Source organism: Phenylobacterium sp. (genome assembly GCF_037189685.1).
Lineage (GTDB): Bacteria > Pseudomonadota > Alphaproteobacteria > Caulobacterales > Caulobacteraceae > Phenylobacterium.
The window spans coordinates 163,784-218,359 of sequence record NZ_JBBCIT010000007.1 but is presented as its reverse complement, the minus strand read 5'-3'; the positions used below and the strand labels follow the sequence as shown (position 1 = coordinate 218,359).

General features: G+C 70.1%; 60 protein-coding genes (2 of these 60 only partly in view). 31 read left to right on the top strand and 29 right to left on the bottom strand.

Translation table 11 applies throughout. From position 1 onward, the window contains the following. Both WG212_RS04630 and WG212_RS04625 read left to right on the top strand, forming a co-directional pair. Positions 1–270, top strand: the 3' portion of a protein-coding gene (locus WG212_RS04630; RefSeq protein WP_337185892.1) for a hypothetical protein. The gene continues 309 nt to the left of window position 1, outside the view; only the last 270 of its 579 coding nucleotides appear in the window; its start codon lies off the left edge, out of view; the stop codon is at positions 268–270. Continuing rightward, a complete protein-coding gene (locus tag WG212_RS04625) occupies positions 263–688 on the top strand; it encodes a metallopeptidase family protein (RefSeq protein WP_337185891.1) in 426 nt (141 codons plus the stop codon). Before WG212_RS04630 ends, WG212_RS04625 begins: the two co-directional genes overlap by 8 nt. A gap of 94 nt (positions 689–782) precedes the next feature. Here the strand turns inward: WG212_RS04625 and WG212_RS04620 are convergent, their stop codons facing one another. Together WG212_RS04620 and thpR are read right to left on the bottom strand one after the other, a co-directional pair. Next, complete coding sequence (locus WG212_RS04620) at positions 783–1,454, bottom strand: PEPxxWA-CTERM sorting domain-containing protein (protein ID WP_337185890.1); 672 nt, start codon at positions 1,452–1,454, stop codon at positions 783–785. A 247-nt stretch (positions 1,455–1,701) separates the two neighbouring features. Next, positions 1,702–2,235 (bottom strand): RNA 2',3'-cyclic phosphodiesterase, encoded by a 534-nt coding sequence (gene thpR / locus WG212_RS04615; RefSeq protein ID WP_337185889.1) that lies wholly within the window; start codon positions 2,233–2,235, stop codon positions 1,702–1,704. Positions 2,236–2,351: 116 nt separating this feature from the next. Here thpR and WG212_RS04610 point away from each other — a divergent pair, with 116 nt between their 5' ends. Both WG212_RS04610 and WG212_RS04605 read left to right on the top strand, forming a co-directional pair. Continuing rightward, entirely contained in the window at positions 2,352–3,098 is a 747-nt protein-coding gene (locus WG212_RS04610; RefSeq protein ID WP_337185888.1) for a Bax inhibitor-1/YccA family protein, read from the top strand. A gap of 115 nt (positions 3,099–3,213) precedes the next feature. Continuing rightward, positions 3,214–4,638 (top strand): class I adenylate-forming enzyme family protein, encoded by a 1,425-nt coding sequence (locus tag WG212_RS04605; protein WP_337185887.1) that lies wholly within the window; start codon positions 3,214–3,216, stop codon positions 4,636–4,638. Between the two features lie 7 nt (positions 4,639–4,645). Here WG212_RS04605 and WG212_RS04600 read toward each other — a convergent pair whose 3' ends face one another. From WG212_RS04600 to acnA, 3 genes are all read right to left on the bottom strand, one after another. After that, the gene (locus WG212_RS04600) at positions 4,646–4,981 is read right to left on the bottom strand and encodes a DUF2794 domain-containing protein (protein ID WP_337185886.1); all 336 of its coding nucleotides are present in this window, start codon (positions 4,979–4,981) and stop codon (positions 4,646–4,648) included. Between the two features lie 291 nt (positions 4,982–5,272). Next, entirely contained in the window at positions 5,273–5,974 is a 702-nt protein-coding gene (locus WG212_RS04595; protein WP_337185885.1) for a DUF1223 domain-containing protein, read from the bottom strand. Between the two features lie 133 nt (positions 5,975–6,107). After that, positions 6,108–8,795 carry an aconitate hydratase AcnA gene (gene acnA / locus WG212_RS04590; RefSeq protein ID WP_337185884.1) on the bottom strand — a complete coding sequence of 896 codons (2,688 nt, stop codon included), beginning with the start codon at positions 8,793–8,795 and terminating at the stop codon, positions 6,108–6,110. Between the two features lie 287 nt (positions 8,796–9,082). On the opposite strand from acnA, the gene ccmA reads away from it, so the two are divergent. The 8 genes from ccmA to WG212_RS04550 all read left to right on the top strand — a co-directional run bounded on the left by ccmA (position 9,083) and on the right by WG212_RS04550 (position 13,251). Then, positions 9,083–9,685: a heme ABC exporter ATP-binding protein CcmA gene (ccmA, locus tag WG212_RS04585; RefSeq protein WP_337185883.1), complete on the top strand. Its 603-nt coding sequence runs from the start codon at positions 9,083–9,085 to the stop codon at positions 9,683–9,685. Beyond that, positions 9,682–10,347 (top strand): heme exporter protein CcmB, encoded by a 666-nt coding sequence (gene ccmB, locus WG212_RS04580; RefSeq protein WP_337185882.1) that lies wholly within the window; start codon positions 9,682–9,684, stop codon positions 10,345–10,347. The genes ccmA and ccmB overlap by 4 nt, the downstream gene beginning before the upstream one ends. Positions 10,348–10,494: 147 nt before the next feature. Next, the gene (locus WG212_RS04575) at positions 10,495–11,118 is read left to right on the top strand and encodes a Spy/CpxP family protein refolding chaperone (RefSeq protein ID WP_337185881.1); all 624 of its coding nucleotides are present in this window, start codon (positions 10,495–10,497) and stop codon (positions 11,116–11,118) included. 39 nt (positions 11,119–11,157) lie between these two features. Then, positions 11,158–11,886: a heme ABC transporter permease CcmC gene (gene ccmC / locus WG212_RS04570; RefSeq protein ID WP_337185880.1), complete on the top strand. Its 729-nt coding sequence runs from the start codon at positions 11,158–11,160 to the stop codon at positions 11,884–11,886. 15 nt (positions 11,887–11,901) lie between these two features. Then, complete coding sequence (gene ccmD, locus WG212_RS04565) at positions 11,902–12,069, top strand: heme exporter protein CcmD (RefSeq protein ID WP_337185879.1); 168 nt, start codon at positions 11,902–11,904, stop codon at positions 12,067–12,069. Beyond that, on the top strand, positions 12,066–12,581 hold the full coding sequence (locus WG212_RS04560; protein WP_337185878.1) for a DsbE family thiol:disulfide interchange protein: 516 nt from the start codon (positions 12,066–12,068) through the stop codon (positions 12,579–12,581). The genes ccmD and WG212_RS04560 overlap by 4 nt, the downstream gene beginning before the upstream one ends. Before the next feature lie 176 nt (positions 12,582–12,757). After that, positions 12,758–12,952, top strand: a complete 195-nt coding sequence (locus WG212_RS04555; RefSeq protein ID WP_337185877.1) for a hypothetical protein — start codon at positions 12,758–12,760, stop codon at positions 12,950–12,952. Positions 12,953–13,056: 104 nt separating this feature from the next. Next, positions 13,057–13,251 (top strand): hypothetical protein, encoded by a 195-nt coding sequence (locus WG212_RS04550; protein ID WP_337185876.1) that lies wholly within the window; start codon positions 13,057–13,059, stop codon positions 13,249–13,251. A gap of 90 nt (positions 13,252–13,341) precedes the next feature. On the opposite strand, the gene WG212_RS04545 is transcribed toward WG212_RS04550, so the two are convergent. Both WG212_RS04545 and ftsY read right to left on the bottom strand, forming a co-directional pair. After that, positions 13,342–13,926, bottom strand: a complete 585-nt coding sequence (locus WG212_RS04545; RefSeq protein ID WP_337185875.1) for an inner membrane-spanning protein YciB — start codon at positions 13,924–13,926, stop codon at positions 13,342–13,344. Beyond that, a complete protein-coding gene (ftsY, locus tag WG212_RS04540; RefSeq protein ID WP_337185874.1) occupies positions 13,923–14,867 on the bottom strand; it encodes a signal recognition particle-docking protein FtsY in 945 nt (314 codons plus the stop codon). Before ftsY ends, WG212_RS04545 begins: the two co-directional genes overlap by 4 nt. Before the next feature lie 58 nt (positions 14,868–14,925). Between ftsY and WG212_RS04535 the strand changes: the two genes are divergently transcribed. Beyond that, positions 14,926–15,543, top strand: a complete 618-nt coding sequence (locus WG212_RS04535; protein WP_337186061.1) for a trimeric intracellular cation channel family protein — start codon at positions 14,926–14,928, stop codon at positions 15,541–15,543. A 4-nt stretch (positions 15,544–15,547) separates the two neighbouring features. Here the strand turns inward: WG212_RS04535 and WG212_RS04530 are convergent, their stop codons facing one another. From WG212_RS04530 to WG212_RS04505, 6 genes are all read right to left on the bottom strand, one after another. Then, positions 15,548–15,991 carry a GFA family protein gene (locus WG212_RS04530; RefSeq protein ID WP_337185873.1) on the bottom strand — a complete coding sequence of 148 codons (444 nt, stop codon included), beginning with the start codon at positions 15,989–15,991 and terminating at the stop codon, positions 15,548–15,550. Next, positions 15,988–17,295 carry a tRNA (N(6)-L-threonylcarbamoyladenosine(37)-C(2))-methylthiotransferase MtaB gene (mtaB, locus tag WG212_RS04525; RefSeq protein ID WP_337186060.1) on the bottom strand — a complete coding sequence of 436 codons (1,308 nt, stop codon included), beginning with the start codon at positions 17,293–17,295 and terminating at the stop codon, positions 15,988–15,990. Before mtaB ends, WG212_RS04530 begins: the two co-directional genes overlap by 4 nt. A gap of 16 nt (positions 17,296–17,311) precedes the next feature. Next, positions 17,312–17,902 carry a signal peptidase I gene (gene lepB, locus WG212_RS04520; RefSeq protein WP_337185872.1) on the bottom strand — a complete coding sequence of 197 codons (591 nt, stop codon included), beginning with the start codon at positions 17,900–17,902 and terminating at the stop codon, positions 17,312–17,314. Continuing rightward, positions 17,899–18,720 (bottom strand): diaminopimelate epimerase, encoded by an 822-nt coding sequence (dapF, locus tag WG212_RS04515; protein ID WP_337185871.1) that lies wholly within the window; start codon positions 18,718–18,720, stop codon positions 17,899–17,901. The genes lepB and dapF overlap by 4 nt, the downstream gene beginning before the upstream one ends. Positions 18,721–18,799: 79 nt before the next feature. Then, positions 18,800–19,645 (bottom strand): prephenate dehydratase, encoded by an 846-nt coding sequence (locus WG212_RS04510; protein ID WP_337185870.1) that lies wholly within the window; start codon positions 19,643–19,645, stop codon positions 18,800–18,802. Continuing rightward, positions 19,642–20,364 carry a 3-deoxy-manno-octulosonate cytidylyltransferase gene (locus WG212_RS04505; protein WP_337185869.1) on the bottom strand — a complete coding sequence of 241 codons (723 nt, stop codon included), beginning with the start codon at positions 20,362–20,364 and terminating at the stop codon, positions 19,642–19,644. Before WG212_RS04505 ends, WG212_RS04510 begins: the two co-directional genes overlap by 4 nt. Positions 20,365–20,487: 123 nt before the next feature. Here WG212_RS04505 and WG212_RS04500 point away from each other — a divergent pair, with 123 nt between their 5' ends. Next, entirely contained in the window at positions 20,488–21,147 is a 660-nt protein-coding gene (locus WG212_RS04500; RefSeq protein ID WP_337185868.1) for a cytochrome c family protein, read from the top strand. Positions 21,148–21,219: 72 nt separating this feature from the next. On the opposite strand, the gene WG212_RS04495 is transcribed toward WG212_RS04500, so the two are convergent. From WG212_RS04495 to WG212_RS04460, 8 genes are all read right to left on the bottom strand, one after another. Beyond that, entirely contained in the window at positions 21,220–22,053 is an 834-nt protein-coding gene (locus tag WG212_RS04495) for an NlpC/P60 family protein (RefSeq protein ID WP_337185867.1), read from the bottom strand. Then, entirely contained in the window at positions 22,050–23,456 is a 1,407-nt protein-coding gene (locus WG212_RS04490) for a M17 family peptidase N-terminal domain-containing protein (protein ID WP_337185866.1), read from the bottom strand. The genes WG212_RS04495 and WG212_RS04490 overlap by 4 nt, the downstream gene beginning before the upstream one ends. Positions 23,457–23,513: 57 nt before the next feature. Next, entirely contained in the window at positions 23,514–24,029 is a 516-nt protein-coding gene (locus WG212_RS04485) for a prepilin peptidase (RefSeq protein WP_337185865.1), read from the bottom strand. Positions 24,030–24,149: 120 nt separating this feature from the next. Next, positions 24,150–24,329 (bottom strand): Flp family type IVb pilin, encoded by a 180-nt coding sequence (locus tag WG212_RS04480; protein ID WP_337185864.1) that lies wholly within the window; start codon positions 24,327–24,329, stop codon positions 24,150–24,152. Positions 24,330–24,525: 196 nt separating this feature from the next. Then, positions 24,526–25,968, bottom strand: a complete 1,443-nt coding sequence (locus tag WG212_RS04475) for an MFS transporter (RefSeq protein ID WP_337185863.1) — start codon at positions 25,966–25,968, stop codon at positions 24,526–24,528. Positions 25,969–26,466: 498 nt separating this feature from the next. Continuing rightward, positions 26,467–27,639, bottom strand: coding sequence for an alanine--glyoxylate aminotransferase family protein (locus tag WG212_RS04470; RefSeq protein ID WP_337185862.1), 1,173 nt, complete (start codon positions 27,637–27,639; stop codon positions 26,467–26,469). A 10-nt stretch (positions 27,640–27,649) separates the two neighbouring features. Then, on the bottom strand, positions 27,650–28,423 hold the full coding sequence (locus tag WG212_RS04465) for a tyrosine-protein phosphatase (protein WP_337185861.1): 774 nt from the start codon (positions 28,421–28,423) through the stop codon (positions 27,650–27,652). Between the two features lie 52 nt (positions 28,424–28,475). Further along, on the bottom strand, positions 28,476–29,921 hold the full coding sequence (locus WG212_RS04460) for an AMP nucleosidase (protein ID WP_337185860.1): 1,446 nt from the start codon (positions 29,919–29,921) through the stop codon (positions 28,476–28,478). Positions 29,922–30,036: 115 nt separating this feature from the next. Here WG212_RS04460 and WG212_RS04455 point away from each other — a divergent pair, with 115 nt between their 5' ends. From WG212_RS04455 to katG, 4 genes are all read left to right on the top strand, one after another. Further along, a complete protein-coding gene (locus tag WG212_RS04455; protein ID WP_337185859.1) occupies positions 30,037–31,341 on the top strand; it encodes a dicarboxylate/amino acid:cation symporter in 1,305 nt (434 codons plus the stop codon). A 109-nt stretch (positions 31,342–31,450) separates the two neighbouring features. Beyond that, a complete protein-coding gene (locus WG212_RS04450; RefSeq protein WP_337185858.1) occupies positions 31,451–32,836 on the top strand; it encodes a bifunctional diguanylate cyclase/phosphodiesterase in 1,386 nt (461 codons plus the stop codon). 95 nt (positions 32,837–32,931) lie between these two features. Further along, the gene (locus tag WG212_RS04445; protein ID WP_337185857.1) at positions 32,932–33,189 is read left to right on the top strand and encodes a hypothetical protein; all 258 of its coding nucleotides are present in this window, start codon (positions 32,932–32,934) and stop codon (positions 33,187–33,189) included. A gap of 150 nt (positions 33,190–33,339) precedes the next feature. Next, positions 33,340–35,580 (top strand): catalase/peroxidase HPI, encoded by a 2,241-nt coding sequence (gene katG / locus WG212_RS04440; RefSeq protein ID WP_337185856.1) that lies wholly within the window; start codon positions 33,340–33,342, stop codon positions 35,578–35,580. A 165-nt stretch (positions 35,581–35,745) separates the two neighbouring features. On the opposite strand, the gene WG212_RS04435 is transcribed toward katG, so the two are convergent. The 3 genes from WG212_RS04435 to WG212_RS04425 form a co-directional block, all read right to left on the bottom strand. After that, a complete protein-coding gene (locus WG212_RS04435; RefSeq protein ID WP_337185855.1) occupies positions 35,746–36,240 on the bottom strand; it encodes a PAS domain-containing protein in 495 nt (164 codons plus the stop codon). A gap of 148 nt (positions 36,241–36,388) precedes the next feature. Continuing rightward, entirely contained in the window at positions 36,389–36,808 is a 420-nt protein-coding gene (locus WG212_RS04430; RefSeq protein WP_293375019.1) for a MucR family transcriptional regulator, read from the bottom strand. A 302-nt stretch (positions 36,809–37,110) separates the two neighbouring features. Continuing rightward, the gene (locus WG212_RS04425; protein ID WP_337185854.1) at positions 37,111–37,989 is read right to left on the bottom strand and encodes a crotonase/enoyl-CoA hydratase family protein; all 879 of its coding nucleotides are present in this window, start codon (positions 37,987–37,989) and stop codon (positions 37,111–37,113) included. Between the two features lie 396 nt (positions 37,990–38,385). Between WG212_RS04425 and WG212_RS04420 the strand changes: the two genes are divergently transcribed. Next, the gene (locus WG212_RS04420) at positions 38,386–39,927 is read left to right on the top strand and encodes an acyl-CoA synthetase (RefSeq protein WP_337185853.1); all 1,542 of its coding nucleotides are present in this window, start codon (positions 38,386–38,388) and stop codon (positions 39,925–39,927) included. A 259-nt stretch (positions 39,928–40,186) separates the two neighbouring features. Beyond that, positions 40,187–40,636, top strand: coding sequence for a MaoC family dehydratase (locus tag WG212_RS04415; protein WP_337185852.1), 450 nt, complete (start codon positions 40,187–40,189; stop codon positions 40,634–40,636). Between the two features lie 114 nt (positions 40,637–40,750). Here the strand turns inward: WG212_RS04415 and WG212_RS04410 are convergent, their stop codons facing one another. Beyond that, the gene (locus WG212_RS04410; RefSeq protein WP_337185851.1) at positions 40,751–41,590 is read right to left on the bottom strand and encodes a serine protease; all 840 of its coding nucleotides are present in this window, start codon (positions 41,588–41,590) and stop codon (positions 40,751–40,753) included. Between the two features lie 178 nt (positions 41,591–41,768). Between WG212_RS04410 and WG212_RS04405 the strand changes: the two genes are divergently transcribed. From WG212_RS04405 to fixJ, 4 genes are all read left to right on the top strand, one after another. Then, positions 41,769–43,853: a S9 family peptidase gene (locus WG212_RS04405; protein ID WP_337186059.1), complete on the top strand. Its 2,085-nt coding sequence runs from the start codon at positions 41,769–41,771 to the stop codon at positions 43,851–43,853. Beyond that, positions 43,850–44,395: an N-acetyltransferase family protein gene (locus WG212_RS04400; protein WP_337185850.1), complete on the top strand. Its 546-nt coding sequence runs from the start codon at positions 43,850–43,852 to the stop codon at positions 44,393–44,395. The genes WG212_RS04405 and WG212_RS04400 overlap by 4 nt, the downstream gene beginning before the upstream one ends. A gap of 198 nt (positions 44,396–44,593) precedes the next feature. Further along, positions 44,594–46,078, top strand: a complete 1,485-nt coding sequence (locus WG212_RS04395; protein WP_337185849.1) for a PAS domain S-box protein — start codon at positions 44,594–44,596, stop codon at positions 46,076–46,078. Then, positions 46,035–46,658 (top strand): response regulator FixJ, encoded by a 624-nt coding sequence (gene fixJ / locus WG212_RS04390; protein WP_337185848.1) that lies wholly within the window; start codon positions 46,035–46,037, stop codon positions 46,656–46,658. Before WG212_RS04395 ends, fixJ begins: the two co-directional genes overlap by 44 nt. 152 nt (positions 46,659–46,810) lie before the next feature. On the opposite strand, the gene WG212_RS04385 is transcribed toward fixJ, so the two are convergent. The 4 genes from WG212_RS04385 to WG212_RS04370 all read right to left on the bottom strand — a co-directional run bounded on the left by WG212_RS04385 (position 46,811) and on the right by WG212_RS04370 (position 49,935). After that, a complete protein-coding gene (locus tag WG212_RS04385; RefSeq protein ID WP_337185847.1) occupies positions 46,811–47,545 on the bottom strand; it encodes an ATP-binding protein in 735 nt (244 codons plus the stop codon). A gap of 25 nt (positions 47,546–47,570) precedes the next feature. After that, positions 47,571–48,272: a response regulator transcription factor gene (locus WG212_RS04380; RefSeq protein ID WP_337185846.1), complete on the bottom strand. Its 702-nt coding sequence runs from the start codon at positions 48,270–48,272 to the stop codon at positions 47,571–47,573. After that, positions 48,260–48,712, bottom strand: a complete 453-nt coding sequence (locus WG212_RS04375; RefSeq protein WP_337185845.1) for a response regulator — start codon at positions 48,710–48,712, stop codon at positions 48,260–48,262. The genes WG212_RS04380 and WG212_RS04375 overlap by 13 nt, the downstream gene beginning before the upstream one ends. Positions 48,713–49,017: 305 nt before the next feature. Continuing rightward, positions 49,018–49,935 carry a rhodanese-like domain-containing protein gene (locus WG212_RS04370; protein WP_337185844.1) on the bottom strand — a complete coding sequence of 306 codons (918 nt, stop codon included), beginning with the start codon at positions 49,933–49,935 and terminating at the stop codon, positions 49,018–49,020. A 125-nt stretch (positions 49,936–50,060) separates the two neighbouring features. On the opposite strand from WG212_RS04370, the gene ruvA reads away from it, so the two are divergent. From ruvA to tolB, 7 genes are all read left to right on the top strand, one after another. After that, positions 50,061–50,675, top strand: coding sequence for a Holliday junction branch migration protein RuvA (gene ruvA, locus WG212_RS04365; protein WP_337185843.1), 615 nt, complete (start codon positions 50,061–50,063; stop codon positions 50,673–50,675). Between the two features lie 142 nt (positions 50,676–50,817). Beyond that, on the top strand, positions 50,818–51,846 hold the full coding sequence (ruvB, locus tag WG212_RS04360) for a Holliday junction branch migration DNA helicase RuvB (RefSeq protein WP_337185842.1): 1,029 nt from the start codon (positions 50,818–50,820) through the stop codon (positions 51,844–51,846). Then, a complete protein-coding gene (locus WG212_RS04355; RefSeq protein WP_337185841.1) occupies positions 51,843–52,310 on the top strand; it encodes a YbgC/FadM family acyl-CoA thioesterase in 468 nt (155 codons plus the stop codon). The genes ruvB and WG212_RS04355 overlap by 4 nt, the downstream gene beginning before the upstream one ends. A 63-nt stretch (positions 52,311–52,373) precedes the next feature. Beyond that, positions 52,374–53,075 carry a protein TolQ gene (gene tolQ / locus WG212_RS04350; RefSeq protein ID WP_337185840.1) on the top strand — a complete coding sequence of 234 codons (702 nt, stop codon included), beginning with the start codon at positions 52,374–52,376 and terminating at the stop codon, positions 53,073–53,075. After that, the gene (locus tag WG212_RS04345) at positions 53,075–53,569 is read left to right on the top strand and encodes a biopolymer transporter ExbD (RefSeq protein WP_337185839.1); all 495 of its coding nucleotides are present in this window, start codon (positions 53,075–53,077) and stop codon (positions 53,567–53,569) included. Before tolQ ends, WG212_RS04345 begins: the two co-directional genes overlap by 1 nt. Then, positions 53,566–54,405 (top strand): energy transducer TonB, encoded by an 840-nt coding sequence (locus WG212_RS04340; RefSeq protein WP_337185838.1) that lies wholly within the window; start codon positions 53,566–53,568, stop codon positions 54,403–54,405. Before WG212_RS04345 ends, WG212_RS04340 begins: the two co-directional genes overlap by 4 nt. Before the next feature lie 23 nt (positions 54,406–54,428). Then, positions 54,429–54,576, top strand: the 5' end (the start) of a protein-coding gene (gene tolB, locus WG212_RS04335; protein ID WP_337186058.1) for a Tol-Pal system beta propeller repeat protein TolB. Its footprint extends 1,133 nt past the window's final position; only the first 148 of its 1,281 coding nucleotides appear in the window; the start codon lies at positions 54,429–54,431; its stop codon lies beyond the right edge, outside the window.

Below are 54,576 nucleotides of genomic sequence, written 5' to 3'. Positions count from 1 at the left end.
TGGCCCGATCCGCCCCGTACGACGCGCACCGTCTGGCGGCTCAGCGTGTCCTACTGGCGGATCGGGACGGCCGAACGTCCCCTCGACGCCCCCCGGGAGGCTCCCCAGGCGCGGGCCGCGCGGAAGGGCGGACAGGCGCTGGACGCCGACGCCCTGCGCGCCATCGCGCGGGCGCCGCTGCGGCCGATCAAGCCGCAGCAGCCGCTCGACATCGGCCTCTTCGAGGTGCGCCTGCCCGAAGCTCCGCATATCGTGATGCCCGATGAGTGACGATTCCCAACTGGCCGCCGATCCCCGCTGGGGCCGCGCGCCGTCGCTGGACGAGATGGCCGAAATGGCCGAGCGCGCGTTCGCCGCCCTGCCGGAAGGTTTCCGCCGGCTGGCGGGCGAGGTGATCTTCCGGGTCGACGACTTCCCTCCCGATGACGTCCTGGACGACCTGGGGATCGAGGACCCGTTCGGCCTGACGGGCCTCTATTCGGGCGTGAGCCTCGCCGACCGCTCGGTGCTGTCCGCCCCCGAGCCCAGCCGCGTGTTCCTCTACCGCCGACCCATCCTGGACGAGTGGGCCGAAAACGGCGAGGTGACGCTGGAGGAGCTGGTGACCCACGTTCTGGTGCACGAGATCGGCCACCACTTCGGCCTCTCGGACGGCGACATCGACGCCATCGAGGCCGCGGCGGAATAGGCGAGGCGAGCGCCGCCGAGGGGTGCGTTTTCGGCGGCGCTGCCCGGCGCTCCGCCGGCCGCCCAGATGGCGGCCCGGCCGGCGGGTCGCGACGTCAGCCCCGGGACGGGGCGGCCACCATGTCGCGGCGGCGACGCAGGACCCCGCCCACGCCGCCGAACCCCAGGATCATCATCCCCCAGGCGGATGGCTCGGGGATCGCCGCGGCCAGGGTGTCGAAGGTGATGTTGTCGATGATCTCGATGAGACCCACGTTGGCCCCGCCACCCCCGGTGAACGGGTTCCCGGCCGCATCGGTGTAGGCGAAGGTGAAGCTGTCGAACGGCCCGAAGGTGAACCCGATGGTCTGGTCCATCACGTCGTTCCGGTTCAGCACGACGAAGGTCTGCCCCACCAGCGTCCCGGCCAAGAAGACGGTCAGCACCGCCCGGTCGCCCGGATTGGTGAAGGTGGGATCGTCGTTGCCGAACGTCATCGACAGGAACGAATGGACGCCGTCGGTGAACTCGCCGCGGATGAAGTTGCCGTTGTCGTCCGGCCGGGCCGCCAGCGCCTTGCCGTCCGACTGGCCTCCGTAGTCGCCGATCTCGAGTCCGGCGCCGAGGTCGGAATAGAAGACCAGTTCGGGGAAGCCAGCGGCGGAAAAGCCTTCAGCCACCGACCCGACCACGTCGCCCTCGAAATCGATGACGGTGAGGGCGTGGGCCGTTCCGGCCGCCGCCAGCGCAGTGGCGGCCGTGAGGGCTGCGAGAAGTCTCGTCTTCATGGGGGATAGGCTCCGGGGGGCTGGAGGCGGATTGAAACGTTGCGCCATCCCCACGATCGAAACTCACACGGATACCGAGGCCGGACGCCCGGTAACCATTACTTTTGATTGTGACGAAGTCCACACAGCTCGACCTATTGGTGTATAAAAAATTCCCGCTTTGGTTTAGCGAAGGCCTACTGATGATTGCATGAGCAGGCGCGCCTGCGCTTTGTGCGGATCGTCCGCAGACGGGGGTGGCGCCCCGTCAGAGCCGATACTCGGCCTCGAGTCGGTAGTGGCTGCCGTCCCGGCTCTGGTGGCTGGAGTAGAGACCGAAGCGGTCGATGAAGATGGGCGGCGAGCGGAGCAGGTTGTGGGCCTGGATCCACGCGCCCACCTCGGCCGGGTCGGGCCGACGCAGGTAGGCCAGGGTGACGTGCGGCTTGTAGTTGCGCTTCTCGGGCTTCAGGCCGGCGCGCCGCGCCGCGGTCTCGCAGGCCTCGGCCAGGTGCGACAGTTCGGCGTTCGCCGCCACCCCGGCCCAGACGGCGTGGATGTCGGACCCGTCGTCGAACGCCCCCGCGCCCTCCAGTTCGATGGAGAAGGGCCGCGCCGTGATCGAGGTCAGCTCGGCGTCCAGGTCGCGGGCCACGTCCTGGCGGATCTCGCCGTAGAATCGCAGCGTCACATGCAGCGCCTCCAGCGGCCGCCAGCGCGCGCCCTCGATGCCGGTCTGGCGGGCCTGCAGCGCGCGGCCGATGTCCTCGGGGATGGCCAGGGCGGCGAAGAGTCGGATCATGCGACCCATTTAGCCTGACCTTGTCGTGATCGGGCAGCCCTTGCCTCGCAACGGTTTCATCCCGATATTTCACGCGCGTCCGGTTGGGGACGCGCAACCTCAAGGGTTTTGCTCTCATGAGCGACTACAACCACGGCTACTCGCGCTCGATCCCGGCGGATCGCGCCGACATGTCGGTGGACGCGGGCCTCCGCAGTTTCATGCTCGGCGTCTACAACAAGGTGGCGCTGGGCCTCGTGGTTTCGGCCGTCCTGGCCTACATCACCGGCCAGTTCCCGCCGGTCCGTGACCTGCTCTACGTGCAGACGGCGCGTGGCTGGGGCATGACCATGCTGGGCATGGTGGTGGCCTTCGCGCCGCTGGCGGTGATCCTGTTCGGCATGTTCGCCATGAAGAACGCCTCGCCGAAGAGCTCGGGCGTCTTCTACTGGACCATCGTGGCGCTGATCGGCGCCGGGCTGGGCGGCATCACCCTGGTCTACACGGGCGCGTCCATCTTCCAGACGTTCCTGATCACGGCCACGGCCTTCGGCGGCCTCAGCCTGTTCGGCTACACCACCAAGAAGGACCTGACCGGCTTCGGCAGCTTCCTGCTGGTGGGCCTGATCGGCCTGATCATCGCCTCGGTCGTGAACATCTTCATGCAGAACTCGATGATGCAGTTCATCATCAGCGTGCTGGGGGTGTTCATCTTTGCGGGCCTCATCGCCTACGACACCCAGCGCCTGAAGATGCAGTACTACGACCTGGGCGGCGACCAGGCGGCCATGGGCGTGGCCACCAACTACGGCGCGCTCAGCCTGTACATCAACTTCATCAACCTCTTCCAATTCCTGCTGCAGCTCTTCGGCGACCGCCGCTAGGGTTCGCGCAGGTCGGAACGACCGGACCCCGGCGGGCGACCGCCGGGGTTTTTCGTGACCCGAGCCCTGGCCGTGGGGTTTTTCGCCCCCCGCGTCTCATCTAGCTTCGCCGGCCATGTTCGACGCCTATCTCGCCTTCCAGGCCAAGACCCGGCCTCGCGCCCTGGCCCTGCTCACGCCGCGCCGCCGCGCGACCTACGCCGAGTTCGACGCCGACGTGAACCGCTACGCCGGCGCCTTCCTGAAACTCGGCGTCACGCCCGAGCGCGGAATCGTGGCCGTCCACGGGAGCAGCGCCTACCGCCACCATGTCATGCTGATGGCCCTGGCGCGCATCGGCGTCGCCACGACCGCCACGGCCGACACGCGCGCCGACCTCAGGCTCAGCGACCGACCGGGCGCCAAGGGCCGGAATCTTCAACTCCTGGACGCGGCCTGGATCGCGGCGGTCGAAGCCGCCGATCCCGTCGAAGTCCCGTCGGCGCCTCGGGACCCCGCCGGCCTTGCGCGTGTGCTCCTGTCCTCGGGCACGACCGGGGACGCGAAACGGGTGCCCCTGTCCTGGCGGCGCATGGAGGCCAACGCCCTCAGCGCGCTCAACGCCTACGCCGCCGGGCGCCTGGGCGTCTGGGCCATCCGGACCGGCGTCGATTCGTCCCTGGGCTACAGCATGGCCACCCTGGCCTGGTCGATGGGCGCGGCCGTGGCCGTGGACTATGCGCCGCAGGACCTGCCGCTCCTGCTGGAACGCCAGCCGTCCGGCCTCCTGGGTCTCACGCCCGTGCACCTGCGCGAGATGCTGCGGCGCCTGCCGGCCGGTTTCGACCTCAAGCCCGACTGGCGGATCGTGGTCACGGGCGCCCTCCTGCCCGCCCCGCTCTCGCGCGAGGCGCGTCGGCGGATCAGCCCGGATATCCACGTCATCTACGGCTCGACCGAGACCGGTCGCGCCACGGTCGGCCCGGCCCTACATCTGGAGGAGACGCCGGGCGCGGTCGGCTGGCCGGTTCCAGGCGTCTCGGTCGAACTGGTGGACGCCGCGGGCTCGCCCGTTCCCGACGGGGCCCAGGGCGAGGTGCGCATCCGCAGCGAGCGCAATGCCGGCCGCTATCTGGACGACCCGGACGCCAGCGCCCGCGCCTTCCGCGACGGCTGGTTCCATCCGGGCGACCTGGCGCGGCGCCTGCCGGGCGGCCTCATCGTCATCGACGGCCGCGCCGACGAACTCATGAACCTCGGAGGCCGCAAGCTGCTTCCCGACGCCCTCGAGCAGGCGCTGATGGACCATCCCAGCGTGCGCGACGCCGCCGCCTTCGCCATTCCCGGTCCGGACGGGGTGGAGCAGTGCTGGATCGCCGTCGTCGCCGACAGCGACGTCAGCCGCGAAGCCCTGGTCCAGCGGCTGTCGGCATCGGGAATCGAACCCCCGACGGTGCGATTCGCCTGGGCCGAGGGCATTCCCCGTAACGAACGGGGCAAGGTCGACCGCAAGGCGTTGCGGGCCCAGACCCTCGCCGCACTGGAAAAGAACGCGATCTGAGCCGCCGCTATTCGACGACGGTGAACCGGCCCTTGTCGAAGAAGCGCAGCACCTGATCCAGTTCGTGTCCGCGCTTCAGCACGTGGCCGCCCTGACCCACGATCGCCCAGGCGCCCTGGCGGCGCGCCAGGGCCGGGCGTTTCTCGATCCGGTAGAGCGGGGCTTCGGCTGTGCGACGGAACACCGAGAAGACGGCGCAGTCGGCCAGGCCGTCCATCCCATAGTCGCGCCACTCGCCGGCGGCCACCATGCGGCCATAGAGGCGGAGGAGGCGCTCCAGTTCGCGCCGTTCGAAGAACACGCGGGCCTGCCGCGGGGCCGCATAGCTCGGATCGAAAGCCATCGCAGGCGAGCCTGTCTGAAATTTGCGAGTCCGGCCACCCTGAAATCGCGGCCGGCAGCCGCCGCGAAAAGACCTTATTTCGGTCCCGCGTCCGCCCGAAGCGCAAGGGATGGTGCAGGCGTCGGTTGGTTGGCGGCAGGCCGGTCCCGGACCCTGAACAGCCCCCCCAGCCCCCCTGGATCGGTTCCCCGGCCAACCGACGCCTGACGTTTCTCGTTCCCCTCCCCCAAGCGTACGCCCGCGCGGATCTCTCCAGCCGCGCGGGCTTTCGTTTGCGCCGCAGATCGAAGCTCAGGACCGCGGCTGGGCTACGGTGATGATCCGCCCTCCCTGCGGATGCTGGACGACCAGCGCCATCCGCAGGCCTTCGCCGTCGGCCGGGGGAATCCGGAACGCCCGCGGTTTGCCCGTCCAGCTCCCCAGCCGGTCGATCTGGCGCACCACGTTGCGCTGGACGAAGGTCTCGCCGCGATTGTCGCCGGCCTTCACCGCCACCTCGACCTCGCGCGGATCATAGCGCACCAGCCAGACGTCGGCGCCGCCGCGCGGCGCCCGACCCGACCCCACGTCCACCCGCCGCGGCCCGATGAACGCAACGTCCGGCGGGTTGCGCAGGGCGGCGGCGGCCTCGCGCACCAGCCGATCGACCTCGGCGTTCTTCAGGCCCTGGGTCTCGTCGTGCCCGTTCACGATCACCTGGGGCGTATAGGGCTCACGCAGGCCCAGGCGGGCGACATAGGCCCGCTGGCGCTCGGCGAAGGCGGGCTTGGCGAAGGTGTCCGTCCAGCCGAGGTAGTCCCAATAGTCGACCGAGAACGTGAGGGTGAGCACGCCCGGGCGTTCGGCCAGCTTCAGGAAGTAGGGATTGGCGTCGTCGCACGAGCCGCAACCCTGCGCGGTGAACAGCTCGACGAGCACGGGAGGCCGGGCCGCCGCGCCCGCCGGCCAGGCGAGCAGGATGAGGCTGAGAAGCGCGGCCGTCCGCATCGCCATCGACTTAGGGCGTGTTCCCGACCCTGTAAATCACAACAAGGCGTGAGATGACGGGCAAATCCGGCCCTCTGTTCGGCCCCGAAGGGCCTTGCGGCGCACGCCGGGACCAGGCCCGGCGTGCGCCGCGTCGGGCTTACGCCGGCGCGGCCAGGCTGCGCAGCACGTAGTTCAGGACGCCGCCATGCTTGAAGTATTCGAGCTCGGTGGGCGTATCGATCCGGCAGCGGACCGGGAAGCGGGCGATGCGGCCGTCGCTGGGACGGTACATCTCGACGATGAGCTGCTTGCGCGGCGCCAGTTCGGTGAGGCCGCGGATGGTCACGATCTCCTCGCCGGTCAGGCCCAGCTTGTGCCAGCCTTCCTGCAGGAACTGGAGCGGCAGCACGCCCATGCCGACCAGGTTCGACCGGTGGATCCGCTCGAAGCTTTCGGCGATCACCGCGCGGACGCCCAGGAGCTTGGTGCCCTTGGCGGCCCAGTCGCGCGACGAGCCGGTGCCGTACTCCTTGCCCGCGAACACCACCAGCGGACGGCCCTCGCCCTGGTAGCGCATGGCCGCGTCGTAGATCGACATCTGCTCGCCGGAGGGGAAGTGCCGGGTCACGCCGCCTTCGATGTCGGGCGTGATGCGGTTGCGGATGCGGATGTTGGCGAAGGTGCCCCGCATCATCACTTCATGGTTGCCGCGCCGCGCGCCGTAGCCGTTGAACTCGCTGGGCGGCACCTGGCGCTCGATCAGGTACTGGCCGGCGGGCGAGGTGGTCTTGATCGAGCCGGCCGGGGAGATGTGGTCGGTGGTGATCGAGTCGCCGAACACGCCCAGCACGCGGGCCTCGACGATGTCGGTGACCGGCGCCGGCTCCATCGTCATGCCTTCGAAGTAAGGCGGGTTCTTCACGTAGGTGGAGCCGGGGTTCCACTCGTAGGTCTGGCCGCCCTTGACCTTGATGCCCTGCCAGTTCTTGTCGCCCTTGAAGACGTCGGCGTAGCGGGTGGCGAACATCTTGTTCGTCACGTGCTTGCGCTGCAGGGCGCTGACCTCGGCGGCCGTCGGCCAGATGTCCTTCAGATAGACGGGCTTGCCGTCCTTGCCCTCGCCCAGCGGTTCGTTGACGATGTCGGTCTGCATCGAGCCGGCCAGGGCGTAGGCCACCACCAGCGGCGGGCTGGCCAGGTAGTTGGCGCGCACGTCGGGGTTCACCCGGCCCTCGAAGTTCCGGTTGCCCGACAGCACCGAGACCGCGACCAGATCGTTCTTCTGGATCGTCTCGGAGACCGGCTCGGGCAGCGGGCCCGAGTTGCCGATGCAGGTGGTGCAGCCGTAGCCGACCAGGTTGAAGCCCAGGGCGTCCAGAGACTTGGTCAGGCCGGCGGCCTTGAGGTAGTCGGTGACCACCTGCGAGCCGGGGGCCAGCGAGGTCTTCACCCAGGGCTTCACCCGCAGGCCCTTCTCGACCGCCTTCTTGGCCACCAGGCCGGCGGCGATCAGCACCGAGGGGTTCGAGGTGTTGGTGCACGAGGTGATCGAGGCGATCACAACGTCGCCGTTGCCCAGGTCGAAGTTCTCGCCCTCGACCTTGTAGCGCTCGGCCAGGGTGTCGGCCTTGCCGAAGTCGCCCGCCAGCGCCGTCTTGAACTCGGACGCCGCGGTGGTCAGCTCGACGCGATCCTGCGGCCGCTTGGGGCCGGCCATCGACGGCACGACCGTGCCCAGGTCCAGCTCCAGCGTGTCGGTGAAGACGGGCTCGGGATCGGTCGGCTCGCGCCACATGCCCTGGGCCTTGGCGTACTCCTCGACGAGGGCCACGCGCTCGGGCGCGCGGCCGGTGGCGGCCAGGAAGTCGATGGTGGCGCGGGTGACGGGGAAGAAGCCGCAGGTGGCGCCGTATTCCGGGGCCATGTTGGCGATGGTCGCCTGGTCTTCCAGGGTCATGTTGGCCAGGGCCGAGCCGTAGAACTCGACGAACTTGCCCACAACGCCCTTCTTGCGGAGCATCTGGGTGACGGTGAGCACGAGGTCGGTGGCGGTGGCGCCTTCCGGCAGCGCGCCCTCCAGCTTGAAGCCGATGACCTCGGGGATCAGCATCGGGATCGGCTGGCCCAGCATGGCGGCCTCGGCCTCGATGCCGCCCACGCCCCAGCCCAGCACGGCCAGGCCGTTGATCATGGTGGTGTGGCTGTCGGTGCCGACGACGGTGTCGGGATAGGCCACTTCCGGGCCCTCGTCCGCGTTCGTCCAGACGGTCTGGGCCAGGTATTCCAGGTTCACCTGGTGGCAGATGCCGGTGCCGGGCGGCACCACGCGGAAGTTGTTGAACGCCGACGAGCCCCAGCGGAGGAAGTTGTACCGCTCGATGTTGCGCTCGTATTCGCGCTCGACGTTCTGGCCGAACGCCTTGGACGTGCCGAAGTAGTCGATCATCACCGAGTGGTCGATGACCAGGTCGACGGGGTTCAACGGGTTGATCTTCTCGGGATTTGCGCCCAGCGCGGTCATGGCGTCGCGCATGGCGGCCAGGTCGACCACCGCCGGCACGCCGGTGAAGTCCTGCATCAGCACCCGCGCCGGGCGGAAGCTGATCTCATGCTCGACCGCGCCCTTGTTGTCGGCCCAGGCGGCGATGGCCTTGAGGTCGGCTTCGGTGACGGTGTCGCCGTCCTCGTTCCGGAGAAGGTTCTCGAGCAGAACCTTCATCGAGATCGGCAGGCGCGAAATGCCGGAAAGACCGGCTTCCTCGGCGGCCGGGAGGCTGTAGTAAGCGTAGGTCTTGTCGCCCACCGTCAACTGACGGCGGGCCTTCAGGGTGTCCACGGACGCCATAGTCGGGAGATCCTTTCTCTGTTCGTTATCGCCCAGGATGGTCCGGAGGGTCGCGCGCTCGTTGAGAGGACGGACACACAGCGTTCGTCCCCGCGCGGCGTTGGCTCCCCAGGTCCCCGGCGGCGAGCGCTTCATAGACCCGACCTATCCCGCCGTCCATGCGCGCGATCCGAGCGGGCGGGCCAAAGGCGCAGCCTGCCGACTTTCCGGCCGCAGAGTCGCCCCGCCGACACGGTCGGACGGCGCCGGCCCGCCCGTCCGGAGCCCCCCCGTCCGGAGACCGATGCGTGATCACCGCCCTCACCATCCGCGAGGCCGCCGTACGGCGGGGCGGGCGGCTGCTGTTCGAGGGCCTGTCGCTGGCGCTCGCGGCCGGCGAGGCCTGCGCGCTGACGGGGCCGAACGGATCGGGGAAGACCAGCCTGCTGCGCGCCGTCGCCGGCCTGGCGCAGTTGGAGGCGGGCGAGATCGGCTTCGGCGGCGTCGACCCCGTCGACGCACGGGGCGGCGGCCTGCACCTCGTGGGCCATGCCGACGGGCTGAAGGCGGCCCGGACGGCCCGGGAGGAGCTGGCCTTCTGGACCCGCTGGTGCGGCGGCTCGGAGGCCGCCTTCCGCGAGGCGGCCGAGGAACTGGAGCTGGTCCCGCTGCTCGACCTCGAAGTGCGTCGCCTGTCGGCCGGCCAGCGGCGGCGGCTCGCGCTGGCCCGGCTGGTCGCCGCGCCCCGGCCGCTGTGGCTGCTGGACGAGCCGATGAGCCCGCTGGATTCCCGCTGGCGTCCCGCCTTCGCCGGAATGATGCGGCGCCACGTCGACCGGGGCGGGCTGGTTCTGGCCGCCGTCCACGACCCGTTGCCCGGCGCGCAGCGCAGCCTGGACCTGGGCGCTTGAGGCCGCTGTTCGCCCTGCTGGCCCGCGAAACCGCACTGGCCTGGGGCCGCGGCGGGGGGCCCCTGGTGGCGGTCGGCTTCTACGCGGGCGTCGCCACCTTCCTGCCGCTGGCGATCGGTCCCGAGCCCGAGCGGCTGGCCGCCATCGCGCCCGGCGCCGCCTGGGTGGCCCTGGCGCTGGCCTCGCTGCTCTCTCTGGAGCGGATGTTCGAGCGCGACTACGAGGACGGCGCGCTCGATCTCCTGACCCTTTCGCCGGTCCCGCTGGAGCTGACCTGCCTCGTGAAATGCCTGGGGCAATGGCTGGCCGCCGGCGCGCCCCTGGCCCTGGCGGCGCCCGTAGCCGCGATCGCGCTCGGCGCCTCGCCGGCCCTGGCGCCGCTGGTGTTCGCCTGCGCCCTCCTGGGCGGGATCGCGTTCGCCTTCGTGGGCGGAATCGGCGCGGCGCTCAGCCTCGGCGCCCGGCGCGGCGGCCTCCTCACCGCGGTGATCGTGCTGCCGCTGTTCGTGCCGCCGGTGATCTTCGGCGGCGGCGCGCTGGACGCCTTCGCCAGCGGCCTGCCCTGGAGCGGCGGTTTCGCCTTCCTGGGCGCCTATGCCGCCGCCGCCGTCGCCGTCGGCCCCCTGGCCATGGCCGCCGCCTGTCGCAACGCCCTCGGTTGATCCCGACGATCGGGCTCCGGGAAGCCGACCGCGCCGCCGAACGCCGGTCGGCACATGACGAAAGCTTAATCCCGCCTGCCGCTTTTCCGCCCCATCCTGCGCTCCAGCTTGTTGCGCGAAGGGAACGCCCAAGCGGGAGATCGAGAGATGCGGAAGACCCTCACCTGGCTCGCGGCCGGCGCCGCTTTCGCGCTGGCGTCGGGCCACGCCCTGGCGCGGGACAAGGCCCAGGACCCCCACGAGACCCTCCGCCAGGCCGCAGAGGACGCCCGCGCCGCGGCCGGCCGCACCCGTGCCGACGAGGCGCGTGACCCGTCCAAGGAGAAGACGCGCCGCGAGGTTCGCGTCTACCGTCACGGGGACAGGGATGTGGTGGTCTCCCGCGGCGGGGACCGGACGGAGCGCCTGCGCACCCTGCTCCAGCTCCGCCCCGATCAGGAGCCGGCCCTGAAAGCCTACGTCGAAGCCGTCGGAAAGGGCGGCGGCCGCGAGCCGGTGGTGCGCCTCGACCGCGGCGGCGACGCCCGGACCACCCCGGACCGGCTGGCCGCGATGGAGGTGCGGATGGCCGAGCAGCAGGCCGCCATGAAGGTCCGCATCGCGGCGACGCGGACGTTCTACGCCCAGCTCGACGACAAACAGCGCAAGGTGTTCGACGCCCTCCCCATGCTGATGTTCGCGGGCCCCGGCTTCGGCCCGATGCTGGTTCCGGTGGCGCACGCCCCGGCGGCGCCCCTTCCGCCCGAGCCGCCCCGCGCGCCGCGTTCGTAGGCTTGCAGGGCGCGCGACCGCGCCCTATGCCGCACAGGCATGAGCTGGGCGCCCGCCTTCCTGTCGAATCCCGAGCGCTTCATGGCGTTCTCGCGCTGGGCGGCGCCGCTCTTCGGCGCGATCGCGGTGATCCTGGGGCTCGTCGGCCTGTGGCTGGGGTTCTCGGTCCCCGACGACTACCAGCAGGGCCAGACGGTCCGCATCCTGTTCATCCACGTGCCGGCGGCCTGGATGTCGATGTTCGTCTACGTCTGCCTGGCGGGAGCCAGCTTCCTGGCGCTGATCTTCCGCCACACCCTGGCCGACGCCGCGGCCCAGGCGGCGGCGCCCCTGGGGGCGGCCTTCACCTTCCTGGCCCTGGTCACCGGGGCGCTCTGGGGCCGGCCGATGTGGGGCGCCTACTGGGTCTGGGACGCACGCCTGACGTCCGTGCTGGTGATGTTCCTCATCTACCTCGCCTACATGGCGCTGCGGGCTTCGCTGGACGACGAGACGAAGGCCGCACGCGCGGCCGCCATCCTGGCGCTGGTGGGCGCGATCAACCTGCCGATCATCAAGTTCAGCGTGGATTGGTGGAACACGCTCCACCAGGGCGCCTCGGTGTTCCGCGCCGACGGCCCGACCCTGGCGCCGGTCTACCTGTGGCCGCTGGCTTTCATGGGCCTGGCCTACATGGCCGCGTTCGGGTCGCTCTGGCTGGTCCGCATCCGCGGCGAGCTTTGGCGCCGGCGGGCCGAGGCCGCGGCGGCCAGGGCCGCCAGGGGTTAGGGCGCAAGATTGGGCATGTTCGACGGCAAGTACGCGGAATTCATCGTCCCCGCCTTCGCGATCACCGCCGTGGTGTTCGCCGGCATGGTCGCCTTCAGCCTGAACCACGCGCGGCGCTGGAAGCGCCGGTTCGAGGAATTCGACCGCATCGGCCAGAGCCGGGCCGGCGGGGATCGCCCGTGACCCGCTGGCTGGCGTTCCTGCCGCTGGCCGCGCTGATCGCCCTGGGCGGCCTCTTCTACTTCTACGCCCTGAAGCGTGACCCGCAGGTCCAGCCCCAGGCCCTGGTCGGCAAGCCCATGCCCGATCTGGAACTGCCGAGCCTGGCCACGGGCCAGCCCGTGCGTCTGCGCGCCCTTGCGGCGGACGGGCCTGTGCTGGTCAATTTCTTCGCCTCGTGGTGCGCGCCGTGCGAGGTCGAACATCCCGTGCTGATGGGCGTGCGGGGCCAGGGCGTCCGCATCGTCGGCGTGGCCTACAAGGACGCCCCGACCAACAGCCAGGCGTTCCTGGTGCGGCTGGGCGACCCGTTCGCCGTCACGCTCGCCGACCGCGACGGGCGCGCGGGCGTGGAATTCGGGGTCACGGGCGTGCCCGAGACCTACGCTGTTTCAGCCGACGGCGTGATCCAGGCCAAGCATACCGGACCGCTTACGGAGGCCGACGCCCGACGCCTGGCGCAACAGCTCCGTTAACCCTGCGTTGAGGACGGCCGGTCAGGTTGGGGACAGCTGTTAACCATGTTGGACACCCGGGGACGCGCCGCGCCGTGACGACGATCCGCCCGAATCCATTTGCGCAGGCCTTTCCACAGGCCCACGCCCAGCAAACACAGGCCCAGCAAACACAGGCCGCGCAAACACAGGCGCCCGTGCGCGAAGAGGCCGGCCGCCTGGCGGCCCAGCGCGCGTTCTTCGCCGCCGCCACGGGACAGGCCCAGCCCACGGCCGCACCCAAAGCCGAGGCGTCCCGCGTCCCGCCCCAGGCCGTGAACCGCATCGCCGAGACCGCAGACGCGCCGCCGAAGATTCTGCGTCCGGGATCGATCCTGGACATCCGCGTTTGACCCCACGGAAGGTCGTCCGCCTAAATCGCGGAAATTAACCACATTTTATTTGGGAACAGCCGACGTTCGCCGGGGTTCTGCATTTGCGAAGCCCCTGGGATCGGATGTCGGAACACAACGACAGGCTCTACGAGGAAGCGGCCGCCCTCTGGCGGAGCCTCTACGACGCGCCCCCGCCGACCGACGTCGACGGCCCGGGCCTTCTCGGCATGATCGTGGGATCCCTGCCCGCGTCGGGCTACGAACGTCTGGCCACCCCGCACCTGCGTCCGGCCAACATCGTCTTTCCGAAGCGGTAGCCGCCGGCGACGCGGGGGCCTGGGGGCGATCCCGGACCCCGACCTGCAAGACCCCGACCTGCATGACGCCGCCCGCCGGGCTCCGGCGCCCTATTCCGTCGGCGGGGGCGGCCGTTCGTCGCTGGGGATGTAGCGCATCAGCATGGGGGCGTGGGCGATCGAGAACACCAGCGTCAGGATCATCAGGCCCGGAAAGCGGAAGAGCATCCACGTGGTGTCGGGCTGGGTGCGCCAGACGATCTCGTTCAGGCCCGCCAGCACGAAAAAGAACAGGGCGTAGTTGAGGGTCAGGCGCTTCCACGCCGAGGGCGGCATGGTGAAGGCTTCGCCCAGCACCAGCTTCAGCGGGTTCCTGCCTATCGCCAGGCCCCCCAGGAGGGCGGCGCCGAAGATCGAGTTCATGATCGTGGGCTTCAGCTTCAGGAAGCGGGGATCGTCGAAGATGATCGTCAGGCCGCCGAACAGCAGGGCCGCCCCGCCCGCGATGGCGGGGAAGGGCGCGATCCGGCGCTCGACGATCAGGCCCACCACCAGCGCCAGCGCCGAACCGGCCACCAGGGCCCACGACGCCTTCACCATGTCGCGCCCGGTCAGGAAGTAGGCCGCCAGGAAGATGACGAGCGCCGAATAGTCGACGAAATAGCGCACCCAATGACGCCGGCTGCGATCGCTCATCGAACAGGTTCCTCGAGGCCCACCAGCGAGCGGGCGAAGGCGCGGGCGTTGAAAGGCTGCAGGTCGTCGACGCCTTCACCCACGCCGATCAGCTTGATGGGGCTGTCCGAGGCCTGGGCCACGGGCACCAGCACGCCGCCCCGGGCCGTGCCGTCCAGCTTGGTCATGACGATGCCCGAGACGCCGATCTGGTTGCCGAAGATGTTCTCCTGGGCCAGCGCGTTGCGGCCCACGGTGGCGTCCAGCACCAGCAGAGTCTCGTGGGGATAGTCGGCGTCCACCTTCTTCACCACACGGATGATCTTGAGCAGTTCGTCCATCAGGCCCTGCTTGTTCTGCAGGCGGCCCGCGGTGTCGATCAGGACGACGTCGTAGCCTTTCTCCTTCGCGGTCTGCACCGCGTCGAACGCCAGGCCCGCCGCGTCCGATCCCGTGGGACGCCCCATGAAATCGGCGCCGGCCCGTTCGGCCCACACCTTGAGCTGCTCGACCGCCGCGGCGCGGAAGGTGTCGCCGGCCACCACCAGCACCTTGCAGTCCTGACGCACGAGGTCGGTGGCCACCTTGCCGAGCGTCGTGGTCTTCCCCGACCCGTTCACGCCGATGAACAGGACCACGTAGGGCCGCGGCCCGGACAGCGGGTCGAACACCCCTTGCCGCGTCTCCAGCTCGTCGCCCACCGCCTTGGCCAGGGCCTCGCGGATCTCGGCCTCGTCCACGTCCTTGCCGAACTTCTCGGCGGCGAAGCCTTCGGTGATGCGCGCGGCCGAGTGCGGGCCGAGGTCGGCCTCGATCAGCATCTCCTCCAGCTCGTCCAGCTTGGCCTGGGTGAGCGGTTCCTTCGCGACGAAGACCTGGGCGATCTGGTCGCCCATCTGTTTCGACGACTTGGTGAGGCCTTCGGTGAGGCGCTGGAACCAGCCGCGTTTCGGTTCTGCCATGGGGCCGCTTCTAACGGGCGCCTTGCGGCGCGTCACGCCTCACCGCATCAAGGGCGACATGGAGCCGCTGGAAACCGCCCTGGTCGTCCTCGACTACGCCGCCGTGGCCGTCTTCGGGGCCTCGGGCGCCCTGGCCGCGGCGCGCGCGCGTCACGACGTCGTCACCTTCGGCTTCTTCGCCGCCGTCACAGGGGTGGGCGGCGGCACGCTGCGCGACCTGCTGATCGGCGCACCCGTCTTCTGGGTCGGGCGGCCGGAGTACATCCTGGTCTGCGTGGGCGCCGCGCTCGCGGTCTGGACGATGGGCTGGGGCCAGGGCCGCGACCGCCTGCTGCTGTGGTTCGATGCGCTGGGCATGGCGGCGTACGCGGTGGTGGGCGCGCTGAAGGCCACGTCGCTCGGCGTCCACCCGGTCTCGGCGATCATCATGGGCGTGCTGACCGCCACCTTCGGCGGAGTGATCCGCGACGTCCTGGCGAATCAGCCGTCGGTGCTGCTGCGGCGCGAGCTGTACGTCACCCCGGCCCTGCTCGGGGCGGCGACGTTCGTCGCCCTGAACGCCCTCGGGATGCCGATTCCCGTGAGCGGCGGCCTGGGCTTCTTCACGGCCTTCGCCGTGCGCGCCGGCGCCATCCTCTTCCACTGGCGACTCCCCGCGTTCCGGGGGAAGGCGTAGGCGTTCAGGTGTCGCGGTCGGGGTGCTGCAAGCTGACGATGCTCGCCAGGTGGGCTGCGGCCCGCGGCTCGGTCGGTTCGTGCACGGGCAGGCCCGAGATGTCGTCGACACAGGCCAGCCGGCTCGGGCTGCCCAGTTGCACCGTGAGGCGGGCGGCGGCGGGATCGTCGAGCGCGCCGATCATCACCGAGGTCAGGCCGCCCGCATGCTCCCACGTCAGCGGCGTGCCGCAGGCCTCGCAGAACCCCCGCCAGACCTTGTTCGAGCTCTGGAACCGCTTGCGCACGCCGCGCGTCCAGATGAGTTCGCCGACCTCGACCCCCACATAAGGCCCGAACAGCCCGCCGGTCGCCTTCTGGCACATGCGGCAATGGCAGATGCTGGCCTCGCCCAGGTCGCCGTCGACGCGGAAGCGCACCGCGCCGCACTGGCAGCCGCCGGTGATCACGCCGCACCTGCGGCCGTGGCCAGGACACGTCGCCCGTCATGTCCGGTGACGACGAGGTCGCAGACCCCGCCCACCTCGGCCTCGCCCTCGAAGGCGATCTCGGTGAAGTCCTCCCCGCGCGCCACGCCTGGCCGCTCCACCAGGCCGCTCAGGGTGCGCCCGACCTGGCCCTCCAGGTGCCGCGCCAGCGCCGCCTCTCCCGCTGCGCGCAGGCGAGCCGCGCGAGCCTTCACCACCTCACCCTTGACCTTCGGCATCCGGGCCGCCGGCGTGCCGGGCCGGGCGCTGAAGGGGAAGACATGCAGGAACGCCAGCCCCGCCTCGTCCACCAGCCGCAGCGTGTTTTCGAACATCTCGTCGGTCTCGGTGGGAAAGCCCGCGATCAGGTCGGCGCCGAAGGCCACATCGGGTCGCACGGCCCGCACCTCGGCCACCAGCTTCAGCGCGTCGGCGCGGCCGTGCCGGCGCTTCATGCGCTTGAGGATCATGTCGTCGCCCGCCTGCAGCGAGAGGTGCAGATAGGGCATGAGCCGGGGCTCCGTCGCGAGGCAGCGCAACAGGTCGGGGTCGATCTCGGCCGCGTCGATGGACGACAGGCGCAGGCGCGGAAGCTCGGGAACCAGCTTCAGGATGCGCGCCACGAGCTGGCCCAGCGTGGGCTGGCCCGGCAGGTCGGCGCCCCAGCTCGTGACGTCCACGCCCGTCAGCACCACCTCGCGGTAGCCTTGCGCCGCCAGCCGGCGCACCTGCTCCACCACCTCGCCCGCCGCCGCCGAGCGCGAGTTCCCGCGGCCGTAGGGGATGATGCAGAAGGTGCAGCGGTGGTCGCAGCCGTTCTGCACCTCGACATAGGCGCGCGCCCGGTCCTTCAGACCCTCTATCAGGTGCCCGGCCGTCTCGCGCACGCTCATGATGTCGTTGACCCGCACGCGCAGGGGCTCGGCGCCGGCGGGCGGGGCGGCGTAGGCGCCGGCCTGGCTCTTCTCGGCGTTGCCCAGCACCAGGTCCACCTCGGGCATGGCGGCGAAGGCGGCGGGGTCGATCTGGGCCGCGCAGCCGGTGACGATCACCTTCGCCCCTGGCCGCTCGCGCCGCGCCTTGCGGATCGCCTGCCGCGCCTGGCGCACGGCCTCGTTCGTCACCGCGCAGGTGTTGAAGACGATGGCGTCGCTGAGCCCGTCCTCGGCCGCCCGCCGGCGGATGACCTCGCTCTCATAGGCGTTCAGCCGGCAGCCGAAGGTGACGATATCGACGTCGGGCGGCGGCGGTCCCGCGCCGCTGGCTTCCGAAGCGACCGCCGTCAACGTGGCGCCGGCGGGATCAGGGACGGCGGCCGACACGGGACACGTCCTTCGCCGCCAGGATCGCCGTCGCGACCGCACAGATGTCGGCCTCCGCGACCGGGCCGTAGACACGGGAATCCGCAGCATTGTCACGGTTGTCGCCAAGCAGGTACCAGCCGGTCACCCGCGTCGGGGCGATGTTGTCGAGCTCGCTGTCCGGCCCCAGGTCGAGGGTCAGATAGCTGGCGCCGTTCGCCAGTGTTTCCCGAAGCACCGGCGCAGAACGGACGGTTCCGAACATTTCGATGTCGTGGGAACCGGCCGGCGACGTCGTCACCGTCCGGCCGTCGACCAAGAGGCGGCCGCCCGTCAGTTCGACCGTCTGGCCAGGTGCGGCGACCGCGCGCGCGATGAAGCTCTGCTTGTCCCGCCGGTAGATCACGACCTGTCCTGCGGTCGGCTTGGCGCGGCCACAATCCCCCTTCCAGCCATCGGCGCCGACGATATCGCCCTCATGAAGTGTGGGCAGCATCGAAGCCGCCGTCATCGAATAGGTCGATTTCGGGATGACGTCGCAGGCGCCCAGGCCGGCGACCGCGATGGCGGCGAGGAGGCTCTGAACCTTCACGGCAGCTCGCCCGCGAAGTCGACAGCCGCCGGGCCGGTCATGATCACATGGTCGCGGTCGTCCCATTCGATGTGCAGTTCGCCGCCGTCCAGCACCATCACAGCGTGCCGTCCCACGAGGTCGCGGCGGCTGGCGGCCACCAGGGCGGCGCAGGCGCCGGTGCCGCAGGCCTGGGTGAGGCCCGCGCCGCGCTCCCATACCCGCAGGCGGATGCGGTCGGGCGCGACCACCTGGGCGAAGCCGACGTTCACGTGCTCCGGGAACAGAGGATGGACCTCCACCGCCGGGCCGATGGTCGTGATCGGCGTGGCGTCCACGTCGTCCACGAAGAACACCACATGCGGGTTACCCATCGATACGCATCCGGGCGCGGTCGAAAGCGCCGGATGGTCGAACAGCGCCACGTCGAGGGCGCGGGTGTCATGTTCGGCGGCCAGGGGGATCTCGTCCCAGCGGAGGCCGGGCGAGCCCATGTCCACGCTCACCAGCCGCTCGCCGGCGCGGGTCGCGACCAGGCGCCCGGCCCGGGTCTCGATCACCGCCTCGTCCTTGCCGCTGGACTGCATCAGGAGCCAGCCGACGCAGCGCGTGCCGTTTCCGCAGGCCCCCACCTCCTCGCCGTCGGCGTTCCAGAAACGCACGCGCGCATCGGCGCCCTCGGCCTTCTCGATGGCGATGAGCTGGTCGCAGCCCACGCCCGTCGTCCGGTCCGCGATCGCGCGCACCTCGGCCGGCGTGGGGTCGAAGGGGCCGGAGCGGGTCTCGACCACGACGAAGTCGTTGCCGAGCCCGTTCATCTTGAGGAACGGACGAGCCATGCGGCGCCATATAGGCGAAATGCGCCGGTCCCGCACGTGGGACGCGATGCGGCGGCCCGGGGGCTGCGTCCTTGTGGTGTCAGGCGCGGGCGCGGAAGGGGTCGGCGGGATAGACGCCCAGGATCTCGAACCGCTCGGAGAAGAAGGTCAGCTCCTCGAAGGCGCGCGCGAGGCCGATGTCCTCGGGCCGGCCGTCCACCTCGGCATAGAAGAAGGTGGCCGTGAAGGCGCCGTTCTCCATGTAGCTTTCCAGCTTGGTCATGTTGACCCCGTTTGTGGCGAACCCGCCCAGGGCCTTGTAGAGCGCCGCCGGGATGTTCTTCACCCGGAAGACGAAGCTGGTGACGCAGGGCGCCGTGAACGGCGGCGGCGGCGGGGCCTTGTCGGCCGTCATCACCAGAAAGCGCGTGGTGTTGTGGTGCTCGTCCTCGATGTCGCGCGCCAGGATCTGCAGGCCGTAGATCTCGGCGGCGAGGGCCGGCGAGACCGCGGCCTTCGTCGGATCCGGCCGTTCGGCCAGCGCCTTGGCCGCGCCCGCGGTGTCGCCGGCCGCCTCGGTCTTCAGCCCCATGCTGCGCAGCGTCCGGCGACACTGGCCCAGCGCGATGGGCATGGAGACGGCGGTCGTGACCTGGTCCAGGGTCACGCCGGGATTGGCCATGAGCTGGAAGTGGATCGGCTTGAACCGCTCGCCGATGATCTTCAATCCCGAAGACGGCAGGAGGTGGTGGACGTCGGCCACCCGGCCCGCGATCGAGTTCTCCACCGGGATCATGCCGAGCTGGCAATCGCCGGTCCGCACCGCCTCGAACGCCTCTTCGAACGTGGCGTAGGGCGCCGGCTCCATCTCGGGGAAGGCTGCCGTGCACGCCTCGTGGCTGTTGGCGCCCAGCTCGCCCTGGAAGGCGATGCGTCCCTTGGTCATGTCAGCGTCCTTGCGTACTGGCGGGCCCGCTCGAGGTCGGCGGGGCTGTCGACGGAGATGGGGGCGGTGGCGGCCGGGGCAGCCCAGATCGAGAGGCCCAGCTCCATCGCCCGGAGCTGTTCCAGTTTCTCGCGCCGCTCCAGGGGCGACGGCGCGGCGGCGTTGAACGCCCGTAGCGCCGCCCGGCGATAGCCGTAGATCCCCACGTGCCGCAGGACCGGCCCTTCGCCATAGAGCGTGGAACGGGTGAAGTAGAGCGCCCGCCCGTTCCCGGCGATCACCGCCTTGACCACGTCGGGATTGGCCCGGTCTTCGGGCGAGTCCTCGGGTGCGACGATCGTGGCGATGTCGCAAAGGGGCTGTCCGGCCAGCAGCCGGGTCGTCGCACGAACGACGGCCGGGTCCACGAACGGCATGTCACCCTGGAGGTTGATCACCGCGTCGTGCCGACCGTCCGGGTCCAGCCGGTCGAGGGCGGCCAGGATGCGATCCGACCCCGAGGGCAGGTCCGGATCCGTCGGCGTCGCCTGCCCTCCCGCCGCCTCGACGGCCTCCACGATCTCGGGATCGCCCGCCGCCACGACCACCGGCCCCACGCCGGCGGCGAGCGCCTGCCGGAGGACGCGGACGATCATCGGTACGCCGCCGATGTCCGCCAGGGGCTTTCCCGGCAGGCGGGTCGCGGCCATGCGCGCCGGGATGAGGACGATGGGGTTCATGCGTGCTTGGGATGGTTGCGCGAGCGCCGGTAGCGTGTAAGAGAGCCGCACGCAATAAGGGGCGGGATTCCTGCGCGAGCGCAGGCCGGCTCGCCGTCCGATGAGAGGCGTGACTAGGGGATTATGAGCGATCTGACCTTCAACAAGATCGCCGGCGCCGTACTGGCGACGGGTCTGGCCATTGTCGGCCTGCGCGAGCTGTCCGCGGGCGTCTTCGCACCGCAGCCCACCGACAAGCCGGGATACCTCGTGGAGGTGGCGGAAGAGGCGTCGGGCGGCGGCGCCGCCGCCGAGCTGCCGCCGGACTGGGGCACGGTCCTTCCCGCCGCCGACGTGGCCGCGGGCGAGACCGCCTTCGCCAAGTGCAAGTCGTGCCACACCATCAACGACGGCGGGGCGAACGGAACCGGCCCGAACCTGTACGGCGTCGTCGGCGGCAAGCCGGGCCTGCACGCCGGCTTCGCCTATTCGCCGGCCATCGGCGCCTTCTCGGGCGAGCATCCGGTGTGGAGCTACGACGAGCTCAACGAGTTCATCCAGGCGCCGCAGAAGCACATGCCCGGCACCAAGATGACCTTCGTCGGCATCAAGAAGACCGAGGAGCGCATCAACCTGATCGCCTACCTGGCGTCGCATGGCGGCAAGCTGGCCCTGCCGGCCCCGGACCCCTCGCGCCAGCCCGGTGCGGAGACGGCGGAAGCGCCGGCCGCCGGCGATGCGGCGACCCCGGTCGTCGAGGGCGAAGCGCCTCAGGCCAGCCCGGCGGCGCCCGCCGCCAAGTAGCCCGGCTCTGTTTCGGACGCGCGATGGCCGGGCTCGCCCCGGCCATTTTCGTGTCGCGATCCCCGGCTCGCCCTACAGCCGACGATACGATGTGGGCGCGCCGACGCCGGCGGCCTCGATGCGCGCCACAGCCTCGGCCAGGGGCTCGATCACCGTCGCCATGTGATGGCCGTTGGCGTGGACGATCCGGCCGTCCCCGACCCCCAGCGCCACGTGCCCCTTCCAGAACACGAGGTCGCCGCGATCGAACGCGTCGGCGCCGATCGCCGCGCCCAGCGCCTCCTGCATGTCGGTGTCGCGCGGACACGCGCGGCCGCAGGCGAACAGCGCCTGCTGGATCAGGCCCGAGCAGTCCAGGCCCACGCTCTCGCGCCCGCCCCACAGGTAGGGCGCGCCGACGAACCGTTCGGCGATCGCGGCCCAGTCGTCCTCGAAGACGCCGATGGGCGAGAGGTGGTCGGCGGCCATCCAGCCTGCGCCTGAAACCTTCGCCAGCCTGCCCTCGACCGCCTCGACGCAGACCAGGCTGTTGAGGGAATAGGGACCCAGCGCGCGGGATTTGATGCTGGCCTCGGCGAAGGCGTAGGTGCGCAGCGCCGAGACCCGATGAGTCGGCAGAGGCCCCGTCGGCGCCAGGGCGGCCGCGTCCACGAAACCCACGTAGCCGTCCCGCGCGGCCTGCCCGAACAGCCAGGCTCCCTCTTCCTCGATCACCTCGAAGCGCTCACCGAACAGAAGCTGGTCCATCTGTTCCGCCCCGGCGTCGGGCGCCGAGCGGATGGCTGCGGCGGCGGCCGTGCAACCCATCGCCTTCGGGTCGAGATAGACCTCGGCCTCGAGGATCCCTTCCAGGCTGCGGGCGGCCACGCCGTCGCGCCAGGGCGTTATGCGGGGATCGTGCTTCATGCGAACCGCTCGCGGATCATGCGGTAGAGGCCGCGGATGGCCTGCGCTTCACCGCCACCGGGGAATCCCGGACGGCCGCGGGGGTTCCACGCGAAGATGTCCAGATGCACCCAAGGCCCCTTCGGCGCGAAACGCTGGAGGAACAGGGCGGCCGTGACCGACCCGGCCTGCGCCCAGCCGTCGGGATCGTTCTTGATCTCGGCGATGTCGGAATCCAGGGCGTCGGCGTAGGGTTTCCAGAGCGGCAGGCGCCACACGGGATCGGCCTCGGCCTGGGCCGCCGCCTCGATCTGCGCCGCGAGGTCGTCGTCATCGGTGAAATAGGGCGGGAGCTGCGGCCCCAGCGCGATGCGGGCGGCGCCGGTGAGCGTGGCGAGGTCGATGGTCAGCGCGGGCTCAAGTTCGCCGGCCCGGGTGAGGGCGTCGGCCAGGATCAGACGGCCTTCGGCGTCGGTGTTGCCGACTTCGATCGACAGGCCCTTGCGCGACTCCAGCACGTCACCGGGGCGCATGGCGTCGCCACTGATGGCGTTCTCGACCACGGGGACCAGCACCGCCACGCGGACGGGCAGCCCCGCCGCCATGATCATCCGCCCCAAAGCCAGGGCGTGGGCGGCGCCGCCCATGTCCTTCTTCATCAGGCGCATGCCGGCCGACGGCTTGATGTCGAGACCGCCCGTGTCGAAGACCACGCCCTTGCCGACGATGCAGACGAGGGGTCGGTCGGCCTCCGGGGCGCCCCACTGGATTTCGATGAACCGTGGCGCGCGGGCCGGGTCGGCGGCGCGGCCCACGGCGTGGATGGCGGGATAGCCCGCTTCCAGCAGGCCCTCGCCCTCGATCACGGTGATCCGCGCACCATACTGTTCGGCGATCTCACGGGCGATGGTCTCGATCTGCCGCGGCCCCATGTCGTTGGCCGGCGTGTTGACCATGTCGCGGGCAAGCGCGCAGGCATGGGCGATCTGGCGAGCCTCGCTCAGGTCGGCGCCCCGGACCAGCAGGCGCGCGCGCTCGCGGGGCTCGCCCCTGGCGGGCTTGTAGCGGTCGAACCTGTAGCTTCCGAGCGCGAAGGCCAGCGCGATGCGGCCGGGCGCGATATGAGCCGGCGCCTCGACGACCTCGAACACCCCGGCGGGGAGACGGGCCGAAAGGACGCGGAACGTCGAGGCGGCGTCGCCGACGCCGTCATCGCCGGCCCCCACGCCGAACAGCACCTTGGCCGGCGCACCGTCCGAGCCGGGAACCAGCAAAGCCTGACCGGCCTTGCCCTTGAAGTCGGCGGTCTTCGCCAGCGCCGTCACGACCGGGTCCGCCGCCAGGGCCTCCGCGACGGCGGCCTCGGTCAGGGCATGGACCGGGACCGCCGGGCCGTCCCAGGCGTCGAGGATCACGTCGCTCATGCCCGCCTCGCGATGGTCATGGCGCCTCGTGTGGCCGATGCGAGCGCGGGCCGCAAGCTACAGCCCCAGGACGCGGGCGAAGGGCGAGGCCGGCAGCGCGGCGAGCGCGCCTGCGGCGATCGCGACGCCATACGGGATCGCCTCGGCCGGATCGGCGAGGCGGCTTACCCAGCGAGGGCCGGTGAGCACCAGGGGACGAACGGCCGCCGACCTCAGGGTCAGCAGCAGGATGGCGAGGGCGCCGCCGGCGAGAGCGGCCGCGCCGACGAAGGTGAGGGTCGCCGGCCAGCCCACCCAGAGCGCCACCGCCGCGAACAGCTTGGCGTCGCCCCCGCCCATCCAACGCAGGGCGAACATGGCCATGCCCACGGCCAGCGCCACGACGCCGACCGCCAGATGGGCGCCCAGGGCGGGCAGGGACAGCCCGGCTGACAACGCGGCCAGCGGAAACGCCACGATCAGGGCCAGGGAAATCCAGTTGGGGATGCGGAACGTGGCCACGTCGCTCGCCGCGGCCGTCAGCACGAGGGCCGGGAGCAGGAGCACGAGCGCGGCGGCGATGACAGGCGGCATGGAAACCTCTTCCTGCGCCTTATGCGCCCGCGCGGATGAACGGACCGTTGCAGCCAAGCTCGCAACGAAAAAGGCCCCGGCGTCGCCGCCGGGGCCTTTCGGTCCAGACCGAGGTCGGGCTTAGCCGCCGGTGGCGGTGTTGACTTCCTGGCTGATCGTCTCGAAGGCGCCTTGCAGGCTGCCGCCGACGGCTTGCAGCGCGCCGACGAGAACCACGGCGATCAGGGCGGCGATCAGGCCGTACTCGATGGCGGTGGCGCCGGATTCGTCCTTCAGGAAGCGGGTCACGAACTTCGACATGGGGTTGATCTCCAGTTTCTAGCGAGCAGACGGGATGGGGCCTTCAAGCTCTTGCCTGCTCGCCCCTAAGAACACGCTCAAGATCGCTCGCCGCGTTTAAGGTCGCATGAAACCGAATGCCTAATATGGATATACGATTAGCGGCGATTCATCATGAATCCCCACTATCCCTTGGCCAGATGTCGAGTGATTTCAACTAGGCTTCGGAGCCGTCCGGAAATGTGCGACCACCGCCGCGCACCAGGAACAGGCCCAGGAAGCCGATGGCCAGCAAGACCAGCAGCATGGCGAAACCACCCTGCTGGGTGCCGGTGATGCGCGTGCCCTGGTTCACCAGGAACGGGGCCAGCCAGGCCGTGGCCACACCCGACAGGGCATAGACCCCGAAGAACGCCCCCGTCTGATCCGGCGGCGTCAGGCGCGTGAGCAGGGTGCGCGCCGAAGCGTACTGGGCGGTGATGAAGATCGCGTTCGAGAAGCCCACCAGCACGAAGATCACATCGGGCAGGGTCCGGAAGACCGGCCCGCTCCAGACCGCGCCGTGCGCCGCCACGTCGTAGGGCCACAGGAAGAGGATGAGGTCGGGGCGCATGCCGAGCATCGCCAGGAGGCCCAGCATCGACATGAAGATCTCGATCCGCAACGCGCCCTTGGGCCCGAGGCCCGCGTCGAGCCAGCGTCCGACATAGCCGCCCAGGACCGCGAAGATGCTGAGCAGGATGCCGTAGCCCAGCATCTCCAGCGCGCCCCACTTCATCACGCCCACGGCGTAGACGCCGGCGTAGACCAGGACGCCGTTCATCCCGTCCACGAAGAACATCCGCGATCCCAGATAGACGGCGGCGTCCCGGAACTGGCCGACCGTACGCACCATCCGCACCAGCTGGGCCGCCCCCTGGGCGAAGGCGCGGGCGACGGGGACGCCGGTCCGGGGCGCGTCGGGGGTGAACAGGAACAGCGGGATCGCGCCGAAGAGAAGAAGGCCCGCAGCCAGCAGCGCCACGACCCGTTCAGGTTCATGAGTCTCCGGGTCGAGGCCGAACAGGGGCGCCTTCGGGACCCAGCTCCAGTCCACCTGGCCGGGCAAGGCGAAGGCCCAGGCCGTGAAGGCCAGCGCCAGCACCGAGAACAGGTTGCCCAGCGAGAGCGCCAGCCCCGAGGCCCTGTGCGCGCCCGAGAGGCCGGCCGCCCGCACCAGCAGCGAGTTGTGCAGGATCTCGTTGTAGGCGAACAGCACCTGCACCGTCATGGCGAACAGCATGGTGGTCGCCACCGACAGGCCGGTCCCGTCCGGCCTGGCCCACCACAGCGCGGCGGTCAGCGGCACCATCAGGCCCACGGTCAGGCCGAGCCACGGCTTGCGCCCGCCCAGCTTGTCGACCGAGGCGCCGATGAAGGGCGCCGTGGCCATGACCACCCAGCCGGCCCACTGCTGCCAGCGCGAGATGGTCTCCTGGCCCTCTACGGGGTCGCCCACCATCGAGGCGGCCACGTAGGGCATGAAGATGTAGATGGTGATGAGGATGACGTAGGGGTTTCGCCCCCCTTCGAAGACCGACCAGGCGACGCCGCCGCGGTCCAGTCGGCCGCCCGCGCCCGGCGACGCGGGAACGGCGGCCTCGGCGCTCGATCCGGTCAAACGACTCTCCCCGACCGCGCTGGAGGGCGGCCCCGCCGCACCGTAGCACCTCGGCGCCCTTTGCGAAGCGGCGCCGCGGCGTCAGCCCGGGTTCCGCCGAGCGTGCGTCGGCGTCCCTGGATTTCGGCTACGAACCCACACGAAAAACACGAACGCGTGGCCGCCTCCGAGCCAGCGGAGGGCGATCGCCTATGGCGTGATGGGCGGCGCAGCCGCCGCCCATCATGAACCGCGGAGATCGCGGAGATACGCAGAGAGGTCGCGCAGCCTCGGACTCCTCCGCGTATCTCTGCGATCTCCGCGGTTGAATCCCCGCGCCTCCGGCGTGCTCGGCCCCTCGCCCCTACGCGCAAGCGGAGGCTCTGTCATGGAGAACCACGGAAAACACGGAAGGGCACGGAAATCGCGGCTTCGCCTTCCGTGCCCTTCCGCGTTTTCCGTGGTTCCTTGAAATTCGGGAGGCGCCGCTTCGCGGCCTCGAAGGACCCGGCGCCAGCCCTACGCCGCCAGCTTCGCCTCGGCGGCGGCGCGGACGGCGGCGGGGTCCACCGCCACGCCCTGGGCGGCCAGGGCGTCGCAGAGGGCGGTGAGGCAGAGTCGCACGTGCCAGGGCGTCGCCGAGGCGCCCATCAGGCCGATGCGCCAGACCTTGCCCTTCAACGGGCCCAGCCCTGCGCCGATCTCGAGGTCCCAGGCCTCGAGCACGTGGGCGCGGACGGCGACCTCGTCCACGCCTTCCGGAATCAGCACGGTGTTGAGCTGCGGCAGGCGCCACGTCTCTTCGACCAGCAGCTTCAGGCCCGCGGCCTCCAGGCCGTCGGCCAGGGCCTCGTGCATCCGGGCGTGGCGGACCGCCGCGGCCTGAACGCCTTCCTCGAAGAGGGCCACGAGCGACTCGTGCAGACCGTAGAGCGCATTGATCGGGGCCGTATGATGGTAGGTCCGGCCGCCTTCGCCGCCCCAGTAGGCCATGATCAGGTTGAAATCGAGCAGCCAGTTGCGGACCTTGGTCCTGCGCGCCTTGATCGCGGCCTGCGCCCGGGGACCGAGGGCGATGGGCGACAGGCCGGGCGGCGCCGACAGGCACTTCTGCGTGCCCGAATAGACGACGTCGGCGTCCCAGGCCGCCACGTCCACCGGAATGCCGCCCAGCGAGGTCACGCAGTCCACCACCGAGAGCGCGCCATGCTTCCGGGCCAGGGCGCAGAGCGCGGCGGCGTCGCTGCGGGCGCCCGTCGATGTCTCGGCGTGAACGAAGGCCAGGACCTTCGCGGGCGCCTCGGCCAGCGCCGTCTCGACGCGAGCCGGGTCGACGGGCCGGCCCCATTCGGACTCCACCACCGTCACGGTCGCGCCCGCGCGGTCGGCCATGTCGGCCATGCGGCCGCCGAAGGCGCCATTCACGGCGACCACCGCCCGGTCGCCCGGCTCGAGCAGGTTCATCATGGCCGCCTCCATGCCGGCGGTGCCGGGCGCGGGCAGCGGGATGCAGGCGTGATCCGGCGCATTGAACAGCCGCTGGAGCGCCGCCTTGATCTCTTCCATCAGGTCCTGGAACGCGGGGTCCAGGTGCCCCACCGTCGGCCGCGCCAGGGCGGCCAGCACGCGCGGGCTCACGTCCGAGGGCCCCGGCCCCATCAGGATCCGGCGGGGCGGCTGGAAGGTCTGCATGTCGGAGTCCCTAGGCGAGAAGGCGGTCGTGTATGCGGCCCCGGACGCGGTCGTCCAGGCCCAGCACCTGATCCAGGTAGCCGTCCAGAGAGCCGTTCTGCTCGCGCATCACGGCGAAGGCTTCGGCCAGGTATTCGGCCTCTACCCGCATGGCGGTCAGAAGCGCGTCGTCGGTGGCGGTGCGGCCCGTGCCCTCACGGACCACGTCGCGCATCTGCGGCAGGCGCCGCTCCAGGCGTTCGGGGTCGTTGGTGAGCAGGTAGTCCTCGATGACGTCGTCGTCGTGGACGCCGGCCAGGTGGTGCGTGAGCGCGCACGCGATGCCCGTGCGGTCCTTGCCGGCCGCGCAGTGAACCAGGATCGGGCCCTCGGTCTCGGCCAGGGCGGTGAAGTAGCGGCGGTACAGGTCGATGTGCCGGGCCTGGTGCGGCGCCCGGCGATAGTACTCCAGCATGTAGTCCCGGAACGACGCCACGGTCAGGTCCGAGGTCTGGATGAAGGCATGCCACTCGTCGGCGCTTTCCTGGCCGATGTCGTTCTCGATCACCTGAGCGGCAAAGCCCGTCCAGCGCCGGGACGGTTCGCGCTCACGCTCGTTCGAGCGGCGCAGGTCCACGATCACGGCGATGCCCAGGCCCGCCAGTTTCTCGAGGTCGGCGTCGGTGGCGCGCGACTGGCTGGCCGAGCGGTAGAGCAGGCCGCGCCGCAGCCGCTTCGGGCCGGCGGCGTAGTCCCCGAAGTCGCGGAAGTTGTCGATGGATTCGAAAGCGATGCGGCGGGTCATGACGGCGGGTGGTTTAGCGGGGTTTCGCGAGACTCTCCACCTCGCCGTGAGGTCATCGGAACGGCGGCTCGTCGAAGCTGCGCAGCTTTCGCGAGTGCAGACGAGCGCCTTCCTTGTGCAGGAGGCCGATGGTGGCCAGGCCGATCTGGAGGTGCTGGGCTATGGCGCGGTCGTAGAAGGCGTTGGCCTGGCCCGGCAGCTTGATCTCGCCGTGCAGCGGCTTGTCCGAGACACACAGCAACGTCCCGTAGGGCACGCGGAAGCGATAGCCCTGGGCGGCGATGGTGGCGCTCTCCATGTCGATGGCGACGGCCCGGCTCTGGTTGAAGCGGAGCGCGCTGGACGAATACTTCAGCTCCCAGTTCCGGTCGTCCGTGGTCACGACCGTGCCCGTGCGCATCCGCTGTTTCAGGAGGTCGCCGGTCTCGCCTGTCACCTGCTCGGCCGCCGTGTTCAGGGCGACCTGGACCTCGGCCAGCGGGGGGATGGGGATTTCGGGCGGCAGCAGCTTGTCCAGCACATGATCGTCGCGCAGGTACGCGTGGGCCAGGACGTAGTCGCCGATCTTCTGGCTTCCGCGCAGGCCGCCGCAGTGGCCGATCATCAGCCAGGCCTGGGGCCGCAGCACGGCGAGATGGTCGCATACGGTCTTGGCGTTGGACGGCCCGACGCCGATGTTCACCAGGGTGATGCCCGCGCGCCCCGGCGCCATGAGGTGGTAGGCGGGCATCTGATGCCGGCGCCAGGCCCCGGCCGCGACCCTGGCCTCGGGGTCGGGCGTGTCGGCGTCGATCAGCACGTGGCCCGCCGCCGACAGGCCGGTGTAGGGCCCGCCCGCCCCGAGCTGGCTGGCGCCCCAGGCGACGAACTCGTCCACGTAGCGGTGGTAGTTCGTGAACAGGATGTACTGCTGGAAATGCTCGATCGGCGTGCCGGTGTAGTGGGCCAGGCGCGCCAGCGAGAAATCCGTGCGCAGGCCGTCGAACAGGGCGAGGGGGCGGGTGTCGCCGCCCACGCCGATCCATTCGCCGTCGGCGATCTCGTCGCCGATGTAGGCCAGTTCCGTGGTCGGGAAATGGCGCGCGATCTCGACCGAACCCACGTCGGCCACAGCCATGTCAGCCGGGTCCAGGACGTAGGGGAACGGAATCTCCTGGGCCGACCGGCCCACGTCCAGGTCGATCTCGAAGTCCTGCTGCAGCAGGCTGAGCTGCTCGATCAGATAGTCCCGGAACAGATCGGGGCGCGTGACGGACACGGCGTAGCGCCCCGGCGCGGGAATCCGGGCGTAGGCGCGGCTCGTACGGGGATAGGGCAGGCCCGGCGCCCAGCTCAGCCGCAGCTCCGGGTAGGCAAAGGCGCCGTCGCGGCGGAGGGCCTGGTCGGGCGGCGGCCCGCCGGCCAGGAACGATTTCAGGGCGGTTCGGAGCTGATCGACGCTCTTGCGGTATTCAGCTTCCAGCCGATCGACGACGCCGGCTGCATTCTGTCTCTTCATCGGGCGCCTTATAGCGTTGCTCGGTGACGCTTACGACTCCGCCGGGCTGTGGTCGTCTGGACGAACGGGGCCATCCCCGCCACAAAGACCATCTCCCTCACGGCCGGACGCCGCAATGACCTTGAACGAAACTCCGCCGGGCGCGCCCGATCATGCCCCGGCCCAGCGCAGCTTCCTCCAGCGCTGGTGGTTCGACGTGGTGTTGTGGAAGCGGATTTTCATCGCGCTCGTGCTGGGCGCCGTGGTCGGCCTGGCGCTGGGCGAGGCGGCAGAGTCGCTCAAATGGCTGGGCGACCTGTTCATCCGGCTGATCCGCATGGTGGTGGTGCCGCTGGTCTTTCTCTCCATAACCTCGGGCATGGCCGCCATGGGCGATCCGCGCCGGCTGGGGTCGATCGGCGGCAAGGTGCTCGGCTTCTACTTCGCCACGACGCTGATCGCCGTGATCCTGGGACTGGTGCTGGGCCACCTTTTCCAACCCGGTGTGGGCGTCGATTTCACCGGCGTCGAGGCGCGCCCCGTGGGGGAAGCGCCATCGGTTTCGGAACAGCTCCTGGGCATCGTGCCGCTCAACCCCGTCGAGGCGCTGGCGCGCGGCGACATCCTGGCGGTGATCTTCTTCGCCATCCTGCTGGGCGCCGCCATCCTGGCGGTGGGCGAGAAGGCCGAGCCGGTCAAGAAGGTGTTCGACGGCGGCGTCGAGATGATCCTCTTCATCACCCGCGTGGTGATGGAGGTGGCGCCGTTCGGCGTCTTCGCGCTGGTGGCGTGGGTCATGGGCACCCAGGGCTTCGCGGTGTTCACCCACGTCTTCCTTCTCGCGCTCGGCCTCGTCGTCGGCTGCGTGCTGCAGGTGCTGCTGGTGCACGGGGGGCTGCTGCGGCTGGTGGCCCGCCTGCCGGTCCTGCCGTTCTTCCGGGACATCTCGGACGCGATCCTAGTCGCGTTCTCGACGTCGTCGTCGGCGGCGACCCTGCCGGTGGCCATGCGGGTGGCCGAAAAGAACCTGGGCGTCAGCCACACCGTCGCCTCGACGGCCCTGCCCATCGGGACGACCATCTCCATGGACGGCACGGCGCTCTACATCGGACTCCTGACCATGTTCACGGTCCAGGCGTTCGGCGTCGAGCTCACGCCGGTCCAGTTCCTCATCGCGGGCCTCACCATCACCCTGGTGGCGATCGGCACCGCGCCGGTGCCCTCGGCCTCCCTGTTCATGCTGTCGGCGGTGCTGGGCAGCATCGGCCTCTCGGCGGAGCAGACCGCGCTGGTGGTCGGCTTCGTGCTGCCCTTCGACCGCTTGCTGGACATGACACGGACCGTGGCCAACTCCACGTCCGACCTCGCCGTGGCCGTCACCGTGGCCAAGCTGGAGAACGAGCTGGACATCGAGGCCTACCGGGCAAAGCCGGTCGAATAGGACGGACCTGTCGGCAGCGGCTCCTAACGCCCGGTAACCCTATCCCTCAACGCGGTGTTAGCCCCGTCCGGGGATGCTTCGGGACGTCCAGAACGACCCAGACACGTACGTGCCGCCACTTTCCAAGAGCCTTGCCGAACTGGCCGCCCGCGTCGCGGAGCTCGAAGCCGAGCGCGAGATGACGCTGCGCCTCGCGCAGACCGATTCCCTCACCGGGCTCGTGAACCGCGGCGCCTTCACGTCCGGCCTCTGCGAGCGGCTGGAGGCGGCGCGCGAGAGCGGCGGCGTGGTGGCGCTCTTCGTCATCGACCTGGACCGCTTCAAGAGCCTGAACGACAGCCTCGGGCACCACGCGGGCGACATCCTGCTGGCCGAGATCGGTCAGCGCCTGCGCGACGACGCCGGCCCCGACGAACTGGTGGCCCGGCTCGGCGGCGACGAATTCGCGGTGGTGTCGGGCGATCCGGACATCGCGCGCCGCGCCGAGCGGCTGGTCAACGCCATCAGCCAGCACCACGTCATCTATGGCCGCACGGTCGCCTCGGGGGGATCGGTGGGCGTGGCGGCCTTCCCGCGCGACGCCAGCGACGCGGCCGATCTCCAGCGTTACGCCGACATGGCGCTCTACCGGGCGAAATCGTGCGGGGGGCGGCGCTGGCACGGGTTCGACGCCGAGCTCCACGCCGAGTCCGAACGACGTCGGACCCTCGAGACCGAGCTGCGCCGCGCCATTCCGGCGGGCGAGATCGAGCCGTGGTTCCAGCCGATCGTCGACACCATGACCGGGCGTTTCGTGGGCGTCGAAGTCCTGGCGCGCTGGCGTCACCCCGAGAAGGGGTTGCTGTCGCCAGCGGCCTTCGTGCCGATGGCCGAGGAACTGGGCCTGATCCGTACGATCGACGAGGCCGTGTTCGAGGCCGCCTGCGCCCACGCTGCGCCATGGGTGGGCGAAGGGCTGATCGAGCTGGTGTCCTGCAATGTCAGTCCGCGCGACCTGCTCGACCCCGGCTTCTCGCGCAAACTGATCGGCCGGCTTGCGGGCACGGACCTTCCGGCCACCGCCCTGACGGTCGAGATCACCGAGACCTTCCTGCTTCAGGACATGAATCTCGCACGGCGCCATATCGAGCGGCTGGCGGCCCGGGGCGTGAACGTGGCCCTGGACGACTTCGGCACGGGCTATTCCAATCTACGGGCGCTGATGCACCTGCCCATCCAGACGGTGAAGCTGGACCGCTCGCTGATCGACGATGTGGGCCGCGATCCGCGCGTGTCGAAGCTGGTCGCCTCGATGCTGCATGCGGCGCGCTCGCTGGGCGTCCGCATCACCGCCGAAGGCGTCGAAGACGAGAGCCAGGCGCTGTTCCTGCGCTCGGCGGGCTGCGACCGGATGCAAGGCTACTTCTTCGCCCGCCCCATGCCCGCAGACCAGATGGAAGCGATGCTGCGCGAGGCGGCCGCGCCGCCCGCCCCACGCTTCGCCGCCGCGGGCTGAACCCCACCGGCGGACGCCGCGCGCGTCCGGACTTTCCACCAGGCGCCGGAATGGCCGACTATCCGCCTGTCCTTGACGCGGCGAGGGAGGCGAGCATGCGAACGGGCGGGATAGCCGACGACCTGGCCTGGTGGCGCGCCCACGGCGGCGCGGCCGACCTGGACGCAGCCAGACTCGATGACCTGCTGGCCCGCCTCAAGGCGTGGACGGCCCAGCACGACGCCGACCGCGCCCGCCAACCTGGGCCTTTCCTCAAGATGGCCTGGGATGGCGTGTTCGCGGACGAGGCCAATGAGGTCGCCGAGGCCATCGTTCAGATCGAGGCGGCGCTGACCCCTACAAAGTCGGATTGACGGCGGATTGGAGCAGCGCAATCCGGATGATATCTATGGGATATTGCTCATAGATAGATTTTACCACTACATCCGATAGGGTTTTCCGTTTTGTCAGCGGCGGCGCGAGGGGCGTAGGGTTCGTTCACAACCACAGACGGAGGAAGCCCCATGGACGATGGTAGCCCGCTCTCCTGCCCCGCCAAGAACCCCGGCGCGCTCCGGTCCCTCCTGGGCCGGACCAACCGCGACTGGTGGCCGAACCAGCTCTCCATCCAGATCCTGCCGCAGCACGGCGCCACCGGCGATCCGCTGGGCGACGACTTCGACTACGCGAAGGCGTTCCAGTCGCTCGACTATGCCGCGGTGAAACGCGACCTCACCGCCCTGATGACCGACAGCCAGCCGTGGTGGCCGGCCGACTACGGCCACTACGGCCCGTTCTTCATCCGCATGGCCTGGCACAGCGCCGGCACCTACCGCACCGGCGACGGCCGCGGCGGAGCCTCGTCGGGATCGCAGCGGTTCGCGCCGCTCAACAGCTGGCCGGACAACGCCAACCTCGACAAGGCGCGGCGCCTGCTCTGGCCGATCAAGCAGAAGTACGGCCGCAAGCTGTCCTGGGCCGACCTGATGATCCTGGCGGGGAACGTGGCCATCGAGTCGATGGGCGGTCCGGTCTTCGGCTTCGGCGGCGGCCGCGCCGACGTCTACGAGCCCGAGCGGGACATCTACTGGGGAACCGAAGAGCAGTGGGTCGGCCAGGAAGGCAACCAGACCCGCATCCAGCCCGACAAGGAGATGGTGCTGGAAAGCCCGCTGGCGGCGATCCAGATGGGCCTCATCTACGTCAACCCCGAAGGTCCGGGCGGGAATCCTGACCCGCTGCAGTCCGGCCGCGACATCCGCGAGACGTTCGCGCGCATGGGCATGAACGACGAGGAGACCGTCGCGCTGACCGCCGGCGGCCACACCTTCGGCAAGGCCCACGGCGCCGGCGACGCCGCGAAGATCGGCGCCGAACCCGAGGGGGCCGACATCGCCCAGCAGGGCCTGGGCTGGCAGAGCGGCCACGAGAGCGGCATCGGCGACCACACGATCACCAGCGGCCTCGAGGGCGCCTGGACGCCCAATCCCGTCAAGTGGGACAACGACTTCTTCCGCATGCTGCTGGACTACGAGTACGAGCTGGTGCGCAGCCCCGCCGGGGCCAAGCAATGGCAGCCCGTCGGCCAGAAGCCCGAAGACATGGCGCCCGGCGCGCACAGCCCCGAGCGGCGTCTGCCGACCATGATGACCACCGCCGACATCGCGATGAAGATGGACCCGAAGTACCGGGCGATCTCCGAGCGGTTCCGCAGCGATCCCGCGGCGTTCGCCGACGCCTTCGCCCGGGCCTGGTTCAAGCTGTGCCACCGCGACATGGGTCCGAAGGCCCGCTACCTGGGCCCCGAGGTGCCGAAGGAAGACCTGATCTGGCAGGACCCGATCCCGGCGGCTGGCCATCCCTTGGCCGACGCCGCCGACATCAAGGCGCTGAAGGAAAGGATCCTGGGCTCGGGGCTGACGGTCGCCGAACTAGTGCAGACGGCCTGGGCCTCGGCCTCGACCTACCGCGGGTCCGACCACCGGGGCGGCGCCAACGGCGCGCGCATCCGCCTGGCCCCGCAGAAGGACTGGGAGGTCAACCAGCCCGAACAGCTCGCCCGCGTGCTGAAGGTGCTGGAAGGGATCAAGGCCGGGTTCGACGGCCAGGCTGGCGGCGGCAAGAAGGTCTCCCTCGCCGACCTGATCGTCCTGGGCGGGACGGCGGCGGTGGAGAAGGCGGCGAAGGACGCCGGCCATGACGTGGAGGTCACCTTCACGCCGGGCCGCACCGACGCCTCGGCCGAGCAGACCGACGCCGACAGCTTCGAGGTGCTGGAACCGCGTGTCGACGGCTTCCGCAACTACCTGCAGGTGACGTTCAACGTGCCCACCGAGGAGCTGCTGATCGACCGGGCCTCGCTGCTGACCCTGACCGCGCCCGAGATGACGGTGCTGGTCGGCGGCCTGCGCGTGCTGGGCGCCAACCACGGCGGCTCCAAGCACGGTGTCCTCACCACCCGGCCGGGCCAGCTCACCAACGACTTCTTCGTCAACCTGCTCGACATGGGCACGGCGTGGAAGCAGGTGGACGACCGCGGCGACGAGGTGTTCGTCGGGACGGACCGGTCGAGCGGGCAGGAGCGGTGGACAGCCACGCGCACAGACCTGGTGTTCGGCTCGAACTCCCAGCTCCGGGCCCTCTCCGAGGTCTATGCGTCCGCCGATGCGGCCGGAACGTTCGTTCGCGCCTTCGTGGCGGCCTGGACCAAGGTCATGAACGCCGACCGCTTCGACCTGACCCGCGAACAGCGTCGAGCGGCCTGACCGTCGAGGTCGGCTACCGGGGCCGGCTTCGGCCGGCTCCGCCCAGCCTGTCCCCTTCGCGTCCGCCGCTGCGTCGGCGCACCCTTGAGGGCCAGGCTGGGGTGGCCAGGCCGGGGTGAACAGGCCGGGGTGGCAAGGTTGATGAAGCGAAGGCCGACGGGCGGGTCAGGCCGCCGCGGAGGCCGGCCGGACGCCGCTCTGCACAGGCCCCAGGCCCACGACAGCGTCGTACCCCAGGATCATGTCCACCTCGTCGTCCTGGCTGGCGAGAGGCAGGCGAAGCCAGATCAGCGAGAGGTGCGACGCCCCCTTCCAGGCGAGATTATGGATGCCCGCGCCCGGCCGGCGGTCGCGCACCACGCGTCCCAGTTCCGTACGCCAGTAGTCGGCGGCCACGGTGTTGTAGATCTCACCCAGGCGACGACCGGTGATCTCGCCGCCGTAGACGTTGTAGAGGGCCGTGCCAGCCAGCCGCATGCGGTAGTCGCCACCAGGCAGAACGTCGATCAGGCTGACGGTCGGCAGGAGCCGCTTGATGCGGCGCGGATCGAGCCGGCGTCGCGGCGGGGCCGCCGCATCCGCCCGCAACGCGTTCCAGTAGGCGAAGAGCTCCTCGTGGGCGCGGATCGCCGCAGTCGGCGCCGCAAGCTGAGCCGCCATCACAGCCTGTCCTGACAACGACTTGGATTCATGACGAGTCGTATGTCGCCCGAAGGGCGAATCGGCGGCAAGGCGAAAGTGGTTAACGCTCCATGCAAAAACGCCCGCCGGAGATCCGGCGGGCGCCTGCGAGACTGCGATGTGCGGCTCAGCGCTTCTTGCGCGGCGCCTGACGGCCGCCCTGGCCCAGGCCCATCTGCTTGGCCAGGTCGGACCGGGCCTTGGCGTAGTTGGGCGCCACCATGGGATAGTCCTTGGGCAGGCCCCACTTGGCCCGGTACTCCTCGGGGCTCATGTTGTACTTGGTGCGCAGGTGGCGCTTCAGCGACTTGAACTTGCGGCCGTCTTCCAGGCAGACGAGGTGATCCGGGGTGATCGACCGGCGGATCGGCACCGCCGGCTCCTTCGGCGCGGCTTCCACCGGCTCGGCGCCTGAGGACACGCCGGCGAGCGCGCGGTGGACGCTCTGGATCAGGCCCGGGAGATCGGCGGCCGCCACAGTGTTGTTGCCAACGTAGGCGGAAACGATGTCCGCCGTCATCTCGATGACGTCCGTCTTTTCGTCCATTTCACTTGATTCCGAAGTTGTTAGCGTCCTGCGCAACGCCTAGCGATTCACAAGAACAGTGGCCTGTCATTATCGGCATAGCCGCAGCCGCACAACCGCGAAATACAGTTACTTGAATACGCGCTCCGGTGAAGTGAAGCGGCATTCGCAAGAGACAACTGGCGCATGCCGCCTAGAGTCGGAAGAATGGACTACCTGCATTCCAAGGTCGCCGGGCCGCATGACTGGATCCGCAGTGTTCAAATGACAGGCGGCGCGCCCATGAGAGCACGCCGCCACAGCGCCATCGGCCACTCCTGACCTCAACCGAAGGTCGGCGCCTTCCAATGGTCCCAGATGTCGGGGACGTCGCTCGAGACCTTGTCGGGATAGGCCGGAGGCCGCTTCTCCAGGAACGAGGTCACGCCTTCCTTCGCATCGCCCGAGCGGCCGCGCGCCTGGATGGCGCGGCTGTCGGCCCTGTGGGCTTCCATCGGATGCGCGGCGCCGGCCATGCGCCAGATGAGCTGGCGCGTGAGGGCGACCGAGACCGGCGCGGTGTTGTCGGCGATCTCCCGCGCCAGCGCGCGCGCGGCGGGCAGCAAGTCGTCGGGCGCATGGACCGAGCGGACCAGCCCCTTCTCCAGGCCTTCCTGGGCCGGGAAGATGCGGCCGGTGTAGCACCACTCCAGCGCCGTCTGGACGCCGACCAGCTTGGGCAGGAACCACGAGGAGCAGGCCTCGGGATTGATGCCGCGGCGGGCGAAGACGAAACCATAGCGGGCACTGTCGGACGCCAGGCGGAAATCCATGGCGAGCTGCATGGTGACGCCCACGCCTACGGCGGCGCCGTTGCAGGCCGAGATGACCGGCTTCAGGCTGTCGTAGATGCGCAGGGTGACGAGGCCGCCGCCGTCGCGATGGACGCCGCCCTGCTGGCGCGCCGCCTGGTCCTCGCCCCCCCGCTTGTCATAGTCGAAGGTCGCGCCCCCGGCCGACAGGTCGGCCCCGGCGCAGAACGCCCGCCCGGCGCCGGTGACGATCACCGCGCGGACCTTGTCGTCGCCGTCGGTCTCGTCGAACGCGGCGATCAGCTCCTTCATCATGGTGGTGTTGAAGGCGTTCAGCTTGTCGGGGCGGTTGAGCGTGATCGTGGCGATCCCGTCGTCCACCGAATAGAGCAGCGTCTCGAACGTGGGCATGGGCGGTTCCTTGTTTCCGTCGCCGCAGTTCGGAGCGGTTGACGGTCCGGAGGTCAAGGGGCGAGCCGTCGATGGCTGGACATCACGGCCTTTGACCCGATGCGCACGCCTGCGAAGCTCGACGCATGGAGTACCTGGAAGCCGCTACGCCGCTCGAAATCGCAGCCCTCTGGCGACTGGACTTGCTTGCCTCCTCGGCGAGGTTCCGAACACGGACATCGCCGCCGTACTGCTGCGTTGCGACAGGGGGTGTTCCACCTCCACGCCCACTTGTTGTCTGTCCTGACCTCGGACGACTCCCGCCCCGCTTGACGCACCCGACGTCAACGGCTCGCTACTCCCAGGCCAAGGCGGCGGCAGGTCAGACCGCCCCAGACCATCAAGGGGAGTGACCACATGCATCCGGCGACGCACGCCAAGACCGATCCGGACCGCGCGGCCTACATCATGGCCGGTTCGGGAGAGACGGTGACCTATCGCCAGCTCGACGAGCGCTCGAACCAGGGCGCGCACCTGTTCCGGTCGCTGGGACTGAAGCCCGGCGACGTGATCGCCATCCTCATGGACAACCACCCGCGCTACTTCGAGATCGCCTGGGCGGCGCAGCGCAGCGGGCTCTACTACACCTGCATCTCGTCCAAGCTGACCGCGGGCGAAGTGGCGTACATCGTCGGCGACTGCGGCGCCCAGGCGCTGATCGCCTCGCCGGGCGTGGGCGCCGTCGTGGACGAACTGCCCGGCGCGCTGCCGAAGTCGGTGAAGCTCTACGCGGTCGGCGCGGCGCGGCCATCCTATGCGAGCTGGGAGGCGGCCGTGGCCGGCCAACCCACGACGCCGATCGCCGACGAGACGGCCGGGTCTGACATGCTCTATTCCTCGGGCACGACCGGTCGCCCCAAGGGTATCAAGCCGCCTCTGACGGGCGGGGCGATCGACGAGCCGACCGCGCTGGGCGCGATGGCCCAGGGGCTGTTCGGATTCCCCCCGGGCTGCACCTACATCTCGCCCGCGCCCCTCTACCACGCCGCGCCCCTGCGCTGGTGCATGAGCGTCCACAAGATGGGCGGCACGGTCGTGGTGATGGAGAAGTTCGACCCAGAGCAGTGCCTGGCCCTGATCGAGAAACACAAGGTCAACGTCGGCCAGTTCGTGCCCACCCACTTCGTCCGCATGCTGAAGCTGCCGGAGGCAGTGCGGGCGAAGTACGACGTCAGTTCGATGGTTTCGGCGGTGCATGCCGCCGCGCCCTGCCCCGTCCCGGTGAAGGAGCAGATGATCGCGTGGTGGGGGCCGGTGATCTACGAGTACTACGCCGGCACCGAGGGCAACGGCTTCTGCTTCATCAGCGCCCAGGAGTGGCTGACCCACAAGGGCTCGGTGGGCAAGGCGGTGATGGGCGAACTGCGCATCTGCGATGAGGACGGCGAACCGCTGCCGCCCCGGACCGAAGGGGTCGTGCATTTCGCCAACGGCCCGCCGCTCGCCTACCACAATGCTCCGGAGAAGATCGCCGAGGGCACCAACAAGCACGGCTGGACCACGCTGGGCGACGTGGGGTGGGTGGACGAGGAAGGCTACCTCTACCTGACCGACCGCAAGAGCTTCATGATCATCTCGGGCGGCGTGAACATCTATCCGCAGGAGATCGAGAACCTCCTGATCGGCCATCCCAAGGTCGCCGACGTGGCGGTGGTGGGCGCGCCACACGAGGAGATGGGCGAACAGGTCGTCGCGGTGATCCAGCCGGCCGACTGGGCCGACGCCGGCGACGCCCTGCGCGACGAACTCCTGGCCTTCGCCCGCGGCAACCTCTCCCACGTGAAGGCGCCCCGGAAGCTGGACTTCATGCAGGAACTGCCGCGCCATCCGACCGGAAAACTCTACAAGCGCCTCATCCGCGACGCCTACTGGGGCAAAGAGGGCTCTCGGATCGTGTGACTTCCCGACCTCTCCCCAATCGCTCGTCATCCCCGGCCTTGTGCCGGGGATCCATGGCGCCGCCACTTCGAAGCCCTGTGACAGGCCGCGTGACGCGGCCTGTCACCACGATCTTGCCGCCGACGGATGGGTCCCCGGCACAAGGCCGGGGATGACGAACGAGCGAACACACGAGTGGGGTGAATCGGCGGGGCTGCCTTGCCCCGATCCAAACAGATGTTAGACGACAGGCTCCAGTTGCAAGCGAGGGAGCGAACGCATGAACCCGGTCGAGATCAAGGACCTGCCCGGACTGGTGGGCCAGGAAGTGGGCGTGTCGGACTGGGTCGAGGTCACCCAGGAGCGCGTGAACCAGTTCGCCGAGGCCACCGGCGACCATCAATGGATCCATGTGGACGTCGAGCGCGCCACGAAGGAGATCGGCGGGCCGATCGCCCACGGCTACCTGACGCTCAGCCTGATCCCGTTCCTGGGCGCGGGCATGCTGCCCGTGAAGGGCGTGACCCGCGGCATCAACTACGGCTCGGACAAGGTGCGCTTCACCAACATGGTGCGCGTGGGCAAGCGCGTGCGCATGCGCCAGAAGCTGATCGGCGCCGAACCCAAGGCGGGCGGCATGCAGATCAAGAACGAATGCACCATCGAGATCGAGGGTGAGGACCGCCCGGCCTGCATCGCAGAGACGATCTCGGTGCTGTACGGCGGCTGATCGCGCCCCCGCCGGGGGAGCTGTCAGCGAAGCTGACCGAGGGGGTTTCCTCCGCCGCCTGACCGGAAGCCCCCTCCACCACTTCGTGGGCTCCCCTCCCCGAGGGGGGAGGAACTACTCCTGTGCGGAGGCCTGGGCGGCGGCGGCGCGGGCGCCCGCGACCGGCGGGGCTTCGGCCACGATCGCCGGAGCGAGCGGCAGCGGGCCCTGAAGCAGGGCGATCGTCTCGCGGATGTATCGGGCGTGGGTGACGATGCCGATCTCGAGCCGCTCGTTGTTGAGCTCGACCTGCTGGGTGAGCAGGCCCGCGATGAAGCCCGATCCCGGCGCAGCGTCCGAGATGGGCGTCAGGCCCGTGGCGTTCTGGGCGCGGCTGACGAAGACCGGGCCACCCGAATTGCCGGGGAAGACCGAGAAGTCGAGAAGGAAGGTGGGGAAGGCCGCGGCCGGCCCCAGCGGATAGGACGCCACACGTCCCGAGCGCAGGATCGGGAAACCTGCCGAATTGGCCGACAGGCCACGCGGGAAGCCCAGCGCCATCATCTCGTTGCCCGCGCCCACGCGCCACGCGTCGAAGGTGTCGTCGCCGGCCAGGTAGTTCAGCGGAATGGCCGCCCGGGCGAATTCGGGCGGCGCCTTGACGACGATGGCGGCCACGTCGCGGCTGGGATGCTGGGTCCAGAGCTCGGCCCCGTCCTTGTCGCGGATCTTCAGCGGCTTGGGCGCGTACGACCAGCTGCCGTCGGGATTGGAGATGCGATAGCCGATGCGCGCCTCGGGCTGCTGCATCTTGTGGAGGACGTGGTTGGCGGTGACCAGCACGGTGCGCGGCGCGCCGTCGGGCCCCGGCGTCGAGATCAGGAATCCCGTGCCGACGGTACGGGTTCCGTCGCCGAGCGGCTGCTCGAGCTGAACGGTCGCGTGAATCAACTCTACCGCAAGGTCCATGACCATTGCCGGCCCCTGACACTCGATGAAGCCCCTCGCGTCTTGATGCGCGAAGTGGATGCACAAACAGTGAATAGCCGAAGACCTTGCGCCAGCAAGGCGCCATTGCGTCTCACCCCACCCGCCACGCGAAATCGTGACCGGCCAGCTTGAGCCTGCGACGGCGGCGGCGCATCTAGCCGGCATGACCAGCCCCGTTCCGCCCGTCGCCCCCAAGATCCCGCATCGCATCGAACAGCTCGGCCGCGTCCGCGTGGACGACTACGCCTGGATGAAGGACGAGAACTGGCAGCAGGTCCTTCGCGACCCCAAGGCCCTGCGCGCCGACATCCGCGCCCACCTCGAGGCCGAGAACGCCTACACCAAGGCGGTGCTGGCGGGGACCGAGGACCTGCAGGCCCGCCTGTTCGCCGAGATGAAGGGGCGCATCAAGGAGGACGACAGCTCGGTCCCCGCGCCCGACGGGCCCTTCGACTACTATGTGCGCTACGATCTGGGCGCCGAGCACCCCATCCACGCCCGCCGCCCCCGCGGCGGTGGCGGACCGGAGACGGTGCTGCTGGACGAGGAGGCCCTGTCGAAGGATCATGCCTACTTCCAGGTGGGCGCTGCGCACCACAGCCCGGACCACGCCCTCTACGCCTGGGCGGCGGATACGCAGGGCTCGGAATACTACCGCATCCACGTCAGGGACCTGGCCACCGGCGAGGCGCTGGGCGCGCCGGTCGAGAGCGCCTACGGCGACTTCTGCTTTTCGCCGGACTCCCAATGGCTGTTCTGGATCTGGCGCGACGAGAACGCGCGGCCCGCGAAGGTCTTCCGGCGCCCGGCGAGAGGCGGCGAGGACGCGCTGGTCTACGAGGAGGCCGACGACGGCATGTTCCTGGGCGTGGGCGTCGCGGCCGACGACAGCCACATCCTGATCCACGTGGGCGACCAGGAGACCACCGAGCTCTGGCTGATTCCAGCCGCCGACCCCACGGCCACGCCGGTCGTGGCCGAGCCGCGGCAGGTGGGGGTGAAATACGCCCTGGATCACTGGACCGACCGCTGGGTCATCCGCACCAACGCCGACGGCGCCGTGGATTTCAAGCTGTGCGTCTCGGACGCCGCAATCCCCGCCCGCGCCTCGTGGCGTGACTGGATCGGCCATCGGCCGGGCCACTATCTGGCGGGCTTCGCCACCTATGCCGACTTCCTGGTGCGGGCCGAGCGGGTGGACGCGCTGGACCGCCTCGTGGTCACCGGGCGCGACGGGACCGAACATGTCGTGGCCTTCGACGAGGAAGCCTACGCCCTCAACCTGGAAGGCGGATACGAGTACGCGACCACGGTGACGCGCTTCGTCTACCAGTCGCCCACCACGCCCCGGCAGTGGTTCGACTACGACATGGCTACGCGCGAGCGGGCGCTTCGCAAGACCCAGGAGGTGCCGTCAGGGCACGACCCGTCGCAGTATGTGGCGCGACGCATCTTCGCCAGGGCGGCCGACGGCGCCGAGGTCCCCGTCACGCTGCTGATGCGCAAGGAAACGCCGCAGGACGGCTCGGCGCCGGTGCTGCTCTATGGATACGGCAGCTACGGCCACGCCATGGAGCCCAGCTTCTCGATCCGCAACCTGAGCCTGGTGGACCGCGGCTGGATCTGGGCCACCGCCCACATCCGTGGCGGCTCGGACAAGGGCTGGGGCTGGTTCCTGGACGGGCGGAAGGAGAAGAAGGTCAACACCTTCACCGACTTCATCGCCTGCGCCGAGCACCTGATCGCGCAGGGGTATGGCTCCAAGGGCCGGATCGCCGCCTATGGCGGCTCGGCCGGGGGGATGCTGATGGGCGCGGTCGCCAACCTGCGCCCGGACCTGTGGGGCGCGATCATCGCCGCCGTGCCGTTCGTGGACGTGCTGAACACCATGAGCGACACCTCGCTGCCGCTCACGCCGCCCGAGTGGCCGGAGTGGGGCAATCCGATCGAGGACGCCCAGGCCTACGACCGCATCGCCAGCTATAGCCCCTACGACAAGGTCTCGGCGCAGGCCTATCCCCCGGTCCTGGCGACCGGCGGCCTTTCGGATCCGCGGGTCACCTACTGGGAACCGGCCAAGTGGGTGGCGAAACTGCGCGGGCACACCACCGGCGACGCGCCGATCCTTCTCAAGATCAACATGGAGGCCGGTCATGGCGGCGCGTCGGGGCGCTTCGATTTCCTGAAGGAGATCGCGTTGGACTACGCCTTCGCCCTCTGGGCGGTGGACCGGGACGGCAAGGCATGATCGTCCGGGCCGCGACACCGGAGGACGCCGAGGGTCTCGTGGCCATCTACGGCCATCACGTCCTGAACGGCCTCGGAACATTCGAGGAGACGCCCCCCATAGCAGGCGAGATGGAGCGCCGCCGCGCCGGGATCGCCGCCCGCGGCCTGCCCTATGTGGTCGCCGAAGAAGATGGCGGCCTCCTGGGATTCGCCTACGCCGGTCCATTCCGGCCGAGGGCGGCCTATCGCTACACGGTGGAAGACAGCGTCTATGTGGCGCCTCGGGCCGTGGGTCGCGGCGTGGGCCGGGCCATGCTGGCCGCGGTGATCGAGGCCTGCGAGGGCATGGGCGTGCGCCAGATGGTGGCGGTGATCGGCGACAGCGGCAACGCGGCGTCGATCGGCCTGCACCGATCGCTGGGCTTCACCGACGCGGGCGTCGGAACCGCTCTCGGCTTCAAGCACGGTCGGTGGGTCGACATCGTCTGGATGCAGAAGGCCCTGAACGGTGGCGGCGCGACCGAACCCATCGGCCCCGGCATCGATCTGTCGGACAGATGACGGAAGTGTTCGCGTAGATGTTGAGATCGTATCTTTGATTTCGCCTTTGGCGCGAACAATCGAATGACTGAGCCCCTTATGTAATCCTACGTAATTGCTTCGCTTTCTCGTTTCGCGCACAACTATGGCCGCCGGTTCGAGGCCGGCAGGAACGTAGATCGTATGCCAGGGTTGTGGACGGGAAATCGCACAGCCGACGTGGCGAACTTGGGGTTTCCGCTGGGAGGTGTCCGGGGACAGCTTCTGGCGATCGGGGGTTCCGCGGCCGTCCTGGTCGCGCTTCAGCTGTCGCACCCGGCCCTCGGCCACTCGGTTCTTCCGCTCTGCGCGCCAGTGTTGCTGGCGTGCGGCGTGCTGGGCGGCGCGGGCGCGGCGCTGACCGCCACCATCCTGCTGACGGCCGGCGGCTATATGGTCAGCCGCGCCGCCGGCGTCCCCACGCCCGAGATCGCTCTCGCCGCCACGGCGCTGGCCGCCCTGGGCGCCGGGGCGACGGCGTTCCTGCGCCGGCTCGCGGACGAGAGGCGGGCGGCGGCCGAGCTGATCGCCGACCAGGCCGAGCGTGAGGCCCTGCTCCAGGCCAACCTCGAGATCGTGGCCGACGCCCTGGTGCTGACCGACGATCTCGGCGAGATTCAGAGCTTCAGCCAGGCGGCCGAGCGGCTGTTCGGTTGGGCGGCGGTCGAGATCGTCGGCCAGAAGGTCTCCCGCCTGGCGTCGCCCGAGGAAGCGGGACTGCTGATGGCCCTTCTCCAGGCCGACGAAGGCGGGCCCAGCGCGAGCTACCGCCAGCTCACGGGGCGGCGGAAGGACGGGGCGACCTTTCCCATGGAGCTCCGCGTGAGCGAGGTGTCGGTGGCCGGCCGGCGCCTGTTCACGATGTTGATCCACGACCTGACATCGGCGCAAGACGCCGAGCGGCGCGCGGACGACCTGCGCACCCAGCTCACACAGGTCTGGTCCGCCAACTCGATGGGAGAGATGGCCTCGGTCCTGGCGCACGAACTCAACCAGCCCTTGTCGGCCGTGGCCAACTACCTGCGCGCCGCCCGCAACCTTATCGCGAGGCTGGAATTGGACGACGACGACCTGGTCGACGCGGTGGCCCGGGCGGGGGACCAGGCCGTCCGCGCAGGGGAGATCATCCGCACCATGCGGGACCTGGCAGCACGCGGCGGCACCCTGCAGAAGCCCGAGAGCCTGTCGGCCATGATCGGCGAGGTGGACTTCATCATCACCCTGATGGCGCGCGAAGCGAACGCGCGGGTGACCTATGACCTGTTCAAGGGCGACGACGTGGTCATGGCCGACCGCATCCAGATTCAGCAGTTGCTGGTCAACATCGCCCGCAACGCCATAGAAGCTGTGAACAAGTACCCGAACCGGGAGATCAAAATCTCGACGCGCCTCGATTCAGACAACGCCGTCATCACGACTGTCGAGGATAGCGGGCCGGGCATCGACGACGCGGTCGCGGATCGCCTATTCCAACCTCTGGCCAGCACAAAGCCCGAAGGTATGGGGCTAGGATTGTCGATTTCGAGTGCTATAGTCCAAAATCACAGGGGACGGATCTGGGCCGAGCCCAGCCGCCTGGGTGGCGCCGCTTTTAGTTTTCTACTGGCGCGGGTGGGGGTCGATGCTGACGTCAGCGGCCGATCGGACGGTCTACGTCGTCGATGACGATGACGCCGCGCGCGATTCCCTGGTCATGCTGCTGAAGTCCGACGGGATGCCGACCCGAAGTTTCGCGTCGGCCCACGATTTCCTCGCCATGTTCGATCCGGCCGCGCGAGGCTGCATCGTCACCGACCTGAAGATGCCCGGCATGGACGGCATCGAACTGATCCGGACCCTCAAGGGAATGGGGTCCCTGCTACCTGTGATAGTGATCACCGGCCACGCCGACGTAAGCCGCGCCGTGGACGCGATGAAGGCGGGCGCCAGCGACTTCCTGGAAAAGCCGTTCGAGGCCGAGCACCTGTTCCGGGCGGTGCGGGGCTGCCTGGAGGACAACGACGCGGCCGCCGACGCCGACGCGGCCCGCTCGCGCGTGCGCCGCCGGCTGGAGAGCCTGACGGGCCGCGAGCGCCAGGTGCTGGACCTGGTCCTGGAGGGCGCCAGCAACAAGGTGATCGCCGCTACCCTGGCCATCAGCCCGCGCACGGTGGAGATCTACCGCGCCAACGTCATGTCGAAGATGCGGGCCGACAGCCTGTCGGACCTGATCCGCACCACGATCGCCGCTGGCGGAGCGACCTGAGGCTTCGGGCGAAGCCGCCCGTCATCGGCGCGACAGGGTGACCGCTTCCGCACGCGGCGCAGCACGGCGCGCCGGGGAGACGGGAGCCGCTCATCGGGACGCCTTCGCCAAAAGCCTGAAGTAGAGCATCCGCCCCTCAGGCGACGGGCAGGTCAGGCGACGGGCAGGTAGAGTGTCGCCGTGGTTCCCTGGTCCGGCGCGGAGATGAGGTCCAGCGCACCGCCGTTCCTTCGGGCGAACGCGGCGACGCCGGTCAGGCCGAGACCTGAGCCGTCGCGCGCCTTGCGGGTGGAGAACCTGGGCTCGGTCGCGCGGGCGAGGACGTCAGCGGACATGCCTGTCCCGGGGTCTCGCACCGCCACCGCAGCATAGCTGCCCGGCCTCAAGGAGAGCGCCTCGGCAACCTGCGGAGAGAGCACTTCGGCCTGCGCCGAGAGCTGGATCGCGCCGCCGCTGGGCATGGCGTGGGCGGCGTTGACGCACAGATTGAGCAGGGCCGACTCCAGGTCCGCCCGGTCCGCACGGCAGGCCAGCGGCGCCGGCATGGCCCTCGCCAGGACAGTGACGGCCGCGGGCGTGGCCACATTGGCCAGCCGGGCCGTGGTCACGAGCGCCTCCGCGCAGTCGGTGGCGCCTGGCGCCGACGAACCGCCGTCCGAAAGCTGGGCCAGCCGCTGCACGAGCACGCCGCTCCGCTCGGCCGCCGATTGGGTGATCCGCGCCAGCTCGTGCGCATCCGAGCCCGGGGCCGCCTGCAACGCCAGGGCTTCGGAGGCCGCCAGGACGATGTTCAGGAGGTTGTTCAGGTCATGCACCAGTACGGCCGCCGCAACCCCGGCGGCCGGTTCCGGCATGTGGCAAGACCCGATGCGCGCCTCACCGTCCATGTCCCCCGCTCCCTCGCCGTGCGGCCTAGGCCGCTATCCGCTCTTCGCCGGACTTCGGGTCGCGGAGCATGTAGCCACCGCCCCACACCGTTTCGATCAGGACCTCACCGCCCGTCGCCGCGGCGATCTTCTTGCGCAGCTTGCAGATGAAGACGTCGATGATCTTGGGCTCGGGCTCTGAGGCGCCGTTGTAGAGGTGGTTGAGGCAGGCCTCCTTGGTGAGGACGGTATTCTTCCTGAGGGAGAGCACCTCCAGCATCTTGTACTCGCTGGGGGTCAGGTGGACCGGGTAGCCGGCGACGGCGGCCTGGCGGGTGTCGAGGTTCAGCTCGATGGGGCCGGTGCGGATGACCGACGAGGTGTGGCCGCGCGAGCGGCGGACCACCGCGGTGATGCGGGCCGTGAGTTCGTCCTTGTGATAGGGCTTGGTCATGTAGTCGTCGGCGCCGGCGGCCAGCGCCTCGACCTTCGCGGCGATCTCGGCGGCGCCCGACACCATGATCACGGGGGTGGCGTTCTTCTTCATCCGCAGCATACGCAGGGCCTCGATGCCGGAGATGTCCTCCAAGTCGATGTCCATGAGGACGACGTCGTAGTCGTAGATTTCGGCCAGTTCGACGGCCTCCTCGCCCGAGGCGGTGACGGCGACGTTGTGGCCGGCGCCGGACAACATCAGCTCGGCGCTGCGGGCGGCGTTGGCGTTGTCTTCGACGATCAGGATATGCATGACGCGGTGTCTCCGGTGTCGGTATGGCTGTCGATGGCGTGGGAAGCGGGCGAGGGGCCTTGGAGGCTCCCCTGGATGAGGCTCCCCTGGATCACGCCCTGGGAGACGCGCACCAGCTCGGCCATGCGGAAGGGCTTCGCGAGCACGGCGTCGGCGCCCAGGTGGCGCGCCCAGGAAAGATAGTCGGCGCCGCGCGTGCGGCCCGCGCCCGAGATGGCGACCACCTTCGGCGGGCGGGCGGCCTGCTTGATCGCGCGGATGGCCCCGATGCCCTCCACGTCGGGCATGACGATGTCGGTGACCACGAGGTCGGGACGATGGGTCCGGGCCATCGCGACGCCGGCCCGCCCGTTGTCGGCGGAGACCGTCGCGAAACCCGCGCGGTCGAAGGCCATCGACATCAGGCGCAGCAGCGCCGGATCGTCATCGATGATGAGCACTTTGCCGTTCAAGCCGTCCCAGGCGCCTCTCGCGACGCGCCCCCTCCGCTGGCCGGCGGCCCCTCGCCCCGGTCGTTCCAATGGTTAACGGAGGGAACCACAGTGATTCGGTGGCTGGGAATTCGGGTCGATTGCTTAAGTAGATTCCCCGAGTGACAGCCTGTCGCGGCAATTGACGGTTGTGCCGGCGCGTCGCCTCTGCATCGGGTCCATACGGTGACGGACGCCAGCCGCCGAAGCGGCAGGGAAGGCGTGAATATGACAGATCGGGGACGCGGGGGCGAGCCCGATAGCGCGGGCGGATCCTACTTGCCCGCTTCGATCTCGTCGCCAGCCTCGATCTCGCCACCCAGGCGCGACCATTCCTCGAACGACCCGTCGTAGAGCAGAACGTCCAGGCCCAGGGACCGCGCGGCGAAGAGCGTGGCCGACGCCTGCTGGCCCACATGGCAATAGGCGATGACCTTGTCGCCCGGCTTCACGCCAGCCGCTTCGAAGCGCGCCGCGATCTCCGCCTCGGGGGCCAGCTTCAGGGCCGGCGTGGTGACGGTCGAGAACGGCACGCTCCGCGCGCCGGCGATGCGGCCCGCACGGTGCGGCTTTCCGGGCAGCCCGCCGGCCTTCCGGCCGGAATGGAATTCGGGCGCCCTGGCGTCCACCACGACGTAGCCGGGCGCGCGGGCGTGGCGCTTCACATAGTCGGCGTCGACCACGAGCGGGCGGAACGTGAGCGGCGACAGCCGGCCGGGGCGCGCGGCGGCCGGCTGGGTCGAAAGTGGACGACCTTCGGCCTTCCAGGCCGGCAGGCCGCCTTCCAGCAGGCGGGTGCGCGCGCCCAGCCCCGCCGCGTCCAGCACGAAGACGGCCCGCGTGGCGGATTGGATGTCCCGGGTGGGATAGATGATGACGGTCGAGGTGTCGGAGACGCCAAGCGCCTCGAGCCTCGCGCGCAGCGCGCCGGGTTCCGGCATCTCCAGGAACAGCGGATCGGGCCCGGTGGGCGGGGCCGAGATTTCGGCCAGGCTCAGGAGGCCCGCGCCTGGGATGTGACCGCCGTCATAGGCCGCCGGGTCGCCGACCTGGAGGATGACGATGTCCGGGTCGCCCAACCGGGCGGCCAGCCAGGCGGTGTCGACCACCATGTCCGCGCGCGGGCTCCCCGCCGCCGCCGGCGCGTGGCCGGCCAGGAACAGGGCCATCGAGATCGCCGCAAGCCAAGCCATCGCCAGCCTCTCCCGTGCTCTCGGCGATGTTACCTGTCGGGGCGCCGGCGCATAACCCCCACATTGTTCCCCCGGACTCAGCCATCCGCTACTCAGGGCGAACACATGCCGAACGTGATTCGCACATGATCGGACGCCTGCGCGGGGCCGTCGCCGAGGTCGGCGAGGAGGACGCGCTCATCGACGTGATGGGCGTGGGCTATGTGGTGCGTTGCGGATCAAGGACGCTGTCGCGCCTGCCCGAGATCGGCGGCGAGACCCTGATCCATGTCGAGACGCAGTGGGCCGAGCAGACCGGCATGACCCTCTACGGCTTCCTCGGCCGCGACGAGCGCCAGGCGTTCCTGATGCTGCGCGCCATCCAGGGCGTGGGACCCAAGGCGGCGCTGGCGGTGCTGGACGTGCTGGCGCCGGCTGAGCTGGCCTCGGCGGTGGCGCGCGACGACAAGGCCGCCGTGGCCCGCGCCAACGGCGTGGGGCCGAAGCTGGCGCTGCGCATCGTCACCGAGCTGAAGGGCAAGCCGCTGCACGACGGCCCCGTCGCGGCCTTCCATGCCCAGGTCCCCGCCGCCGAGCCCGCCCGGCCCTCGGCCAGCGGCGAGGCGGTCGCCGCGCTCATGGGCCTGGGCGTCGCCGAACCCGCCGCCCGCCGGGTGGTGGAGGCCGCCGCCCTGCGCCTGGGCGAAGCCGCCGAGCCTTCGGCCCTCATCAAGGCCGCCCTGCAGGAGCTGGGGCGGTGAGGATTGGAACCACAGAAAACACGGAAAACACCAAAGGCGACGGAGCCGCCCCGCCATTCGACGCGGCCCGCTCACGCGGGATGCGGCTGGACCTCCTTCTGTGTCCTTCTGTGTTTTCCGTGGTTTCGATCGGCGCCGCGCCATGACCCGCATCGTCTCGGGCGAGCCCCAGCCGTTCGAAGGTTCCGACCGGGCGCTCAGGCCCCAGACCCTGGCCGAGTTCGTGGGGCAGAAGCAGGCCAAGGCGAACCTGACCGTCTTCATCGACGCCGCCAAGAACCGCGCCGAGGCGCTGGACCACGTGCTGCTCTTCGGGCCGCCGGGCCTGGGCAAGACGACGCTGGCCCAGATCGTCGCGCGCGAGCTGGGCGTGAATTTCCGCGCCACCTCGGGGCCGGTGCTGGCCAAGGCTGGGGACCTGGCCGCGATCCTGACCAACCTGGAGCCGCGCGACGTCCTGTTCATCGACGAGATCCACCGCCTGGCGGCCAACGTCGAGGAGATCCTCTATCCGGCCATGGAGGACCACGTCCTCGACCTGGTGATCGGCGAGGGGCCGTCGGCGCGGTCCATCCGCATCGACCTCGCGCCCTTCACCCTGGTGGCGGCGACCACGCGCGCCGGCCTGCTGGCCACGCCGCTGCGCGACCGGTTCGGCATCCCGATCCGGCTGGAGTTCTACACCCACGACGAACTGCAGAAGGTGCTGCTGGGCGCCGCGGCCAAGATGGGGACCGATCTTTCGCCCGACGGCGCCCTGGAGATCGCCGCCCGCTCGCGGGGCACGCCGCGCGTGGCCGGACGTCTGCTGCGCCGGGTGCGCGACTTCGCCGCCGCCGACGGCGCCGCCGTGATCGACCGCAGGGCCGCCGCCAGCGCCCTGGCCCGGCTGGACGTGGACGAGATGGGCCTGGACGCGCTGGATCGCCGCTACCTGCGCGCGCTGATCGAGAACTACGCCGGCGGCCCGGCCGGGGTTGAGACCCTGGCCTACGCCATCGCCGAGGCGCGCGACGCCGTGGAGGACGTGATCGAGCCCTTCCTGCTGCAGCAGGGCTTCATCCAGCGCACGCCGCGCGGGCGAATGGCCACCGCCCGCGCCTACGCCCATCTGGGCCTCGCGGCGCCGAGAGGCGCAGGCCAGTCTCCGGCCGGAGACCTGTTCGAATGAGCGACGTGAGCCGGGACCCCAGCGCCGGCTGGCTGGAGGGCCGCGAGCACCTCCTGCCGGTGCGAATCTACTACGAGGACACCGACTTCACGGGCATGGTCTACCATGCCAACTACCTGCGCTACTTCGAGCGGGGCCGGAGCGATTTCTTCCGGCTGGTGGGTATCCGGCACGCCGAACTGCTGGAGATGGAGGAGCCCACCGCGTTCACCATCGTACGGATGGAGATCGACTATCGCCGCGCCGCGCGCGTGGACGACGCGCTCCTGGTGCGGACGACCTACGACGAGGTGCGCGGCCCCCGGCTGCTGGTCAGCCAGCGGATCACCCGTGGCGACGAACTCGTCGCCGAGGCTCACGTTCAGGCTGTGTGCATCGACCTGCGCGGCCGGGCCAGAAAGCCGCCGAAGACCATGATCGAGCGGCTTCGCCCCTATCTCGCGGCTCCCAAGGCTGCGCCATAAGATCGCCACCGACACCCGCCACCACGCCCGGACACGCCCCCCGGGCACGACCCAGGAGACCCGATGGACCCGGCCGCCATCACGCCCGAGAGCTTCGACTTCTTCTCCATCTTCATGAGTTCCGACTGGGTCGTGAAGCTGGTCATGATCGGCCTGGCGCTGGCCTCGCTGTGGTCCTGGAGCATCATCCTGGACAAGCTGGTCCGCTTCTCGAAGCTGAACCGCGAGGCCGACGTCTTCGAGGATTCGGTCGCGTCGGGCCGCAGCCTCGAGGACGTGGCCGCGGACGCCGGCGAGCGGCCCACGCACGCCCTGCCCCGCATGCTCCAGGGCGCCCTCAAGGAATGGCGCGACGCGCGGTCGAAGAGCGCCGTCAGCGAAGGGCAGACCGCCTTCCTGATCCAGCGGATCGACCGTCACCTGGACACCACGATCGCCCGTGAGACCGCTCGCGTGGAAAGCGGCCTCGGCGTCCTGGCCATCGTCGCCACCGCCTCGCCGTTCATCGGCCTTTTCGGCACCGTCTGGGGCATCATGCGCGCCTTCCAGGCGATCGCGATCCAGAAGAACACCTCGCTCGCCATCGTGGCGCCTGCGATCGCGGAGGCGCTGTTCGCGACCGCCATCGGCCTGGTCGCGGCCATCCCCGCCTACATCGCCTACAACGCCTTTTCGACCGCCGCCGGCAAGTACGCGGCCCGGCTGGAGGGCTTCGCCGACGACCTGTCGACCGCCATCCAGCGCCGCCTGACGGAGCGCGGCTGATGGCGCTGTCGGCCAACGACGCCTTCGCCGCCACCGGCGGCGGAAAGCGCCGGCGCCGCTACGGCCGCGGCCGGCGCGGCGCGCTCAGCGAAATCAACGTCACGCCGCTGGTGGACGTGATGCTGGTGCTCCTGATCATCTTCATGATCTCGGCCCCGCTGCTGACGGCGGGCGTCCCCATCGAACTGCCCAAGACCGAGGCGGGCGCGATGCAGGACGTGCCCGATCCCATCACCATCTCCATCCGCCCCGACGGCGAGATCCATATCGGCGAGACCGCCGTGCCGTTCGCCAATCTGTCGCCGAGGCTCACCGCCATGGCGGACGACACCACGCGGCCGATCTACGTCCGGGCCGACGGGCGGGCCAGCTATGAGATGGTGGCGCGGGTGATGGCTTCGCTCTCCACGTCCGGCTTCTCGTCCATCAACCTGATCACCGACACCGGCGGCCCGTCGTCAGGCGGGGGGGCGCAGGACGAGTCCGCGCCTTGAGCCGCGCGGCCTCCCGGCGCATCGAGGTCTCGCCCGCGACCCTGGGGTCGGTCGGGCTGCACGTCGCCGTGGCCGCCGCCTTCATGATCAGCTGGGGATCGCGCGACCTGAAGGTGGGCGCCGTGGTGCCGGTGACCATCGTCTCGAGCGCGCCCGATCTCGACGCCCGGCCCGCCGTCCAGGCCCCGGAGACGGCTTCGGCCGCGACCGAGAGCCCGGCGCCCGAAGCCACGCCCGATCCCGAGCCTCCGCCGCCGGCGCCGACTCCGGCCCCGCCGCGCCCTGCGCCGCCGCCGCCTCCACCGACCCCCACGCCCAAACCCGCCCCCACGCCGGCGCCCAAGACCCCCGCGCCGAAGACGCCGCCCGCGAAGCCGGCGCCGAAGCAGACCCAGTCCAGCCTGGACCTCGACAGCCTCTACGACAGCCTCCAGGCGCCCGCCCGGAATGCGCCACGCCCCAGCGCCGCGCCCAGGGGGCCAACCCGCGCCGAGACGGCGCCCGTCGCGCGCCAGACGACCGGGACGGGCCTGGCCGCCGGCGACGCCGTGACCGGGATGACCGAGGAACTCCAGCGCCGCTGGAACCCCAATTGCGACGTCGAGGGCGGCCGGGACGTCCAGCTCAGGGTCTTCTTCCAGCTCGGCGTGACGGGACAGGTGGTGGGCGAGGTGACCTCGCAGGTCACCAGCGCCCGCGGCCCGGTCGCCACCGCCGCCGCCGAGCGCGCCGTCCGCGCCGTCTACGCCGCCGCACCGTTCCGGGGACTGCCCCGCGAATACTATGGTCAGCGGTTCTCCGTGAACTTCAACGCCCGAGAGGCCTGCGCCCGATGACCCGGACCCTTCCGCTCTTCCGCATGCTGATGCTGGGGCTGCTTGCCGCCTCCGGCGCGGCCCTGACGGCCGTCCCGGCCAGCGCCCAGATCGAGATCAACGTCAACCGCGCCGACGTCCAGCCGCTTCCCGTGGCGATCCCGGCCTTCGGCGGCCAGCAGGGCGCGGAAA

Excerpts from the sequence above, each read along its gene's own strand:
- WG212_RS04625 (WP_337185891.1), top strand. The coding sequence starts at position 263 with ATGAGTGACGATTCCCAACTGGCCGCCGATCCCCGCTGGGGCCGCGCG.
- WG212_RS04620 (WP_337185890.1), bottom strand. The coding sequence starts at position 1,454 with ATGAAGACGAGACTTCTCGCAGCCCTCACGGCCGCCACTGCGCTGGCG.
- thpR (WP_337185889.1), bottom strand. The coding sequence starts at position 2,235 with ATGATCCGACTCTTCGCCGCCCTGGCCATCCCCGAGGACATCGGCCGC.
- WG212_RS04610 (WP_337185888.1), top strand. The coding sequence starts at position 2,352 with ATGAGCGACTACAACCACGGCTACTCGCGCTCGATCCCGGCGGATCGC.
- WG212_RS04605 (WP_337185887.1), top strand. The coding sequence starts at position 3,214 with ATGTTCGACGCCTATCTCGCCTTCCAGGCCAAGACCCGGCCTCGCGCC.
- WG212_RS04600 (WP_337185886.1), bottom strand. The coding sequence starts at position 4,981 with ATGGCTTTCGATCCGAGCTATGCGGCCCCGCGGCAGGCCCGCGTGTTC.
- WG212_RS04595 (WP_337185885.1), bottom strand. The coding sequence starts at position 5,974 with ATGGCGATGCGGACGGCCGCGCTTCTCAGCCTCATCCTGCTCGCCTGG.
- acnA (WP_337185884.1), bottom strand. The coding sequence starts at position 8,795 with ATGGCGTCCGTGGACACCCTGAAGGCCCGCCGTCAGTTGACGGTGGGC.
- WG212_RS04575 (WP_337185881.1), top strand. The coding sequence starts at position 10,495 with ATGCGGAAGACCCTCACCTGGCTCGCGGCCGGCGCCGCTTTCGCGCTG.
- ccmC (WP_337185880.1), top strand. The coding sequence starts at position 11,158 with ATGAGCTGGGCGCCCGCCTTCCTGTCGAATCCCGAGCGCTTCATGGCG.
- ccmD (WP_337185879.1), top strand. The coding sequence starts at position 11,902 with ATGTTCGACGGCAAGTACGCGGAATTCATCGTCCCCGCCTTCGCGATC.
- WG212_RS04550 (WP_337185876.1), top strand. The coding sequence starts at position 13,057 with ATGTCGGAACACAACGACAGGCTCTACGAGGAAGCGGCCGCCCTCTGG.
- WG212_RS04545 (WP_337185875.1), bottom strand. The coding sequence starts at position 13,926 with ATGAGCGATCGCAGCCGGCGTCATTGGGTGCGCTATTTCGTCGACTAT.
- ftsY (WP_337185874.1), bottom strand. The coding sequence starts at position 14,867 with ATGGCAGAACCGAAACGCGGCTGGTTCCAGCGCCTCACCGAAGGCCTC.
- WG212_RS04535 (WP_337186061.1), top strand. The coding sequence starts at position 14,926 with ATGGAGCCGCTGGAAACCGCCCTGGTCGTCCTCGACTACGCCGCCGTG.
- dapF (WP_337185871.1), bottom strand. The coding sequence starts at position 18,720 with ATGGCTCGTCCGTTCCTCAAGATGAACGGGCTCGGCAACGACTTCGTC.
- WG212_RS04510 (WP_337185870.1), bottom strand. The coding sequence starts at position 19,645 with ATGACCAAGGGACGCATCGCCTTCCAGGGCGAGCTGGGCGCCAACAGC.
- WG212_RS04505 (WP_337185869.1), bottom strand. The coding sequence starts at position 20,364 with ATGAACCCCATCGTCCTCATCCCGGCGCGCATGGCCGCGACCCGCCTG.
- WG212_RS04500 (WP_337185868.1), top strand. The coding sequence starts at position 20,488 with ATGAGCGATCTGACCTTCAACAAGATCGCCGGCGCCGTACTGGCGACG.
- WG212_RS04495 (WP_337185867.1), bottom strand. The coding sequence starts at position 22,053 with ATGAAGCACGATCCCCGCATAACGCCCTGGCGCGACGGCGTGGCCGCC.
- WG212_RS04490 (WP_337185866.1), bottom strand. The coding sequence starts at position 23,456 with ATGAGCGACGTGATCCTCGACGCCTGGGACGGCCCGGCGGTCCCGGTC.
- WG212_RS04485 (WP_337185865.1), bottom strand. The coding sequence starts at position 24,029 with ATGCCGCCTGTCATCGCCGCCGCGCTCGTGCTCCTGCTCCCGGCCCTC.
- WG212_RS04480 (WP_337185864.1), bottom strand. The coding sequence starts at position 24,329 with ATGTCGAAGTTCGTGACCCGCTTCCTGAAGGACGAATCCGGCGCCACC.
- WG212_RS04470 (WP_337185862.1), bottom strand. The coding sequence starts at position 27,639 with ATGCAGACCTTCCAGCCGCCCCGCCGGATCCTGATGGGGCCGGGGCCC.
- WG212_RS04465 (WP_337185861.1), bottom strand. The coding sequence starts at position 28,423 with ATGACCCGCCGCATCGCTTTCGAATCCATCGACAACTTCCGCGACTTC.
- WG212_RS04460 (WP_337185860.1), bottom strand. The coding sequence starts at position 29,921 with ATGAAGAGACAGAATGCAGCCGGCGTCGTCGATCGGCTGGAAGCTGAA.
- WG212_RS04455 (WP_337185859.1), top strand. The coding sequence starts at position 30,037 with ATGACCTTGAACGAAACTCCGCCGGGCGCGCCCGATCATGCCCCGGCC.
- WG212_RS04445 (WP_337185857.1), top strand. The coding sequence starts at position 32,932 with ATGCGAACGGGCGGGATAGCCGACGACCTGGCCTGGTGGCGCGCCCAC.
- katG (WP_337185856.1), top strand. The coding sequence starts at position 33,340 with ATGGACGATGGTAGCCCGCTCTCCTGCCCCGCCAAGAACCCCGGCGCG.
- WG212_RS04435 (WP_337185855.1), bottom strand. The coding sequence starts at position 36,240 with ATGGCGGCTCAGCTTGCGGCGCCGACTGCGGCGATCCGCGCCCACGAG.
- WG212_RS04430 (WP_293375019.1), bottom strand. The coding sequence starts at position 36,808 with ATGGACGAAAAGACGGACGTCATCGAGATGACGGCGGACATCGTTTCC.
- WG212_RS04425 (WP_337185854.1), bottom strand. The coding sequence starts at position 37,989 with ATGCCCACGTTCGAGACGCTGCTCTATTCGGTGGACGACGGGATCGCC.
- WG212_RS04420 (WP_337185853.1), top strand. The coding sequence starts at position 38,386 with ATGCATCCGGCGACGCACGCCAAGACCGATCCGGACCGCGCGGCCTAC.
- WG212_RS04415 (WP_337185852.1), top strand. The coding sequence starts at position 40,187 with ATGAACCCGGTCGAGATCAAGGACCTGCCCGGACTGGTGGGCCAGGAA.
- WG212_RS04410 (WP_337185851.1), bottom strand. The coding sequence starts at position 41,590 with ATGGTCATGGACCTTGCGGTAGAGTTGATTCACGCGACCGTTCAGCTC.
- WG212_RS04405 (WP_337186059.1), top strand. The coding sequence starts at position 41,769 with ATGACCAGCCCCGTTCCGCCCGTCGCCCCCAAGATCCCGCATCGCATC.
- WG212_RS04400 (WP_337185850.1), top strand. The coding sequence starts at position 43,850 with ATGATCGTCCGGGCCGCGACACCGGAGGACGCCGAGGGTCTCGTGGCC.
- fixJ (WP_337185848.1), top strand. The coding sequence starts at position 46,035 with ATGCTGACGTCAGCGGCCGATCGGACGGTCTACGTCGTCGATGACGAT.
- WG212_RS04385 (WP_337185847.1), bottom strand. The coding sequence starts at position 47,545 with ATGGACGGTGAGGCGCGCATCGGGTCTTGCCACATGCCGGAACCGGCC.
- WG212_RS04380 (WP_337185846.1), bottom strand. The coding sequence starts at position 48,272 with ATGCATATCCTGATCGTCGAAGACAACGCCAACGCCGCCCGCAGCGCC.
- WG212_RS04370 (WP_337185844.1), bottom strand. The coding sequence starts at position 49,935 with ATGGCTTGGCTTGCGGCGATCTCGATGGCCCTGTTCCTGGCCGGCCAC.
- ruvA (WP_337185843.1), top strand. The coding sequence starts at position 50,061 with ATGATCGGACGCCTGCGCGGGGCCGTCGCCGAGGTCGGCGAGGAGGAC.
- ruvB (WP_337185842.1), top strand. The coding sequence starts at position 50,818 with ATGACCCGCATCGTCTCGGGCGAGCCCCAGCCGTTCGAAGGTTCCGAC.
- WG212_RS04355 (WP_337185841.1), top strand. The coding sequence starts at position 51,843 with ATGAGCGACGTGAGCCGGGACCCCAGCGCCGGCTGGCTGGAGGGCCGC.
- tolQ (WP_337185840.1), top strand. The coding sequence starts at position 52,374 with ATGGACCCGGCCGCCATCACGCCCGAGAGCTTCGACTTCTTCTCCATC.
- WG212_RS04345 (WP_337185839.1), top strand. The coding sequence starts at position 53,075 with ATGGCGCTGTCGGCCAACGACGCCTTCGCCGCCACCGGCGGCGGAAAG.